This window comes from Mycobacterium sp. ZZG, from assembly GCF_054786995.1.
Window position 1 is genome coordinate 1 of the sequence record NZ_JBTBFV010000036.1, and the last position, 54921, is coordinate 54921.

Annotated in this window: 56 protein-coding genes, 1 pseudogene and 2 riboswitches; of the genes and pseudogenes, 21 read left to right on the forward strand and 36 right to left on the reverse strand. The window is 68.5% G+C overall.

The genetic code is table 11. From position 1 onward, the window contains the following. Nucleotides 1-122: 122 nt before the first annotated feature. Nucleotides 123-1433, reverse strand: a complete 1311-nt coding sequence (gene mshA, locus ACXMYJ_RS18940) for a D-inositol-3-phosphate glycosyltransferase (RefSeq protein WP_460358411.1) — start codon at nucleotides 1431-1433, stop codon at nucleotides 123-125. A gap of 36 nt (nucleotides 1434-1469) precedes the next feature. After that, on the reverse strand, nucleotides 1470-2765 hold the full coding sequence (locus ACXMYJ_RS18945; RefSeq protein WP_460358413.1) for an ROK family protein: 1296 nt from the start codon (nucleotides 2763-2765) through the stop codon (nucleotides 1470-1472). A gap of 225 nt (nucleotides 2766-2990) precedes the next feature. Here ACXMYJ_RS18945 and ACXMYJ_RS18950 point away from each other — a divergent pair, with 225 nt between their 5' ends. Continuing rightward, nucleotides 2991-3749 carry an SDR family oxidoreductase gene (locus tag ACXMYJ_RS18950; protein ID WP_260756833.1) on the forward strand — a complete coding sequence of 253 codons (759 nt, stop codon included), beginning with the start codon at nucleotides 2991-2993 and terminating at the stop codon, nucleotides 3747-3749. Nucleotides 3750-3826: 77 nt separating this feature from the next. Here the strand turns inward: ACXMYJ_RS18950 and ACXMYJ_RS18955 are convergent, their stop codons facing one another. Both ACXMYJ_RS18955 and ACXMYJ_RS18960 read right to left on the reverse strand, forming a co-directional pair. Beyond that, nucleotides 3827-5125: a L,D-transpeptidase gene (locus tag ACXMYJ_RS18955; protein ID WP_443188889.1), complete on the reverse strand. Its 1299-nt coding sequence runs from the start codon at nucleotides 5123-5125 to the stop codon at nucleotides 3827-3829. 15 nt (nucleotides 5126-5140) lie between these two features. Next, the gene (locus ACXMYJ_RS18960) at nucleotides 5141-6190 is read right to left on the reverse strand and encodes a UDP-N-acetylmuramate dehydrogenase (RefSeq protein WP_443188888.1); all 1050 of its coding nucleotides are present in this window, start codon (nucleotides 6188-6190) and stop codon (nucleotides 5141-5143) included. 26 nt (nucleotides 6191-6216) lie between these two features. Between ACXMYJ_RS18960 and ACXMYJ_RS18965 the strand changes: the two genes are divergently transcribed. Together ACXMYJ_RS18965 and ACXMYJ_RS18970 are read left to right on the forward strand one after the other, a co-directional pair. After that, nucleotides 6217-6723, forward strand: coding sequence for a DUF2505 domain-containing protein (locus tag ACXMYJ_RS18965; RefSeq protein ID WP_260756830.1), 507 nt, complete (start codon nucleotides 6217-6219; stop codon nucleotides 6721-6723). A gap of 22 nt (nucleotides 6724-6745) precedes the next feature. Then, nucleotides 6746-7543 carry a class I SAM-dependent methyltransferase gene (locus ACXMYJ_RS18970; RefSeq protein WP_260756829.1) on the forward strand — a complete coding sequence of 266 codons (798 nt, stop codon included), beginning with the start codon at nucleotides 6746-6748 and terminating at the stop codon, nucleotides 7541-7543. Here the strand turns inward: ACXMYJ_RS18970 and ACXMYJ_RS18975 are convergent. Continuing rightward, entirely contained in the window at nucleotides 7536-9059 is a 1524-nt protein-coding gene (locus ACXMYJ_RS18975) for a high affinity choline transporter 1 (RefSeq protein ID WP_443188887.1), read from the reverse strand. The genes ACXMYJ_RS18970 and ACXMYJ_RS18975 overlap by 8 nt on opposite strands. Nucleotides 9060-9108: 49 nt before the next feature. Then, a riboswitch (guanidine-I (ykkC/yxkD leader) is annotated at nucleotides 9109-9218 on the reverse strand. Between the two features lie 118 nt (nucleotides 9219-9336). Continuing rightward, nucleotides 9337-9405, forward strand: a riboswitch (guanidine-III (ykkC-III) riboswitch). A 10-nt stretch (nucleotides 9406-9415) separates the two neighbouring features. Here ACXMYJ_RS18975 and ACXMYJ_RS18980 point away from each other — a divergent pair. The 3 genes from ACXMYJ_RS18980 to ACXMYJ_RS18990 are packed head-to-tail and all read left to right on the forward strand — an operon-like array spanning nucleotide 9416 to nucleotide 12280. Then, a complete protein-coding gene (locus ACXMYJ_RS18980; RefSeq protein ID WP_260756826.1) occupies nucleotides 9416-10564 on the forward strand; it encodes an agmatinase family protein in 1149 nt (382 codons plus the stop codon). 13 nt (nucleotides 10565-10577) lie between these two features. Next, nucleotides 10578-11408, forward strand: coding sequence for a carbon-nitrogen hydrolase family protein (locus tag ACXMYJ_RS18985; RefSeq protein ID WP_443188886.1), 831 nt, complete (start codon nucleotides 10578-10580; stop codon nucleotides 11406-11408). Further along, entirely contained in the window at nucleotides 11405-12280 is an 876-nt protein-coding gene (locus ACXMYJ_RS18990; protein WP_260756824.1) for an LmeA family phospholipid-binding protein, read from the forward strand. The genes ACXMYJ_RS18985 and ACXMYJ_RS18990 overlap by 4 nt, the downstream gene beginning before the upstream one ends. Nucleotides 12281-12299: 19 nt before the next feature. Here ACXMYJ_RS18990 and deoC read toward each other — a convergent pair whose 3' ends face one another. The 6 genes from deoC to ACXMYJ_RS19020 all read right to left on the reverse strand — a co-directional run bounded on the left by deoC (nucleotide 12300) and on the right by ACXMYJ_RS19020 (nucleotide 16352). Further along, nucleotides 12300-12980, reverse strand: coding sequence for a deoxyribose-phosphate aldolase (gene deoC, locus ACXMYJ_RS18995; RefSeq protein WP_260757921.1), 681 nt, complete (start codon nucleotides 12978-12980; stop codon nucleotides 12300-12302). After that, entirely contained in the window at nucleotides 12977-13387 is a 411-nt protein-coding gene (locus tag ACXMYJ_RS19000; protein WP_443188885.1) for a DUF2599 domain-containing protein, read from the reverse strand. The genes deoC and ACXMYJ_RS19000 overlap by 4 nt, the downstream gene beginning before the upstream one ends. Beyond that, entirely contained in the window at nucleotides 13387-13668 is a 282-nt protein-coding gene (locus ACXMYJ_RS19005; protein ID WP_067958449.1) for a DUF2516 family protein, read from the reverse strand. The genes ACXMYJ_RS19000 and ACXMYJ_RS19005 overlap by 1 nt, the downstream gene beginning before the upstream one ends. Nucleotides 13669-13730: 62 nt before the next feature. After that, a complete protein-coding gene (locus ACXMYJ_RS19010) occupies nucleotides 13731-14390 on the reverse strand; it encodes a heparin-binding hemagglutinin (RefSeq protein ID WP_260756821.1) in 660 nt (219 codons plus the stop codon). Further along, entirely contained in the window at nucleotides 14383-14916 is a 534-nt protein-coding gene (locus tag ACXMYJ_RS19015; RefSeq protein WP_443188894.1) for a helix-turn-helix domain-containing protein, read from the reverse strand. The genes ACXMYJ_RS19010 and ACXMYJ_RS19015 overlap by 8 nt, the downstream gene beginning before the upstream one ends. Nucleotides 14917-15008: 92 nt before the next feature. Then, complete coding sequence (locus ACXMYJ_RS19020) at nucleotides 15009-16352, reverse strand: DUF445 domain-containing protein (RefSeq protein ID WP_260756819.1); 1344 nt, start codon at nucleotides 16350-16352, stop codon at nucleotides 15009-15011. An 84-nt stretch (nucleotides 16353-16436) separates the two neighbouring features. Between ACXMYJ_RS19020 and ACXMYJ_RS19025 the strand changes: the two genes are divergently transcribed. Continuing rightward, the gene (locus ACXMYJ_RS19025; protein WP_260756818.1) at nucleotides 16437-17141 is read left to right on the forward strand and encodes a TetR/AcrR family transcriptional regulator; all 705 of its coding nucleotides are present in this window, start codon (nucleotides 16437-16439) and stop codon (nucleotides 17139-17141) included. Nucleotides 17142-17145: 4 nt separating this feature from the next. Next, entirely contained in the window at nucleotides 17146-18018 is an 873-nt protein-coding gene (locus ACXMYJ_RS19030; protein ID WP_443188883.1) for a polyphosphate kinase 2 family protein, read from the forward strand. A gap of 36 nt (nucleotides 18019-18054) precedes the next feature. Here ACXMYJ_RS19030 and ACXMYJ_RS19035 read toward each other — a convergent pair whose 3' ends face one another. From ACXMYJ_RS19035 to ACXMYJ_RS19050, 4 genes are all read right to left on the reverse strand, one after another. Further along, nucleotides 18055-18930 carry a cyclopropane mycolic acid synthase family methyltransferase gene (locus ACXMYJ_RS19035; RefSeq protein ID WP_260756817.1) on the reverse strand — a complete coding sequence of 292 codons (876 nt, stop codon included), beginning with the start codon at nucleotides 18928-18930 and terminating at the stop codon, nucleotides 18055-18057. A 172-nt stretch (nucleotides 18931-19102) separates the two neighbouring features. After that, nucleotides 19103-19957, reverse strand: coding sequence for a 3-hydroxybutyryl-CoA dehydrogenase (locus ACXMYJ_RS19040; RefSeq protein ID WP_260756814.1), 855 nt, complete (start codon nucleotides 19955-19957; stop codon nucleotides 19103-19105). 265 nt (nucleotides 19958-20222) lie between these two features. Beyond that, nucleotides 20223-21509 (reverse strand): isocitrate lyase, encoded by a 1287-nt coding sequence (gene aceA / locus ACXMYJ_RS19045; RefSeq protein ID WP_443188882.1) that lies wholly within the window; start codon nucleotides 21507-21509, stop codon nucleotides 20223-20225. A gap of 265 nt (nucleotides 21510-21774) precedes the next feature. Continuing rightward, the gene (locus ACXMYJ_RS19050) at nucleotides 21775-22551 is read right to left on the reverse strand and encodes an acyl-ACP thioesterase domain-containing protein (protein WP_460358469.1); all 777 of its coding nucleotides are present in this window, start codon (nucleotides 22549-22551) and stop codon (nucleotides 21775-21777) included. Nucleotides 22552-22680: 129 nt separating this feature from the next. Here ACXMYJ_RS19050 and ramB point away from each other — a divergent pair, with 129 nt between their 5' ends. The 3 genes from ramB (at nucleotide 22681) to ACXMYJ_RS19065 (ending at nucleotide 25764) form a co-directional block, all read left to right on the forward strand. Further along, nucleotides 22681-24120 carry an acetate metabolism transcriptional regulator RamB gene (gene ramB, locus ACXMYJ_RS19055; protein ID WP_260756811.1) on the forward strand — a complete coding sequence of 480 codons (1440 nt, stop codon included), beginning with the start codon at nucleotides 22681-22683 and terminating at the stop codon, nucleotides 24118-24120. Continuing rightward, the gene (locus tag ACXMYJ_RS19060; RefSeq protein WP_260756810.1) at nucleotides 24117-24659 is read left to right on the forward strand and encodes a carboxymuconolactone decarboxylase family protein; all 543 of its coding nucleotides are present in this window, start codon (nucleotides 24117-24119) and stop codon (nucleotides 24657-24659) included. The genes ramB and ACXMYJ_RS19060 overlap by 4 nt, the downstream gene beginning before the upstream one ends. Before the next feature lie 64 nt (nucleotides 24660-24723). After that, nucleotides 24724-25764 carry an alpha/beta fold hydrolase gene (locus tag ACXMYJ_RS19065; RefSeq protein ID WP_460358425.1) on the forward strand — a complete coding sequence of 347 codons (1041 nt, stop codon included), beginning with the start codon at nucleotides 24724-24726 and terminating at the stop codon, nucleotides 25762-25764. On the opposite strand, the gene ACXMYJ_RS19070 is transcribed toward ACXMYJ_RS19065, so the two are convergent. After that, nucleotides 25746-26354, reverse strand: a complete 609-nt coding sequence (locus ACXMYJ_RS19070) for a GGDEF domain-containing protein (RefSeq protein WP_460358428.1) — start codon at nucleotides 26352-26354, stop codon at nucleotides 25746-25748. The two genes, ACXMYJ_RS19065 and ACXMYJ_RS19070, sit on opposite strands and share 19 nt — an antisense overlap. Before the next feature lie 29 nt (nucleotides 26355-26383). On the opposite strand from ACXMYJ_RS19070, the gene ACXMYJ_RS19075 reads away from it, so the two are divergent. Next, a complete protein-coding gene (locus ACXMYJ_RS19075; RefSeq protein ID WP_460358431.1) occupies nucleotides 26384-26695 on the forward strand; it encodes a hypothetical protein in 312 nt (103 codons plus the stop codon). Nucleotides 26696-26765: 70 nt separating this feature from the next. On the opposite strand, the gene ACXMYJ_RS19080 is transcribed toward ACXMYJ_RS19075, so the two are convergent. From ACXMYJ_RS19080 to ACXMYJ_RS19140, 13 genes and pseudogenes are all read right to left on the reverse strand, one after another. Continuing rightward, a complete protein-coding gene (locus ACXMYJ_RS19080) occupies nucleotides 26766-27044 on the reverse strand; it encodes a hypothetical protein (RefSeq protein ID WP_260756807.1) in 279 nt (92 codons plus the stop codon). Further along, nucleotides 27045-28439, reverse strand: coding sequence for a dihydrolipoyl dehydrogenase (gene lpdA, locus ACXMYJ_RS19085; RefSeq protein WP_260756806.1), 1395 nt, complete (start codon nucleotides 28437-28439; stop codon nucleotides 27045-27047). A gap of 5 nt (nucleotides 28440-28444) precedes the next feature. After that, on the reverse strand, nucleotides 28445-29062 hold the full coding sequence (locus ACXMYJ_RS19090) for an ABC transporter ATP-binding protein (protein ID WP_260756803.1): 618 nt from the start codon (nucleotides 29060-29062) through the stop codon (nucleotides 28445-28447). Beyond that, on the reverse strand, nucleotides 29059-29853 hold the full coding sequence (locus ACXMYJ_RS19095; RefSeq protein ID WP_460358472.1) for an ATP-binding cassette domain-containing protein: 795 nt from the start codon (nucleotides 29851-29853) through the stop codon (nucleotides 29059-29061). Before ACXMYJ_RS19095 ends, ACXMYJ_RS19090 begins: the two co-directional genes overlap by 4 nt. Continuing rightward, nucleotides 29847-30647 (reverse strand): ABC transporter permease, encoded by an 801-nt coding sequence (locus tag ACXMYJ_RS19100; protein WP_460358436.1) that lies wholly within the window; start codon nucleotides 30645-30647, stop codon nucleotides 29847-29849. The genes ACXMYJ_RS19095 and ACXMYJ_RS19100 overlap by 7 nt, the downstream gene beginning before the upstream one ends. After that, on the reverse strand, nucleotides 30644-31597 hold the full coding sequence (locus ACXMYJ_RS19105; RefSeq protein ID WP_460358474.1) for an ABC transporter permease: 954 nt from the start codon (nucleotides 31595-31597) through the stop codon (nucleotides 30644-30646). Before ACXMYJ_RS19105 ends, ACXMYJ_RS19100 begins: the two co-directional genes overlap by 4 nt. A 101-nt stretch (nucleotides 31598-31698) precedes the next feature. Then, nucleotides 31699-33274 (reverse strand): annotated as a pseudogene (locus ACXMYJ_RS19110) (ABC transporter substrate-binding protein). Nucleotides 33275-33331: 57 nt separating this feature from the next. Then, nucleotides 33332-33721 carry a hypothetical protein gene (locus tag ACXMYJ_RS19115; protein ID WP_260756801.1) on the reverse strand — a complete coding sequence of 130 codons (390 nt, stop codon included), beginning with the start codon at nucleotides 33719-33721 and terminating at the stop codon, nucleotides 33332-33334. Then, nucleotides 33714-33992 (reverse strand): putative holin, encoded by a 279-nt coding sequence (locus ACXMYJ_RS19120; protein ID WP_260756800.1) that lies wholly within the window; start codon nucleotides 33990-33992, stop codon nucleotides 33714-33716. Before ACXMYJ_RS19120 ends, ACXMYJ_RS19115 begins: the two co-directional genes overlap by 8 nt. 103 nt (nucleotides 33993-34095) lie before the next feature. After that, nucleotides 34096-34587 (reverse strand): DUF779 domain-containing protein, encoded by a 492-nt coding sequence (locus ACXMYJ_RS19125; RefSeq protein WP_396885010.1) that lies wholly within the window; start codon nucleotides 34585-34587, stop codon nucleotides 34096-34098. Further along, nucleotides 34580-35914, reverse strand: a complete 1335-nt coding sequence (locus ACXMYJ_RS19130) for a helix-turn-helix domain-containing protein (protein WP_460358440.1) — start codon at nucleotides 35912-35914, stop codon at nucleotides 34580-34582. The genes ACXMYJ_RS19125 and ACXMYJ_RS19130 overlap by 8 nt, the downstream gene beginning before the upstream one ends. 23 nt (nucleotides 35915-35937) lie before the next feature. Next, nucleotides 35938-36717 carry an acetoin reductase gene (locus ACXMYJ_RS19135; RefSeq protein ID WP_443188872.1) on the reverse strand — a complete coding sequence of 260 codons (780 nt, stop codon included), beginning with the start codon at nucleotides 36715-36717 and terminating at the stop codon, nucleotides 35938-35940. Next, nucleotides 36714-37766, reverse strand: a complete 1053-nt coding sequence (locus tag ACXMYJ_RS19140; RefSeq protein ID WP_443188871.1) for a 2,3-butanediol dehydrogenase — start codon at nucleotides 37764-37766, stop codon at nucleotides 36714-36716. The genes ACXMYJ_RS19135 and ACXMYJ_RS19140 overlap by 4 nt, the downstream gene beginning before the upstream one ends. Before the next feature lie 141 nt (nucleotides 37767-37907). On the opposite strand from ACXMYJ_RS19140, the gene ACXMYJ_RS19145 reads away from it, so the two are divergent. From ACXMYJ_RS19145 to ACXMYJ_RS19160, 4 genes are all read left to right on the forward strand, one after another. Then, nucleotides 37908-39740 carry an NAD(P)-binding domain-containing protein gene (locus ACXMYJ_RS19145; protein ID WP_443188870.1) on the forward strand — a complete coding sequence of 611 codons (1833 nt, stop codon included), beginning with the start codon at nucleotides 37908-37910 and terminating at the stop codon, nucleotides 39738-39740. 89 nt (nucleotides 39741-39829) lie between these two features. Further along, the gene (locus tag ACXMYJ_RS19150; protein WP_260756794.1) at nucleotides 39830-41866 is read left to right on the forward strand and encodes a prolyl oligopeptidase family serine peptidase; all 2037 of its coding nucleotides are present in this window, start codon (nucleotides 39830-39832) and stop codon (nucleotides 41864-41866) included. A 2-nt stretch (nucleotides 41867-41868) separates the two neighbouring features. Further along, nucleotides 41869-42522: an LpqN/LpqT family lipoprotein gene (locus ACXMYJ_RS19155; protein ID WP_260756793.1), complete on the forward strand. Its 654-nt coding sequence runs from the start codon at nucleotides 41869-41871 to the stop codon at nucleotides 42520-42522. After that, on the forward strand, nucleotides 42519-42839 hold the full coding sequence (locus ACXMYJ_RS19160) for a hypothetical protein (RefSeq protein WP_260756792.1): 321 nt from the start codon (nucleotides 42519-42521) through the stop codon (nucleotides 42837-42839). Before ACXMYJ_RS19155 ends, ACXMYJ_RS19160 begins: the two co-directional genes overlap by 4 nt. Nucleotides 42840-42897: 58 nt before the next feature. On the opposite strand, the gene ACXMYJ_RS19165 is transcribed toward ACXMYJ_RS19160, so the two are convergent. Further along, the gene (locus ACXMYJ_RS19165) at nucleotides 42898-43257 is read right to left on the reverse strand and encodes a hypothetical protein (protein WP_460358445.1); all 360 of its coding nucleotides are present in this window, start codon (nucleotides 43255-43257) and stop codon (nucleotides 42898-42900) included. Between the two features lie 75 nt (nucleotides 43258-43332). Between ACXMYJ_RS19165 and ACXMYJ_RS19170 the strand changes: the two genes are divergently transcribed. Together ACXMYJ_RS19170 and ACXMYJ_RS19175 are read left to right on the forward strand one after the other, a co-directional pair. Continuing rightward, entirely contained in the window at nucleotides 43333-45945 is a 2613-nt protein-coding gene (locus ACXMYJ_RS19170) for a LuxR C-terminal-related transcriptional regulator (protein WP_460358448.1), read from the forward strand. 124 nt (nucleotides 45946-46069) lie between these two features. Further along, entirely contained in the window at nucleotides 46070-46225 is a 156-nt protein-coding gene (locus ACXMYJ_RS19175; protein ID WP_260756788.1) for a hypothetical protein, read from the forward strand. A 73-nt stretch (nucleotides 46226-46298) separates the two neighbouring features. Here ACXMYJ_RS19175 and ACXMYJ_RS19180 read toward each other — a convergent pair whose 3' ends face one another. From ACXMYJ_RS19180 to ACXMYJ_RS19205, 6 genes are all read right to left on the reverse strand, one after another. Then, a complete protein-coding gene (locus ACXMYJ_RS19180; RefSeq protein WP_260756786.1) occupies nucleotides 46299-47165 on the reverse strand; it encodes a hypothetical protein in 867 nt (288 codons plus the stop codon). Nucleotides 47166-47226: 61 nt separating this feature from the next. After that, nucleotides 47227-48084 carry a polyphosphate kinase 2 gene (ppk2, locus tag ACXMYJ_RS19185; protein WP_443188864.1) on the reverse strand — a complete coding sequence of 286 codons (858 nt, stop codon included), beginning with the start codon at nucleotides 48082-48084 and terminating at the stop codon, nucleotides 47227-47229. Nucleotides 48085-48146: 62 nt separating this feature from the next. Next, entirely contained in the window at nucleotides 48147-49676 is a 1530-nt protein-coding gene (locus tag ACXMYJ_RS19190; RefSeq protein ID WP_460358453.1) for an aldehyde dehydrogenase family protein, read from the reverse strand. After that, complete coding sequence (locus ACXMYJ_RS19195) at nucleotides 49660-50211, reverse strand: phosphatase PAP2 family protein (protein WP_460358456.1); 552 nt, start codon at nucleotides 50209-50211, stop codon at nucleotides 49660-49662. Before ACXMYJ_RS19195 ends, ACXMYJ_RS19190 begins: the two co-directional genes overlap by 17 nt. A 47-nt stretch (nucleotides 50212-50258) precedes the next feature. Continuing rightward, a complete protein-coding gene (locus ACXMYJ_RS19200; RefSeq protein ID WP_443188862.1) occupies nucleotides 50259-50771 on the reverse strand; it encodes a mycothiol transferase in 513 nt (170 codons plus the stop codon). A 10-nt stretch (nucleotides 50772-50781) separates the two neighbouring features. Next, complete coding sequence (locus tag ACXMYJ_RS19205; RefSeq protein WP_460358460.1) at nucleotides 50782-51159, reverse strand: VOC family protein; 378 nt, start codon at nucleotides 51157-51159, stop codon at nucleotides 50782-50784. 22 nt (nucleotides 51160-51181) lie between these two features. Between ACXMYJ_RS19205 and ACXMYJ_RS19210 the strand changes: the two genes are divergently transcribed. The 3 genes from ACXMYJ_RS19210 (at nucleotide 51182) to ACXMYJ_RS19220 (ending at nucleotide 54914) form a co-directional block, all read left to right on the forward strand. Further along, entirely contained in the window at nucleotides 51182-52939 is a 1758-nt protein-coding gene (locus ACXMYJ_RS19210) for an N-acyl-D-amino-acid deacylase family protein (RefSeq protein WP_460358463.1), read from the forward strand. 46 nt (nucleotides 52940-52985) lie between these two features. Beyond that, on the forward strand, nucleotides 52986-53357 hold the full coding sequence (locus tag ACXMYJ_RS19215; protein WP_260756779.1) for a pyridoxamine 5'-phosphate oxidase family protein: 372 nt from the start codon (nucleotides 52986-52988) through the stop codon (nucleotides 53355-53357). Nucleotides 53358-53492: 135 nt separating this feature from the next. Then, nucleotides 53493-54914 carry an MFS transporter gene (locus ACXMYJ_RS19220; RefSeq protein ID WP_460358466.1) on the forward strand — a complete coding sequence of 474 codons (1422 nt, stop codon included), beginning with the start codon at nucleotides 53493-53495 and terminating at the stop codon, nucleotides 54912-54914. The last annotated feature ends 7 nt before the right edge of the window (nucleotides 54915-54921 follow it).

Sequence of the window (54921 nt, forward strand, 5' to 3'; positions counted from 1 at the left end):
GCCTGGCTCTACATCCTCTGGCACTGCTGGCACGACGAAGTCGCCTACGATCCCACCCAACACAGGGCCCTCCAAAAGCTGATCAACCAGGATCAACCCAGGGCGGCTTGACACAGGGCAACTCATGCCCGGACTCCTCTGCGCATGGAGAACCGACGCCCGCTGCGCCGAGCCGAAAGCTGGTGTGCAGCACGGTAATCGGCGATGGCCCGGCCGTACCCGGCCAGCAGAGCGTCGACGGTGTGGGACCAGGAGAACGTGGCGGCGTGGTCGAGGGCGGCGCGGCTCATCGCGGCCGCGTCGGCGGCGAGCACCGCCGAAAGCGTCGACGCCCATGCGCGGGGGTGGTGGCCATCGACGAGGGCGCCGCTGACACCGTCGCGCACCGCGACCGGGAGTCCGCCGACCGCGGCGGCCACCACCGGCGTCCCACACGCCTGGGCCTCGACGGCGACCAACCCGAAGGACTCCGAGTGGCTGGGCACCGCGACGATGTCCGCGGCCCGGTAGACCTGCACCAGTTGGTCGCGCGACTGTGGGGGAAGGAAGGTCACCCGCTCGGAAATACCCAGCTCCGCGGCGAGATGAACCAGGTTGTCCGGAGTGGCCAGTCCCGACCCCGACGGGCCACCGGCGATGACCACCTGCACTCCCGGCAGCAGGGCGGCCGCGCGCAACAGCACGTCGGGAGCTTTCAGCGGCTGGATCCGGCCGACGAACGCCACGATCTGCGCTTCGATGTCCAGCCCGAGAGCGGCCCGGGCGGCTCTGCGCTCGCCGGGTGTGAAGGTCTTCAGATCGACCCCGGGGTGCACCACGTCGATGCGCGACGGATCGGCCTGGTGCAGCGAAACGAGTTGGTGCTCTTCGTGTTCGGTGTTGACGATCAACCGGTCGGCCTCGTCGACCACCTGCTGCTCGCCGATCGAGCGCATCGGCGGCTCCGGGGTGTCGCCGTCCGCCAGCGACGCGTTCTTGACCGCCGCCAAGGTGTGGGCGGTGTGCACCAGCGGCACGGCCCACCGGTCAGCGGCCAGCCACCCGACCTGGCCCGACAGCCAGTAGTGGGAATGAAGCACGTCGTAGTAGCCGGGTTCGTGGGTGGCCTCGGCGCGCAGGACGCCGGCGGTGAACGCGCACAGCTGCGTCGGCAGGTCGTTCTTGTCCAGCCCCTCGAACGGGCCCGCCACGACGTTGCGTACCAGCACCCCGGGCGCGACCGGCACCACCGGCTGGTCGGACGACGAGGTGGCCCGGGTGAAGATCTCCACGTCGACCCCGCGGCTCGCCAGTTCCAGCGCGGTCTGCAGCACGTAGACGTTCATGCCGCCGGCGTCGCCCGTGCCCGGCTGGGCCAGTGGGGAGGTATGCACCGACAGCACCGCCACCCGGCGTGGCTGGGGCAGTCCGGACGGTTCGGTCGCTAGACGCACATCGTCATGTCTACACCGCCGGGCCGCGGGCCGACCTCAGGCACTGACTTCGGGCCTGCGAGCCGCCCGCCGCATCGCGCCGATCGGGTCCGCGTACAGCCCGCCGAGGGACACGATGCCCGCGCCGGCTTCCTGGATGCGGTTGCCGAACGCCGTCACCCGGATGTCGCGGTGCGGCAGCGCGGAGCGGGCGGCGAACGCGGATTCGACCAGTGGCATGCCTTCGGGGTATTCGGTGAAGGCCTGGCCGCCGACCACCAGGTCGTCGGGGTTGAGCATGTCGCGCAGCAGGGCGACGGCCTCGCCGAGGACCCGCGCCCGTTCGGCCACCAGCGCGACGGCCTGCTCGTTGCCCTGCCGGGCCGCGCGCAGCACGGCCGTGACGGTCGACGCCGGCCCCTCGGCGGGCACGATGCGCGCCCTGCGAGCCGCGGTCAGTACCGCCTCGTCGCTGACAGTAGACTCCAATTGCCCTGTGCCGCCGAGGAGTTCAGAGAACGCGGGCAGTCCGGCGATGGTGCCCGGACCGCTGGCCGGCGAGTGCACCCGACCCCCGATGGACAGCGCGTAGCCGACGGTTTCGCGGGCGTACACGTACAGGCTGGTGGAGGTGGTGTCGGGCTGGCGGCGCACACCGAGCAGCAGTTCCGCGCCGGCCATCGCGTCGACGTGCGACGCGACCGACACCGGCAAGCCGATGGCCTCGGCGAGCACCGGGCCGACCGGCGCGTCAGACCAGCCCAGGCGCGAGTGGTCGAGATAGCCGGTGGTGCTGTCGACGACGCCGCCGGTGGCCACCCCGACCCACAGCGGGCGGCGACGGTGCCAGCGGCTCAGGTAGCGGCGGGCGCTGCCCGCGATCGCCGTCAGCGCGGCGGACTGGGGGCCGCGCGGGGTCGGCGTCTCCACGACGTCGAGCGTGCGGCCGAATAGATCGGCGGCCACGATGATCGTGGTGCGGGCGCCGATGTGGATGCCCAGCGTCAGGAAGGGTTCGTGGTTGACCTCTACCGGGACACGGGGCCGGCCGATGGCGCCGGACACCGCGAGATCGGCGCGCTCGCGCAGCATGCCGGCGTCCAGGAGCGCGGTGACCTGGCGGTTCACCGTGGCGATGCTGAGGCCGGTGACCTGGGCGATGACGTCACGGGCGATGGGCCCGCGCTGGCGGGCCGCGGCGAACACCGCCGCCGCGGCGGCCTCGGGGACGCGCAGCGCGGGGGCGACGATGTGGTGCAGCAGCGCCTGCGGGTAGCGGCCGCCCCCGGCAGCCGGCTTGACGCGCTTGGGCGATGTGGTGCGGGAGCGTGGGGCGAGAGTGGCAGTGCTCACGGAGCTGTCCTTCGTCGAGTCGGGGATGGTCTGGCAGATGCCACACCTGGCGACTCAGCAGGACGTGATCAGTCCGGGCGCAGTCAGGCGCGGCGAGGTGCGCAACAACAACACGCACGCCGCGCGGCAGCGGGAACTGCCTGACTGTTCGGAGACATGGCGAGAACTTAGCACGGCTTCGCGGGCCCGCGCGACGGTCGGATGCGTGCGCCTAGGCTTGGCCTCATGACGACGCCATCAGATGCCCGCCGGGTCGCAGTGGTCACCGGAGCCAGCGCCGGAATCGGCGAAGCGACCGCGAGAACGCTTGCTGCACAAGGCTTTCACGTGGTCTGCGTGGCCCGCCGGGAAGCTCCGATCCAAGCGCTGGCCGCCGAGCTGGACGGGACGGCGATTGTGGCCGACGTCACTGATCCGACGGCCGTGGCGGCGCTCGCCGGACGGCTCGACCGCGTCGATGTGCTCGTCAACAACGCCGGCGGAGCCCGCGGACTCGAGTCGGTGGCCGACGCCGACGTCGAGCACTGGCGCTGGATGTGGGAGGCCAACGTGCTGGGCACCCTGCACGTCACCCGCGCGCTGCTGCCCAAGCTGATCGACTCGGGTGACGGGCTGATCGTCACCGTCACCTCGATCGCCGCGGTGGAGATCTACGACAACGGCGCCGGCTACACCTCGGCCAAGCACGCCCAGGGTGTGCTGCACCGCACGCTGCGCAGCGAGCTGCTCGGAAAGCCGGTCCGGCTCACCGAGGTCGCCCCGGGCATGGTGCGAACCGACTTCTCGCTCAACCGGTTCGACGGTGACACCGAACGCGCCGACAAGGTGTACGAGGGCGTGACGCCGCTGGTCGCCGAGGACATCGCCGAGATCATCGGGTTTGTGGCAAGCCGCCCGCCCCACGTCGACCTGGATCTGATCGTGGTCCGCCCGCGCGACCAGGTCAGTGGCGCGTCCGGGTCACGGTTCAACCGGGTGACCTGACCTCCGCCGAAATTGCATTCCACGCGCGTCAAGTCGCACTTGACGCGCGTGGAATGCGATTTCGGCGGGAAAACCGGTCAGCGGCCGGGGCGGTCACCCACCGGCTGCGGCGCCTCGGACGGCGTCACCGGCGCGGTGCTGGGGATGTTCTCCGGAGCGTCGCGCTCCGACAGCGCCGACATCGAAACCCATTCGTCCCAGGGCACCGCCCAATCCCAGATGTCACCGTCGGCGTAGGACAGCGGGATGCGGGTGCCGGTCACCTCGACGGGATCGCCGTAGATCGCGACGTTGAAGTACTGCTCGGCGTCCTCGAGCGACAGGTTGATGCAGCCGTTGGTGACGTTGCTGTTGCCCTGGGCGCCCGAACTGGCCGGGTTGGCGTGGATGAACTCGCCGTTGTTGGAGATCCGGACCGCGAACCGCTCCCGAACGTTGGCGTAGCCGGCCGCCGGGTTGGTCATGTAGAAGTCCTCGTACTTCTCGGTGACCACGTGGATCCCGCTGCGGGTGACGTTGCGGTCAAGATCTCCCTCGCCGTAGCTGCACGGGAAGTCCATGATCACGCCGGCGTCGGTGAGGACCTGGATCCGGTGTGAGGACGCCTCGGCCTTCACCACCTGGAACCGGCCGACGGAGAAGTCCAGCGTCGAGTCCGCGGCCCCGTAGGCGCCGTCGCCGAACGGCACGCCGTAGAGCTTCGCGTCGACGTGCACGGTGGTGCCCGCCGGGTAGTACTCCCTGGTCCGCCAGTGCACCCGGGACCCCGCGGCCTCGTCGGGCAGCCAGGCCCAGCTGCCCTCCACCGGCGGCGTGGTCGTCACCGTCAGCGCCTTCTCGACTTCGGCGCGGTCGTCGTCGGCGATCGCGGAGTCGAACTGCAGGATGATCGGCGCCGCCACCCCGACGGTCTGCCCGTCGGCGAGCTGAAACCTACCGTTGACCTGCACGGACGGGTCGACGGTGGTGAACGACGCCTCCACCGGCACCGACTTACCGTCCTTGCCGACCGCGGTGCCCGCCCAGGTGTACTCGACCCCGTAGCCGAGCGGTTCGGTGACGGTGAACACGGTGCGGTCCCGGTTCAGGGCGCCCTGGACCACCTTGCCGCCGGCATTGGTCAGGGTGACCTTCTGGAACCATCCGTCGGTGACCTCGACGCTGACCGGCGTGTTGGGTTTGACGTCGTCGGCCGCGTTCGCGGGCTCGAAGCGCAGCGTCGGATCCTTCGCCGCCTCGCCGGCGTCGGATCCGCCGGGCGGGCCGTTGTCGCTGGACGCGCACGCTGCCAACGCACCGGGTACGACGACGCCGACCGCCAGGGCGGCGAGGGCACGCCGCCGCGTGATCGACGGCAGCGATTCAGCAGGGCTCACGTGAAGCCACGGTACCTAGAGAGAGCAGCCGACCAGCACCGGCTCGGGTGTGAGGTCGATCCCGAACGCGGCCCGCACACCGTCGCGCACCGCCCTGGCCAGCGCGATCACCTCCGCGGAGGTGGCGGACCCTCGGTTGGTCAGCGCCAGCGCGTGCTTGGTCGACAGCCGGGCCGGCGCACCGTCCCCGGGATGGCCCTTGGCGAATCCGGCGCGTTCGACGAGCCAGCCGGCGGCGAGCTTCACCCCGCCCGGGGCGGGATAGTTCGGCACCGGACCGTCGACGGACGCGGCGAGCCGGTCGAATTCGGCACGGCTGACCACCGGGTTGGTGAAGAACGAGCCGACGCTCCAGGTGTCGTGGTCGGCGTCGTCGAGAACCATGCCCTTGCCGGCCCGCAACGACAGCACCGCCGCCCGCACCCGGGCCGGTTCGGCACGCTCCCCCGGTGCGACGCCCAGTACGGTGGCCAGCTCCCCGTAGCGCAGCGGCGCGCTGCGTCCCGACGGGTCGAGCGTGAACTCCACCTCCAGCACCACCCAGGCCGACGAGTGCTTGACAATGCTTGTGCGGTAACCGAACTGCAGGGATTCCGGGGTGACCCAGCGGTCCTCACCGGTGCGGCGGTCGAGCAGCCTGACCCCGGTGATGGTGTCGGCCACCTCGGCCCCGTAGGCGCCGACGTTCTGCACCGGCGTCGCACCCGCCGATCCCGGGATACCGGACAGGCACTCCAGACCGCCCAGACCGTGCGCCAACGTCGCGGCGACGACGTCGTCCCACACCGCGCCGGCTTCGGCGCGCACCACGGCGCCGTCGATGTCGATGCCGGTGTTGGCCAGCCGCACCACCGTCAGATCGGCCAGGTCGTCGGCGATGACCACGTTGGACCCGCCCGCCAGGATCAGCGCGTCCGGTCCGGCCTCGCGAACCGCGGGACCGATCTGCTCAGTGGTCTCGCAGGTGATCAGGCAACGCGCCGAGGGACCGACACGCAGCGTGGTCAGCGGTGCGAGCGGCACGTGCTGGGCACACGGCACGCCGCCGGACAACGAACTGACCACGACAGCTAACGGTAGCGTGGCCAGCTATGCCTCGTTCATTCGACATGGCCGCCGAGTACGAGGGCACGGTCGAACAGGTACACAACGCGTTCAGCGACGAGCACTACTGGCTGGTCCGGCTCAGTGACTCCGGTGCCGATCACGCCTCGCTCGACGAGATGGTGGTCGACGAGGCGGGAAACGTCCGCGTCAAAACCACCCAGACGCTGCGCGCCGACCGTCTGCCCGCGGTGGTCACGCAGTTCCACCGCGGTGACCTGAGCTTGGTGCGTGAGGAGATCTGGACACCGATCAGCGACGGGCGCGCCTCGGGGGTGGTGCGCGGCTCGATCCCGGGTGCTCCGGCCGAGCTGACCGGCGAGGCGCAGCTGGGGCCGGCCGGCGCCGGGGCGCGGATGACATTGACGGCCACCGTCGAGGTCCGGGTACCTCTGATCGGCGGCAAGATCGAGAACTTCATCGGCAGTCAGCTGGTGGATCTGGTGATCGCCGAACAGCGGTTCACCACGGTGTGGATCACCGAGAACAGCTGACCGGGTCTCTACCATTCACGCCATGGCTGCCCCGCTCGGACAGGTGACCCGGGGCACCACCGGCCACAACCGGCTTCGGCGCAGCGACCGTTGGCTGGTCCACTCCTGCCGGGTCCGCACCGCGCTGCAGTCGACGGCCGACCCGCTGGTGGTCGACCTGGGCTACGGCGCCAAACCGGTGACCACGCTGGAGCTGGCGATCCGGCTGCGCCGGGTTCGCCCCGACGTACGGGTGATCGGACTGGAGATCGACCCGGAGCGGGTGCGCGCCGGTCAGGCCGCGGTGCGGGACGGGACCCCCGATGGCGTCGAATTCGCTTTGGGCGGCTTCGAACTGGCCGGACACCGGCCGATCCTGGTCCGGGCGTTCAACGTGTTGCGTCAGTATCCGGTCGACGAGGTGGACGACGCCTGGGCCGCGATGCGCCGCGGCGTCGCCCCCGGCGGCCTGATCGTGGACGGCACCTGTGACGAGCTGGGCCGGCTGTGCTGCTGGGTGCTGCTGGACACCGCCTCGCCGGTCAGCCTCACGCTGGCCTGCGATCCGTTCGCGATCGAGCGCCCGTCGGATCTGGCCGAACGCCTGCCGAAGGTGCTGATCCACCACAACGTGCCGGGTCAGCCGATCCACACACTGCTGCGTGCCGCCGATCGCGCCTGGGCCAGCGTCGCCGGCCACGGCGTGTTCGGTCCGCGGATCCGGTGGCGGGCAATGCTGGAATTGCTTGCCGGCGAAGGGTTTCCGGTGACATCGCCGCGCCGCAGTCGGCGCGACGGCGTCCTCACGGTGCCGTGGGACGCCGTCGCACCGGTCAGCTGACGGGCTCGGGCTCGGGTTCCTTCTCGAAGCGGTCCGCATCGTCGAGGACGTCGTCGAGATCCTTGGCGACCTGTATGTCGAGACCCCGCATGTGCGCGGGCGGGGTCATCAGTGCCACCACGACATAGGTCAGCAGACCCGCGAGGAACGCGATGAACGTCGGCCAGCCGTCGAAGGAGGCGCTGATGAGGTCGTTGGGGATGTACAGGATGGTGTTCTCGACACCGAACATCGTCGGGGTGAGCGCGAAGAGCGCGATCCGGACCGCGAAACCGACGGCGATCGCGGCGACGGCCGCGGTGGTGGTCCCGCGCCGCCACACCAGACCGAGGATGAACGGCACGATCAGGCAGGCCAGCATCAGGTCGAATGCCAGCGTGAGCAGAATTCCCGTCTGCTGCACGTAGATCGCGAACAGGATGGAGAACAGGGTCATCGGCGCCATCGCGATGCGCGCGGCGCGCAGCAGTGGATCCTTCTTCCCGGGCACATGCACGCGCCGCACCCCGCCGAGGTTGCGCACGCACACATTCGAGATCGCCAGGATCGCACCGTTGGCGGTCGACATCGACGCGCCGACCAGCCCGCACAGCACCAGCACCGTCAGCCCGGCCGGCGCGTACCGGTCCAGCAGCACGAACAGCACCGGCCCGTCGAGTTCCTCCGGCAGGAACGAATGCGCGGCGAGCACGACCAGTCCGAACGGGATGCAGATCGCCACCGTGCCGGCCGCCGCGGTGAAGCAGGCCTTGCGGGCGGCCTCGGGCGACTTCGCCGAGAACACCCGCGCCATGAAGTCGATTGCGACGATGTCGCCGATCCCCAGCGCAATCAGTGTCGCCCAGTTGATCACCGCACCCTGAGCCGGGTCGGAGAGCTGACCGAGCGCCAATGGTCCCGTGCCCTCGGCGATGTCGAGCCCATGTGTGCTCGTCATCCAGATGAACAGCCCGATCGCGCCGACCAGGATCAGTGCCATCTGGATGATCGCGGTGTACGCGTCGGCGATCAGTCCGCCGGTCCCGGTGTAGGCCACCGCGACGGCCGCGATCAGCACCACCCCGAGCCAGTACGGCATACCGAGGAAGTAGTTGAACAGCAGGCCGCCGGCGACCAGGTTGCCGGCCACCAGCATGCAGAACGCGACCACGAGAAGCAGTGAGGCGCCGATCTCCACCGAGCGACCGAACCGCAGCCGGTAGTAGTCGGGGAACGACGTCAGCCCCATCCGGTTCATCGGCTTGGCGAAGAAGATGCCGGTGATCGTCAGGCACAACGCCAGCCCCAGCGGCAGACAGGCACCGGCCCAGAATCCGAATTCGAAGGCCAGATCGGTGTTTCCGAGGGTGGCGTTGGTGTCGACCGCCGCGCCCATCAACGCACCGCCGACGAGCCAGAACGGCAACATCCGGCCGCCGACAAGGAAATTCGCGCTGTCGCCTTCGATGCGCCGAGACACAGCGAAACCGACGGCCACCACGATGGCGATGCTGATCGCCACACCGAGAAGGATCATTGGGGATCTCCCGAGATCACGCGGAGACCGAGCCTCCACACTTGCGGAAGTCTCCCGGGTTTTTGTCCCGCCGTGGAGCGGCCGGGCTCCGGTGCCGGCCACCTGCGTCTCTCGGACCAGACCCGGCTGCCTGCCGGCGGAACCCTAGGCGCGCCCCACATGCCGATGTGAGTCCCAGCCAGGAAAACTCCCGTGCATTACGTCCGGGCGCACCGGATGTAAACGATGCGTTTCCTGTTCCAGTGGACAGCAATTCACCGACGTGTTGACAATTGTCGCAGGCGCTGTGCGATCCGGCGCCCCGGACGAGGTGCGTCGTACCCGGTCAGCGACAAGACGGCGCGTTGGGAGCTTTCATGTCCGACTATCCCGACCCGTCGCTGCCCAACGCCGAGGGCGCGTGGGCTCAACAGGCCGAGGCCCGGCTCGGCGATCGGCGGCTGCGCGAGGAGATCGACCGCGGCCTGAGCTACGGCCTGGAGGCCGCGCCGACGATCAACGACCGGACGATCTCGACGTTCGTCCGCGGCGAGAAACCCCATTTCGCCGGTGAGCGCGGCACTTTCCTGAAGTGCCCGTTCATCGAGGACGTCAACGAGGTCGACGACGCCGAGGTCGCGATATTCGGTGTTCCGCTGGACGCCGGCGCCACCTACCGGCCCGGAACCCGGTTCGGCCCGCAGGGAATTCGCCGCTCCACCAACCTCTTCGGGACCTACAACTATGAGTCCGGTGTCGATCTGCGCGAACAGCTGAACATGGTCGACATCGGTGATGTGTTCACCATCCCGGGCAACCTGGAGAAGTCGTTCGATCAGATCAGCCAGGCCATGGCCCACGTCGCCCAGAAAGGCGTCATGCCGGTGGTGCTGGGCGGTGATCACTCCATCGGCTTCCCCACCATCCGCGGGTTGGCCCCGTACATGGACGGCAACATCGGCATCATCCACTTCGACCGGCACGTCGACACCCAGGAGACCGACCTCGACGAGCGGATGCACACCACACCCTGGTTCCACGCCACCAACATCAAGAACGCGCCGGCGACCAACCTGGTGCAGATCGGCATCGGCGGCTGGCAGAGCCCCCGCGAAGGCGTGAAGGTGGGCCGGGACCGCAAGTCGACGGTGATCACCGTCGGCGACGTCGAGCGCGTCGGCGTGGAGAAGATTGCAGAAGTCGCCCTTGAAATCGCATGGAAGGACGCCAAGGCGGTCTACCTGTCCTTCGACATCGACGTCATCGACGCCGGGTTCGTCCCGGGAACCGGCTGGCCGGAACCCGGCGGACTGCTGCCCCGGGAGGCGCTCAACCTGGTCAAGATGGTCTCCGAACCCGGCCTGGCCGGCATCGAGGTGGTCGAATGCTCACCGCCCTACGACTGGGCCGAGCAGACCGCGCTGATGAGCTCACGGGTGATCCTGGACAGCCTGGCCGCGCAGGTCCGGTCCGGCAAGCTCGGCAAGAAGGCGGCCAAGGCCAACCGCCCGGCCTGGGGGCCCTAACTAGTCTGGGGGCATGCGTATTGCCTTGGCCCAGATCCGCAGCGGCACCGATCCGCGCGGCAACCTCGCGCTGGTCGAGGAGTACACCGGCCGCGCCGCCGAGGCGGGCGCGTCCCTCGTGCTGTTCCCCGAGGCGACCATGTGCCGCTTCGGGGTGCCACTGGCCCAGGTCGCCGAGCCGTTTGACGGGCCCTGGTCCACCGCGGTGCGCGACGTGGCCGCCCGGGCCGGCATCGTCGTCGTCGCGGGCATGTTCGTCCCGTCCGCCGACGACGACCGCGTCACCAACACCCTGCTGGCCACCGGCCCCGGGGTGGAGGCGCGCTACGACAAGATCCACCTGTACGACGCGTTCGGCTTCACCGAGTCCGCGACCGTCGCACCCGGCCGGGAACCGGTGGTGATAGCCGTCGACAGCGGGTCGGGGACGGTGAACGTCGGTCTGACGCTGTGCTACGACATCCGCTTTCCCGAGCTGTACGTCGAACTGGCCGAACGCGGGGCGGAGGTCATCACCGCGCACGCGTCGTGGGGTACCGGGCCCGGCAAGCGGGACCAGTGGACCCTGCTGGCCCGGGCCCGTGCCATCGACACCAACAGCGTGGTCGCGGCCGTGGGGCAGGCGTATCCGGGTGACGAGATCGCCGCGCTCGGACCCACCGGGGTGGGCGGCAGCGTGGTGGCCTCCGCGCTCGGCGAGGTGCTGGCCTCGGCGGGCGACGAACCCGAGCTCCTGGTGTGCGACATCGACCTGGACGCCGCCCGCAAAGCCCGCGAGACGGTCGCGGTGATGCACAACCGCTCAGGATTGGCTCATCGCGGTAAGGCACAATCGCTGGCGTGACTGATCCCTGGGCCCGTCCGCCGCAGCAACCGCCCGGTCCGCCGCCGATGCCGTTTCCGCAGGACCAGCCCCCCGGCCATGCGCCAGGGCCGACCTCCGCCGCCCCGCAGGAAGGTTCCTCATTGCCGGCGAAACTGAAGAACCTCTTCAGCGACCCCCTTTCGATCGTGCTGGCCGTCGTCATCGTGCTTGCGCTGGTGATCGCGGGCCTGCTCGGCGGTGAGCTCTACGCACGCAATCGCGCCGACACCGTCGTCGCCGCAACCGTGGAGTGCGTGGTGCAGGACGACGCCACCGCGTCGTTCGGGGTGCTGCCGCCGTTCCTGATGCAGCACGTGTCCGGGCATTACACCAACATCCGGATCGAAACCGCGGGCAACCAGGTCCGCGACGCCAAGGGCATGAAGGTGCACCTGGACATCAACGACGTCCGGCTGCAGGACACCGCGAACTCCGCCGGCACCATCGGGTCGCTGGTCGCCAACATCACCTGGAGCGCTGAGGGCATCAAGCAGACCATCCAGGGCGCCATCCCGCTCGTCGGCAGCTTCGTCACCGGGGTGACCACCAACCCGAGCGACGGCACCATCGAGCTCGAGGGCGCCCTCGGCAGCATCACCGCGCGGCCCGAGGTCGCCGACGGCGGCATCGCGCTGCAGGTGCAGCAGGTCACCGGGCTGGGGTTCACACTGCCGCGCGAGGCCGTGCAGCCGGCCTTGGACGCGTTCACCTCGCAGCTGACGCAGGACTACCCGATGGACATCCGCGCCGATTCCGTCGAGGTCACCGATGCCGGTGTGGTGAGCCAGTTCTCGACCCGTAACGCGTCGATCCCGAAGCAGACCGACGATCCCTGCTTCGCCGGCCTGTAAGAGTCGGTCCCGGTAACGGTCAGTCGGGGAAACCAGCGAGCACCGCTCGGGTGCCGGACAATCCGAGCCGGGTGGCGCCGGCATCGAGCATGGCGGTCGCGTCGGCGGCCGACCGGATCCCGCCGCTGGCCTTCACGCCGAGCCGGCCGTCCACCGCGCCGGCCATCAGCTCGACGGCACGGACCGACGCCCCGCCGCTGGGGTGAAAGCCGGTGGAAGTCTTCACGAAATCGGCGCCGGCGTCCTCGGCGACCCGGCACACGTCCACAAGCAGCGGTTCACCGCTGATGCCGAGAATCGCGGCCGACTCGACGATCACCTTGAGCACCGCCCGGGGAGCTGCCTCGCGGACCGCGGTGATGTCGGCGCAAACGGCGCCGAGTTCTCCGGCCAGCGCGGCCCCGACGTCGATGACCATGTCGATCTCCCGGGCACCGGCCTCGGCCGCCAACCGGGCCTCCTCGGCTTTGACCACCGAAAGGTGCTTGCCGGACGGAAACCCGACCACGGAGGCAACGGTGGCGTCCGGCGCCAGCATGGTCACCGCGGTGACGAACGTCGGCGACACGCAGATCGCGAAGACGCCGAGTCCGGCGGCCTCGGTGACCACGGACTCGATGTCGGCCTCGGTGGCCTCGGGTTTGAGCAGGGTGTGGTCGACGAGCGCGGCGACCGCGCCGCGCGTGTAGGAACCCATCAGAAGGGCTCTTCGGTGCCGCCCGGATTGCACCTGGTGGCCATCATCTCGTCGGCGCTGACCTCGGGCCGCCACGGTTCCAGATTCCAGCTCGTCTTACCGGGCTGGACGAACTCGGCGAAGTTCCAGTGGCACAGGAACTGCTCCTGCATCCCGGGGATCGCGGCATCGGGAGACAGCGCGAGCACCTCGGCCCATGCCGCCGCGGCGAGCTCCTGGGTGCCGGCGTGACCGGAGATGCGTCGCGCCGACGCGGTCGGGTACACACGCAGGCTGGACAGGTCCCCCCACTTCGCCCACTCCACGTGGTCGACGTACGGCGGCGCCGCCGGAGCCGGGGTGGCCTGCGCGGTGGGAGCAAACGCCACAGCGGCCGCCGCCGCGGCGACGGAGATCACCACCGTGCGCACTAGCGTGACTTCCCTTGGATCTCCAGGATCTTGGGCCGGACGTCGACGAGGTACACGCCCGCGGCGACCGCGGCGATCGCGACACCGGTGATGCCGAGCACCAGCGCGAGCAGCACTCCGACACCGAGGATCACCAGCCACACCGGCTTGGTGAGCTTGTCGGCGGCCGTGTAGGCGTCGGGGCGCTGCATCGCGGCGTGCACGAACGCGTAGACCGACGTCACCAGGACAGCGACCTGCAACGCGAAGAGGACGTAACCCACAAGGCCTTGGAGCTCCACGCTTCACAGCCTATGCGGGTTACGTCCCCTTTTCGAACTCCACCGCTTACGCGGTGGTGTCGTTACTTCTGGGTGACCTTCTTGGCGGCGGCCTTCTTGGCCGGAGCCTTCTTGGCCGGGGTCTTCTTGGCCGGGGTGGCCGAGGTGGCCGAAGTCGCCTTGGCCGGAGACTTCTTGGCGGGCGCCTTCTCGGCGGCCTTCTTCACCGGCTCGGCGGCCGACTCGGCCCTCTTGGGCAGCTCCACACCGACCAGCTTGGCGGCGCGCTCGCCGACCGCGCGCGTCTGCGACGCGACGTTGCCCAGCGCCTCCTGGGTCAGCTCGACGGCCTGGTCGGTGTACCCCTCGACCCGGCTGGCGGCCTCTTCCAGCGCCGGCTGGCTGCGCAGCCGCTCGATGGCCGCCTCGCCGCGCTCGATGAGCTTGGTGTAGGTGGTCTGCGCCGCCTCGGCGTAGCCCTCGGCGAACTTGCGCAGCTCATCGGAGGTCAGCTTGCCGCGGATGTCACCGAACTGCGAGGGCAGATCCTCCTGCAGCTTGGTGATCCGGGCCCGGCTCTCCTCGACGCGGCTCTCGGCGTCGGTGCGGGCGTCGCCGGCACGCTCACGCAGGGTCGCGACGATCTCGTTGACGCGCTCCAGAGCCAGGTCGGCGGCACCCACCGCGGCGAGCAAGGGGGCCTTCAGGTCGTCGATGTCGAGCTGGTTCTTGGTCTCAGCCATGGCTGTGTCCTTCCGTTTCAAGGTTGAGTTCTGTGATGGATTGCGGAGTCTCGGGGATCTCTAGAGGGCTCTTGTCTTGTTCAGTTGCGGGCTCCTCGTCTGCGTCGCTGACACTGTCCCCTCGCGCCGCGTCCGCTGCTGTGTTCGCTTCGGCGAGGGACGCCTCGTTCTGCTGGCAGAACGAGGTGTAGATGTCGAGCAGCACCTGCTTCTGCCGCTCGTTGATCGCCGTGTCGGTGACGATGGCGTCGCGAACCTGGTTCGTCTCGCTCGGTTCGAGGATTCCGGCTCTGATGTAGAGCACCTCGGCCGAAACCCGCAGTGCTTTGGCGATCTGGTTGAGCACATCTGCGGACGGTTTCCGCAGGCCCCGCTCGATCTGGCTGAGATACGGGTTGGAGACGCCCGCCTTCTCGGCCAGCTGCCGTACCGACACCTGTGCAGCTTCGCGCTGCACCCGGATGAACGAGCCGATGTCCTGTGCGGCGTTGGACACGACAGCGGCAAGATTCTCATCCTGCGACATGGGTTGCCCCCTCGCGCGGTGGGTTATCCGATTACCGACATCTGCCACCGTACGGCGGAGTGCTAACTTTTGCAAGCACTAGTTAGCGCAGGTCAGAAGAGTAGCTGGGCTACCGAATAGATGACCAGGCCCGCCAGCGAACCCACCACGGTGCCGTTGATACGGATGAACTGCAGGTCACGGCCGACATGCAATTCGATCCGGCGACTGGCCTCGTCGGCGTCCCAACGTTCGATGGTGTCGGTGATGATCGTCGTGATCTCCACCCCGTACTCACCGACCAGATGCTGAGCGCCGCGCACGAGCCAGTTGTCGACCTTTTCCCGCAGCTCCGCGTCGTCGCGCAAGGACTCCCCGAGGCGCATCACGGTGTCGGCGATGCGGGTGCGCAGTGACGACGACGGGTCGTCCACAGACTCGAGGATGATCCTCTTGGCCGCGGTCCACGCGGTCTCGGCGGCCCGGGCCACCTCGTCGCGGGCCATGATCTGCTCTTTGACGTTCTCGGCCTTGCGGATCGTCACATCGTCGTGCTGCAGGTCGTCGGCGAACTCGAACAGGAACCGGGTTGCCGAGCGGCGCAGTTCGTGGTCGGGATCGCGGCGCACCTTGTCGGTGAAGTCCATCAGCTCGCGGTGGATGCGGTCCCCGACGAGGTGATCCACCCACCGCGGCGACCACGTCGGCGAATCACGTTCGATGACCCGCTCGATCACCTCACCGGCGTTCAGCGACCACTGGAACGCCCGGTCGGCCAGCAGCTGCAGCAGCGCCTCCTGGCGTCCTTCGGCCAGCAGGCTGGCCAGCACACGGCCGATCGGCGGACCCCACTGCGGTTCGGCGATGCGTTTGACGATCATCCGGTCCAGCACCTGCTGGACGTCCTCGTCGCGCAGCATCTCGACCAGCACCCGCAGCACCGTCGCGGTCTCGGCGGCCACCCGCTCGGCGTGGTTGCGCTCACACAGCCATTTGCCCACCCGACCCGCCACATCGGCGTCGCGCAACTTGGTCTCGACGTTGGCCGGGGACAGGAAGTTCTCCCGGACGAAGCTGCCGAGTCCCTCCCCGAGCTGATCCTTCTTGCGCTTGATGATCGCGGTGTGCGGGATCGGGATGCCCAGCGGATGCTTGAACAGCGCGGTCACCGCGAACCAGTCGGCCAGGGCGCCGACCATGCCCGCCTCGGCCGCCGCGCGCACATATCCGATCCAGGGGGCCGCACCCCCGGATGCCGCCCCCCGCGACTGCGCCCACGTGCAGAGCAGGAAGACCACGCTGGCCCCCAGCAGGAAGCTGAGCGCGACGAGCTTCATGCGCCGCAACGAGCGCTTGCGTTCGGCGTCCGCCGCGGAATCTGCGCCGGCGATCGCCTCGGCGAAACTCGGACGCGCGCCGACGTGCCGGTTGTCGGGGGCGTCTAGTCGGTGAGCCACTCCCCCATCATCCCCGCGCGGGCAACCGGCGACGGCCGGCCACCGTATTATCGAGACGGACTTAGGGAACGGATCACCGCGAACGTGGCACAACAATCCCCGCCGGTGGCGGTCAAAACCGACGGACGGAAACGGCGCTGGCACCAGCACAAGGTCGAGCGCCGAAATGAGCTTGTCGACGGCACCCTGGAGGCGATCCGCCGGCTCGGAAGCAACGTCAGCATGGATGAGATCGCCGCCGAGATCGGCGTCTCCAAGACCGTGCTGTACCGCTACTTCGTCGACAAGAACGACCTCACCACCGCGGTGATGATGCGCTTCGCGCAGACCACGCTGATCCCGAATATGGCAGCCGCACTCTCGTCGAGTCTGGACGGCTACGACCTGACCCGCGAGATCATCCGCGTCTACGTCCAGACCGTCGCGGCCGAGCCGGAGCCCTACCGGTTCGTCATGGCCAACAACTCGGCCAGCAAGAGCAAGGCGGTCGCCGACTCCGAGCAGATCATCGCGCGGATGCTCGCGGTGATGCTGCGCCGGCGCATGGTCACGGCCGGGATGGACACCGGTGGTGCGGAACCGTGGGCGTTTCACATCGTCGGCGGGGTGCAACTGGCCACGCACTCGTGGATGTCGAACCCGCGGATGACGGCCGAAGAACTGATCGACTACCTGACGATGCTGTCGTGGAGCGCGCTGTGCGGCATCGTCGAGGTGAACGGGTCGCTGGACAGGTTCCGCCAGAGTCCCCATCCTTCGCCGGAACTGCCCTCCCGGCTGCTTGACTAGAGGCATGACGCTTCCTGAGCCCGACGATCTGCCGTCGCTGTGGAGCCATGAACCCCACGACTACCTCGCGTTCCGCCCGGGAGACAAGGTGGCCGACATCGACGCCGCCGCCACCCCCGGCTTCCGCGGCTCGAAGTCCGACGCACCGACCCTGCAGGCCGAGCGCAACACCCGCTTCGCCGAGCTGCAGGAGATGCTCTACGCCAACAGCCGTTCCGGGGACACCCGCTCGGTGCTGCTGGTCCTTCAGGGAATGGATACTGCCGGCAAGGGTGGAATCGTCAAACATGTTGTGGGCGGCTGCAACCCGCAAGGGGTGCAGTACCGCAGCTTCGGCAAGCCGACGGCTGAGGAACTGTCACATCACTATTTGTGGCGGATCCGCAGGGCGCTTCCGGAGGCCGGGCACATCGGGGTGTTCGACCGGTCGCACTACGAGGACGTGCTGATCGTGCGCGTGCACAACCTGGTGCCGCCCGACGTGTGGGAGCCGCGCTATGACGAGATCAACGCGTTCGAGCGCGAACTCGTCGACAGTGGAACCACATTGGTCAAAGTCGCGATGTTCGTCTCGCTCGACGAACAGAAGAAGCGGTTGGCGCAACGGCTCGAGCGGCCCGACAAGTACTGGAAGTACAACCCGGCCGACATCGACGAACGCCTGAAATGGCCGGCCTACCAGGAGGCTTACCAGGCAATGCTGGATCGCACCTCCACGCAGTACGCGCCATGGCACATCGTGCCGTGCAACCGGAAGTGGTACAGCAGGCTGGCTGTCACCGAGCTGCTGATCGAAGCGCTCAAGCGCCTCAACATGTCCTGGCCGCCACCGCATTTCGACGTCAAGGCGGAGAAGAAGCGGCTGGCCTCGGCCTGATCGCCGACGTGGGCGCTGTCGGAGGTCGCCGGGGCCTCAGCCTTTGACGAGGGTGAACTGCCCGACGTTGGTGATGCCGCGGCGGAAGAAGTCGGCACAGCCCGTCAGATAGTGCATGTAGCGCTCGTAGACCTCCGGCGAGGTCAACCTGATGGCCTCCTGCTGATTGGCCTCCAGGTTGGCGGCCCACATGTCGAGCGTGCGCGCGTAATGCGGCCGCAGCAGATGGGTGCGCTCGAGCGTGAACCCGGACCCGGCGGCGAGCTTCTCGATGTCCTCGACCGCGGGCAACTGCCCACCCGGGAAGATCTCGGTGCCGATGAACCTCATGAACTTCAGGTCCGAGATCGTCAGCTTGATGCCGTTGTCGCGGAAGAACTTCTGCGTGTGCGCGAGGATGGTGTGCAGGAGCATGCGGCCGTCGGCGGGCAGGATGTCGTAGGCCCGCTCGAAGAACAGCGGATAGCGCTCGGCCTTGAACGCCTCGAACGCACCGATCGAGACGATGCGGTCGACGGGCTCGTCGAACTCTTCCCAGCCCTGCAGCCGAACCTCGGCGTTGCGGTCGGTGTCGAGACCGGCCATCAGCGCCCTGCTGTACTCGAACTGATTGCGGCTCAACGTGATACCGATGACGTTGACGTCGTATTTCTCGACGGCGCGGCGTAGCGCGCCGCCCCAGCCGCAACCGACGTCGAGCAGGGTCATTCCGGGCTCGAGGTTGAGCTTGCCCAGTGCGAGGTCGAACTTCGCGATCTGCGCCTCGTCGAGCGTCATGTCGTCGCGTTCGAAATACGAACACGTGTAGCCCATCGTCGGCCCGAGGAAGAGCGCGAAGAACTCGTTGGACACGTCGTAGATCGACTGCGATTCCTCGTAGTACGGCGACAGATCAGATACAGCGTTCGACATGCGGCAGGCAACCCCTTGCGGTTCGTCCGCCGGCCGAGAACGCAGCGGACACCCGGGCGGGCCGCATACGTGCCCTACCGCAGTGCCGGCTACCTTCTGAACCGGCGCGTCAATATTCCGGCTACGCAGCCTAACGAAGTCGCCGGCGGTACGCATATCGCGATTCGGTGGGTCAGTAGGTGTAGAAGCCCTTCCCCGATTTCTTGCCCAGTTGTCCGGCCTCGACCATGCGCTGCAGCAACGGCGGCGGGGCGAAGTTCGGGTCCTTGTACTCGTCGTACATCGAGTCCGCGATCAGCTTCATGGTGTCCAGGCCGATCAGGTCGGACAGCCGCAACGGCCCCATCGGGTGCGAGAGCCCGGCCACGACAGCGGTGTCGATGTCCTCGACGGTGGCGACCCCGGCCTCGGCCATCCGGATGGCCGACAGCAGATAGGGCACCAGCAACGCGTTGACGATGAAGCCCGACCGGTCCCCGCAGCGCACCACCTTCTTGCCCAGCACCTCCCCGGCGAACCGCTCCACCCGCGCGATCGCCTCGTCGGAGGTCACCAGCGTGTTGACGAGCTCGACCAGCGGCAGCACCGGCACGGGGTTGAAGAAGTGCAGGCCCAGCACGCGGCTCGGGTTCTTGGTCGCGGCGGCGATCTTCATGATCGGGATGCTGGAGGTGTTCGACGCCAGCACCGCCTCCGGGTCGGTGACCACCTCGTCGAGCTGCGCGAAGACCTTGGCCTTGACGGCCTCGTCCTCGACGATCGCCTCGATGACCAGCTGGCGGTCGGCAAGGTCGGACAGGTCGGAGCTGAACGTCAGACGGGCGAGCGTGACCTCGAAGTCGTCGGCGGCCAGTTTGCCCTTGGCCCTGGCACGCTCCAGCGACGCGGTGATGCGGTCCCGGCCCGCGTTCGCGAGCTCTTCGCTGGGCTCGTAGACCACGACGTTCACGCCCGCCTTGGCCGCCACCTCGGCGATTCCCGAGCCCATCTGGCCGGCGCCGACCACACCTACGCGTTCGATGCTCATCTGTCCTTCGTCCTCCTCACGTGCGGGAAGTCCTCTGTTGGGGAAGTCCGCGGTTTCCCCTGGCTCGCGGTGTCCCGCTTCTGTACGCGTACAGGTTATTTCGCGCCGACACGCGTCAGACCCCGCCCAAGATTCATGGGCGGGGTCTGCGCTGTCAAGCTCGCTGCGAACGCTTTTCGCGTACGCGTTCGTCGCGAGCGTGCACGTTATCTGCGTTTTGCACGGCGTGGCGCCTGCAGGCACGCACGCTCGCGAGCAAAGGCGCTTAGTGGAACTGGCCCTCTTCGGTCGAACCCGCCAGCGCGGTAGTCGAGCTGGTCGGGTCCACCGTGGTGGCGATGCGGTCGAAGTAGCCCGCGCCCACCTCACGCTGGTGCTTGGTGGCGGTGTAGCCGCGCTCCTCGGCCGCGAACTCGCGCTCCTGCAGGTCCACGTAGGCGCTCATCTGGTTGCGGGCGTAGCCGTAGGCCAGATCGAACATCGAGTAGTTGAGCGCGTGGAAGCCGGCCAGCGTGATGAACTGGAACTTGAAGCCCATCGCGCCGAGCTCCTTCTGGAACTTCGCGATCGTGGCGTCGTCGAGGTGCTTGCGCCAGTTGAACGACGGCGAGCAGTTGTAGGCCAGCATCTGGTCCGGGAACTCGCTCTTGACGCCCTCGGCGAACTTCTTGGCCAGCTCCAGGTCCGGGGTGCCGGTCTCCATCCAGATCAGGTCGGAGTACGGCGCGTAGGCCTTGGCGCGGGCGATGCAGGGCTCCAGGCCGTTCTTGACCCGGTAGAAGCCCTCGGCGGTGCGCTCACCGGTGATGAACGGCTTGTCGCGCTCGTCGACGTCGGAGGTGATCAGCGTCGCGGCCTCGGCGTCGGTACGGGCGATGACGACGGTGGGAACGCCGGCCACGTCAGCGGCGAGCCGGGCCGAGGTCAGGGTGCGGATGTGCTGCTGGGTCGGGATCAGCACCTTGCCACCGAGGTGGCCGCACTTTTTCTCCGAGGCCAGCTGGTCCTCCCAGTGCGAACCGGCGACACCGGCGGCGATCATCGCCTTCTGCAGCTCGTAGACGTTCAGCGCGCCACCGAAGCCGGCCTCACCGTCGGCCACGATCGGGGCCAGCCAGTTCTCCACCGAGGTGTCACCCTCGACCTTGGCGATCTCGTCGGCACGCAGCAGCGCGTTGTTGATGCGGCGTACCACCTGCGGCACCGAGTTGGCCGGGTAGAGGCTCTGGTCGGGGTAGGTGTGGCCGGACAGGTTGGCATCGCCGGCGACCTGCCACCCGGACAGGTAGATGGCCTTGAGGCCGGCGCGCACCTGCTGGACGGCCATGTTGCCGGTCAGCGCGCCGAGCGCGTTGACGAAGTCCATGTCGTGCAACTGCTCCCACAGCACCTCGGCGCCGCGGCGGGCCAGGGTGTGCTCCTCGACGACGTGGCCCTGCAGGGCGACGACGTCGGCCGGGGTGTAGGTGCGGGTGACGCCCTTCCAGCGGGGGTTGTGGTCCCAGTCGTGCTGAATCTGCTCGGGCGACTTCGGCGTGCCAACAGTCGACATCGGCTGCTCCTTCGGTTGTTGCAAATTGCAAAGGCTCTGTGAACCTCGGCGCCTTGTTAACGCTCCAGCATTTCGCTGGCTTGCTAATCCGAGGATGCCCGAAGCTGTTATCGCAGGTCCACCCGTTTCCCCTGCGAATTTCCGCCAAGCAATTCTGCCAAGTTGCAAATCTTGCGAAGACCGACAGGCCTGAACCGGTTCAGAAGCTACCGACCAGTAGCGAATTCGCGCAGGTCAGTACGCCCGTACTGTTTGGCAGCGACGATCAGACCGGAAAGATCGCCGCGACGGCCTTGGTCTCCTCGCCCACGGCGTATGTGAGCGTTGTAACAGTCCGATCGGCCAGTTCCTCGCCGAATTTGTCGGTGGAACCCGCCGGGTGGACGTGCCGGATGATCTCCAGCTTGTCGCCCAGCGCCACCGGCAGGTCGTGCTCGATCGTGACCCGCAGCGGCGCCTTCATCAGCTTCGGCTGCGAGTAAAGGTAATCCTCCACGACGCTCCAGTACACGGAGTTGTTCATGTGGTCGAAGATGTCGATGTCACTGACTCGGACCGGGTAATCCCGGATGTGCTCGGCGTCGTCCCGGCTGCCCGGCTTCAGATACGGCTTCCAGCGCAGACGGCTCTCGCCGGTGGTGCGCCGCAGGCCTTCGATGAAGTCGTCGGAGATGCGCGCCGGGCCCTGGGTCTCCCGGTTGATGTTGATCCAGAACGCCTCGGATTCCACGAGTCCGCCCTTGCGGCCCTCGATGCGCACCCGCATCTCGCACCACCGGTTCGACGTGCCCGAACACCAGCGCCGCAGCCGCAACATGTCCTTGAACACGATCGGCTCGATCATGTCGATCATCGTGCGGCGCACGATCCACAGCGGATGGGTCTCCTCGTAGCCCATCTCACGCAGCTGATCGGTGCCGACGTCCTGGATGTGTCGGGTGGCCGCGTCGAATTTGAGCCGACCCTCACGGTCCACGTCGGCGACCCGCAGCGGCCACTGGACGTCGAAGACATCCGGGTGCCTATCGGGGACGGGCATCATTGTCTTGGCCAGGCCGGTAGCCCCCGGGGTGGTACTCACGAAGGTCGATACTGCCACACCGACCTCCACTGCCAACGCTGCGAATTATCACTTAGCAGCCATGCTAGGTCCCGGCTAGGCTGACCTACCGTGGCCAAGACGTTCGTCGGCGCTCGAGTCCGGCAACTCCGCAGCGAACGCGGGTTCAGCCAGGCCGGGCTCGCCCAGATGCTGGAGATCTCCCCGAGCTACCTGAACCAGATCGAGCACGACGTGCGGCCGTTGACCGTGCCGGTGTTGCTGCGCATCACCGAGGTCTTCGGGGTGGACGCGACGTTCTTCGCCTCCCAGGACGACACCCGCCTGATCGCCGAGCTGCGTGAGGTCCTGATGGATCGGGACCTCGACGTCGACGTCGATCCGGCTGAGGTCGCCGACATGGTCGGCGCCCACCCGGCGCTGGCGAGGGCGATGGTGAACCTGCACCGCCGCTACCAACTGACCACCACCCAGCTCGTGGCCGCGACCGAGGACCGGTTCAGCGCCGGAAGCGGCAGCGGCACAAGCTCGGGCTCCGGCTCCATCTCCATGCCCCACGAAGAGGTGCGCGACTACTTCTACCAACGCCAGAACTATCTGCACGAACTCGACACCGCCGCCGAGGAACTCACCGCCGACATGCGGGTGCACCGCGGCGATCTGGCCGGCGACCTGACCGACCGGCTGCGATTCGTCCACGGCGTCACCGTGATTCGTCGCATCGACCTCGGCGAGGGGGTGCTGCACCGCTACGACCCGACGACCAGGCGCCTGGAGGTCGGCGCGCACCTGTCGGCGGGTCAAACGGTGTTCCGGATGGCCGCCGAGCTCGCCTACCTGGAATGCGGTGGACTGATCGACAAGCTGGTCGACGAGGGCAAGTTCACCAGCGAGGAGTCGCGCAAGCTGGCACGGATGGGATTGGCGAACTACTTCGCCGCCGCCACGGTGCTGCCCTACGGCCAGTTCCACGAAGTGGCCGAGAAGTTCCGCTACGACATCGAGCGGCTCTCGGCCTACTACTCGGTCAGCTATGAGACCACCTGCCACCGGCTGTCCACGCTGCAGCGACCCTCGATGAGAGGTGTGCCGTTCTCGTTCGTCCGCGTCGACCGGGCCGGGAACATGTCGAAACGTCAGTCCGCCACCGGGTTTCACTTCTCCTCCAGCGGCGGTACCTGTCCGCTGTGGAACGTCTACGAGACGTTCGCCAACCCCGGCAAGATCTCGGTGCAGATCGCCGAGATGCCCGACGGACGCGCCTACCTATGGGTGGCGCGCACCGTGGAGCGGCGCGCGTCGCGCTATGGTCAGCCGGGTAAGACGTTCGCGATCGGCCTCGGCTGCGAACTGCGGCATGCGCAGCGGCTGGTCTATTCGGAGGGGCTGATGACAGGTGACCCCAATGTCCCTGCGACCCCGATCGGTGCCGGATGCCGGGTGTGCGAACGAGACAACTGTCCGCAGCGGGCGTTCCCCGCGCTCGGCCGCGCGCTCGACATCGACGAACACCGGTCGACCGTGTCCCCCTATCTGGTGAGGCAGCAATGAGTACACCCGCCCGTATCCCGCCCGGCGGGTTCAAGCAACTCGGTCCGCTGAACTGGGCCATCGCCAAGCTCGGCGCCCGCGGTATCCGCAGGCCGCGGTTCAGCCTGATGAACGTGCTGGGCCAGCACCGGCTGCTGTTCCTGACCTGGCTGCCGCTGTCGGGGCATCTGCTGTATGCGGGCAAGCTGTCCCGCCGCGACGCCGAGATCGTGATCCTGAGAGTCGGGCACCTGCGCGACAGCGAGTACGAGCTGCAGCAGCACCGCAGACTCGCCCGCAGCCGCGGTCTCGACGCCACCATGCAGGCGCGCATCTTCGCCGGTCCCGATGCCGAGGGACTGACCGACAGGGAACGCGTCCTGATCACCGCCACCGACGAGTTCGTCGTCACCCGTGGGGTCTCCACCGAGACGTGGCAGGCGCTCGCCACCCACTACACCAGGCCTCAGCTGATCGAATTCTGCCTGCTCGCAGCACAATACGACGGCCTCGCCGCGACCATCGCCACCCTGCAGGTTCCGCTGGACTTCCCCGATTAGACGGCTCAGCCGCCGCTTTGACATAGCCGGCCACGGCTGTAAACCCCACGGCTACCATGCGTCCATGCTGTCGAATCCGTGGCGCCACCCGCCCGGGGTGCCGCGCTGTGCGCCACCCCGCGCCGAGGGCGCCGTCTTCCTGCCCGACGGTCGCCGCCTCGGTTACGCGGAGTACGGCAACCCGTCGGGGCCGCTGGTGCTGTGGTTCCACGGCACGCCCGGCGGCCGCAGACAGCTGCCCATCGTCGGGCGACGCGCGGCCGAGAACCTCGGGCTGCGGGTGGTCCTCGTCGAGCGCGCCGGTTCCGGGCTCAGCGATCCGCACCGCTACCACCGCATCGGTGACTGGGCCGACGACATGGCCCATGTGGCCGACGTGCTGGGCGCCGACAAGGTCGGCGTCGTCGGACTGTCCGGCGGCGGTCCGTTCGCGCTGGCCTGCGCCGGCACGCCGGCACTGGCCGACCGCGTCGCGGCCGTCGCCGTCCTGGGCGGGGTGACCCCGTCGGTGGGTCCCGACGCCACCTGCAGCGGACCCATCGAGCTGGCGCGCAGGTTCGCCCCGGTGACCTCGGCGCTGCGACGCCCGTTCGCCAGGGTCACCGCGGGGCTGCTCACCCCGGTGATACCGCTGGCGCACCTGGCCTACCGCGGTCTGAGCGCGGCGATGCCCGACGGCGACAAGCAGGTGTTCGCCAACCCTGAGATCGAGGCGATGTTCATCGACGACATCGTGCACGCCGCCGCCGGCGGGTTCCAGGCGCTCCTCGACGACGCCCGGTTGTTCGGCCGGGACTGGGGCTTCCGGCTCGCCGATGTGAAGGTGCCGGTCCGCTGGTGGCACGGCGACGCCGACTCGATCATCTCGCTGGCCGATGCCCAGGCCGCCGCCGAGCACCTGCCTGCCGTCGACCTGCTGCTGATGCCCGACGAGAGTCACCTCGGAGGCTTCGCCAAGGCCGACGACGTGCTCGCGTTCCTGGCGCACCACCTGAGGACCGACGGGTCAGCGCGCCCCGTTGGTGACGATGACGCGGTCCCCGCCGCAGGCCTTGGCCTCGTACATGGCCGAATCGGCGGCGACGATCACGTCGACAAGGGCTGACTCGGACGGCCGGCACGATGCCACGCCGATGCTCGCCGTGATGGCCGGATGGGCCGGCGCCGACACCGCGGAACGGATCCGCTCTGCGACGTCTCGGCCTGAGGTGCCGGGATCCGGTCCACCACCAGGAACTCCTCGCCGCCCCACCGGACCACCACGGCATCGTCGCGCACACTCTCGCGGATCCGCCTCGCCGTGCGGATCAGCACGTCGTCGCCGACCGCGTGCCCCAGGGTGTCGTTGACCTCCTTGAAACCGTCGACGTCGATCAGCAATGCGCATAGTTGCGCATCACCACGCGCGGCCTCGTTGAGCCGCTTCATCGACACCTCCAACCCGCGGCGATTGGTCAGCTCGGTCAGCGGATCGGTGAACGACTGCTTCGAGCTGCCCTGCAGCAACCAGAACCCGAACTGCAGCGCAGGCAGGACGCATACCGTCACCAGCAACGCGATCACGGCCCGGGAGACGGCCACCTGCAGCCCGTACTCCCCACTGACCGACGCCAGCCACACCGCGATGCCCACGACCGAGACGATGCACCAGCCGATGTGGGCCAGATGCAGCCGAGGACCGTGGAAGAACACCACGTAGCCCGCCCGCGCACAACAGGATGGTGATGCCCGACATCGCCAGGTTCGGGTCACCGAAAAGCAGCGCCGACAACGTCATGAGGACGTCGACGAACACCACCAGCCCGGCGGAGGCCCGTGCCGTCGGCCACGGCAGAAACGCCCAGCGCGCCGCCCAGCCCAGCGAACCGATGGCCACCACTGCCCAGCCGATCCGAAACACCGCATCGACCGCTCCCGGCGGCGCGAAGGCATTCACGACCGACAGCGCGCCCATCGTGACGCCGATACCGGCGATCACCCAGCGCAGTACCGACAGCAGTCCGCGGCTCCGCAGAAAATCGATCCGCCACTGGTAGTCATCGCTCTGACGCCACCACTGACGTAGCAAACTGCCGACCGACCCGTCCCGCACCGGACCATTGTGGCCTAGAGGTAGGTCACACCAAGCACAATCAGCGACAGCAACACCGGAGAAACCGGAAGACCCCACAGAAACGCGGCCCAGATCTCGGACCGCCGGTCCTTACGCCGCCATGCCCGCCGGGCCAGCAGCGCCGAGATCAGCCCGATGCCCAGCGACGCAGCAGCGACGACCAGCACCCAGGTGGGCACGTTCGACGACGAGATGGCCGCGGAGATCCCCGCCAGCCACAGGATGTGACCCAGGATCAATCCGCCGACACCGGCAACCCAGATGGCTCTCAATTAGAAGTTGATCATGTGGCCGACCAGACCGTGGAAGCACTCTTGCATCGCTTCCGACATCGTCGGGTGGGTGTGCACGTTGCGAGCGAGTTCGTTGGCGGTCAGGTCCCACTTCTGCGCCAGGGTCAGCTCGGGCAGAAGCTCGGAGACGTCGTGACCGATCAGGTGGCCGCCCAGCAGTTCGCCGTACTTCTTGTCCGCGACGAGCTTGACGAAGCCGGTCGGATCACCGAGGCCGTGGGCCTTGCCGTTGGCGGTGAACGGGAACTTCGCGACGACCACGTCGTAGCCCTCGTCCTTGGCCTGCTGCTCGGTCAGGCCGAAGGAAGCCACCTGAGGCTGGCAGAACGTCGCGCGCGGCAGCATGCGGTAGTCGCCCAGCGCCAGCGTGTCGGCGCCGGCGATGGTCTCGGCGGCGACCACACCCATCGCCTCCGCGACGTGGGCGAGCTGCAACTTGCCGGTGACATCGCCAATCGCATAGATATGCGGCACGTTGGTGCGCATGTAGTCGTCGATGCCGATGGCCTTGCGGTCGGTCAGCTCGACGCCGGCCTTGTCCAGGCCGAAGCCCTCGACATTCGGCGCGAAGCCGATGGCCTGCAGCACCTTGTCGGCCTTGAGCTCGTCGGACTTGTCGTTCTTGCTCACCTTGACGGTGACCTGGCCGCCCTCGTCCTCAATGGACTCGACCTTGGTGCCGGTCAGGATCTTCACGCCAAGCTTCTTGTACTGCTTCTCGATCTCTTTGGAGACCTCGGCGTCCTCGTTGGGCAGCGCGCGCGGCAGGAACTCGACGATCGTGACATCGACGCCGTAGTTCTTCAGCACGTAGGCGAACTCCATGCCGATGGCTCCGGCGCCGGCGATGATGATCGAGCCGGGCAGCTCGCGCGACATGATCTGGTTCTCGTAGGTGACCACGTTCTCCGACAGCGAGGTGCCGGGCACCAGGCGGGTGCTCGAGCCGGTCGCGATGATCGCGTTGTCGAACTCGACGCTCTCGGTGCCGCCCTCGTTCAGGTCGACCTCGATGCTGTTGGGTCCGGTGAACTTGCCGTACCCGTGGATCTCGGTGATCTTGTTCTTCTTCATCAGGAAGTGCACGCCGGCCACGCGGCCGTCGGCGACCTTGCGGCTGCGGTCGAACGCCGCGCCGTAGTCGAAGGTGGCCTCGCCGCTGATGCCGAAAGTCTTGGCTTCCTTGGTGAAGATGTGGGCCAGTTCGGCGTTGCGCAGCAGCGCCTTTGACGGGATGCACCCGACGTTGAGGCACACGCCGCCCCAGTACTTGGGTTCGATGATGGCGGTGCTCAGCCCGAGCTGGGCGGCACGAATGGCCGCGACGTACCCGCCGGGACCGGCTCCGAGAACAACGACGTCATAGTGGGTCACGGTTCTCACCCTAATGGGCGCGGCAAGGCGAGTGCGTGCGCCGCCAGGGCGTCGACCAACGCGGGGTCGTGGCTGACGAGCACAACCGCGGCGCCGTCGGCGGCGAACTCGCCCAGCAGCGACACCACCGACCCGGTGGCGATCGGGTCCAGCATCGCGGTCGGCTCGTCGCACAGCAGGAAGCGGGCTCGCTGGGTGAGGACCCGGCCGAGACAGGCCCGCTGCAGCTGGCCGTCGCTGACCTGGCCCGGGTAGCGGTCCAGCAGTTCAGGATCGAGTCCGACGCGGCGGGCCACCTCGTCGACGGCGGGCCGCTGTCCGCGGATCACGGCGGGTTCGGCGAGGACCCGGGCCAGCGTCCAGCGCGGGTTGCACACCAGACGGGGATGCTGGGCCAGCAGCGCGACCGACCCCTTCGCCGGTGCGGGCGCGCCGTCGTAGCGGACCTCGCCCGCGTCGGCGGGGTGCAGCCCGGCCAGTACCCGCAGAAGCGTCGTCTTACCGCTGCCCGAGGTGCCGGTGACACCGGTGACCGCCCCGGCCGGCGCGTCCAGGTCCACACCCTCGAACACCGGCGCGCCGCGGAAGGACACCGTGAGGCCGCGCGCCTCGATCCCGCTCACACCGGCACCGTCCCGAGCAGCGCTCGCAAATAGGGGTCGGGGTCGGCGAGCGCGTCGGCCAGCGGTTGCCGGGACCGCACGGTGCCGCGGGTCATCACCGCGACGTCGTCGCAAACCTCGGCGCGCAGCAGCGACGGCATGTCGTGGGTGACCACCAGCACCGCCGCGCCGTCGGCGGCCGCGGTGCCGAGCAGCCGCCAGACCAGTGCGGCATTCTCGGGGTCGAGCGCCGAGGTGGGTTCGTCGGCGAGCAGCAGTGCGGGACGGCCTGCCAGCGCCGCGGCGATCGCGACTCGCTGAGCCATGCCGCCGGACAGTTCGTGCGGGTACCGGTGCACCACCCCGGCCGGCAGCGCAACGGCCGCGCACAACTGCTCCGGGGTGCTGACGCCGATTTGCTCCTCGCGTCCGCTGACACCACCCAGCCGTGCGCAGATCTCGGCGAGCTGGGAACCGACAGTGCGCACCGGGGTGAACGACGTCGCCGCTGACTGGGGTACCACCCCGACATCCCGGCCCCGCAACGCGCGCCAGGACCGTTCGTCGTCGGGACGCAGTTCGCGGTCGCGGATGTGCACGAGGCCGCGGGCCCGGGATCCCGGTGGCAGCAGACCGGACAGGGCAGCCACGACAAGTGACTTGCCGCAACCGGATTCACCGATCAGGGCCGTGACTTGTCCCGCCGGGACCTCCAGGTTCACGTCGTCGAGGACGTTGACGGTGTCCGGGCGGCGTCCGCGTCGCAGCGCGATATCCACCGTCAGACCGGCCAGCCGCGCGCCGGTCACCAGACCCGGCCCGCCGGTGCGCGGTGCCGCTCGCGCACGGATGCGCCTGTCGCGGCGAAGGTCAACGCGGACGCGATGAGTGCCACCGCCGGCACCGCCAAAGTCCACCACGCACCGGTGAGTACGGCGCCACGGGCTTCGCTGAGCAGTGTGCCGAGGCTGGCGCGGTCCGGTGACAACCCGACCCCGAGGAACGACAGCGTCGATTCGTGCCACACCGCGTGCGGCAGCAGCACGACCATCGCGACCAGTGCCTGCGCCAACACCGCCGGCACCAGGTGACTGCGCGCGACGAACCATCGCGAGGCGCCGGCCAGCCGAGAGGTCTGTACCCAACCCGCCTCGGCGACCGCGAGCAGTTCGGCACGCACCACCCGGGCCACAGCCGGCCAGTGCGTCAACGCGATCGAGGCGATGATCGCCAGCGGGGCGCCCCGCCACATCGCGGCGATGACGATCCCCACCACCAGGTGGGGCAGCGCGTTGACGCCGTCGACCAGTCGCATCACCACCGCGTCGAGCCACCCGCCGACCAGCGCCGCGCAGACACCGATGGCCAGCCCGAGGACGGTGGCCGCAACCGCGCACACCGCGGCGATCAGCAGGGACATCTGCAGGCCTTCGGCCGTTCGAGTCAGCAGGTCATAGCCCGAATGATCGGTGCCGGCAGGATGTTCGGCGCTCGGTGACTGCAACGCGGCGGAGAAGTCCGCCACCTGGTCGCCGGCGGCCAGCGGGATCCCCACCGCGACGACGACGATGACGCCCAGCACGATCCAGGGCGCGTCCCTCTTCATGCGGCCATCCTGATCCGCGGGTCGATCGCGACCGCAGCCGCATCCGAGAGAGCCGATCCCGCCAGCACCGCCACCGCGGCGGCAACCGTCAACGCAGCGAGCAGCGGAAAGTCCAGCGCTGCAGCAGAATCCACCAGCACAGCGGCCATGCCCGGCCAGCCGAAAACGGTCTCCACGATCGCCGCGCCCGCGATGAGCTCCGGAAGCCGGGTGCCCAACAACGCGAGGGTGGGAAGCACCGAGACGGGGGCGATATGCCCGCGCAGCAGCGCCCACCCGTGCACACCGCGTGACCGGGCGCCGCGCACCGCGTCGGAGTCGGCGCTCGCCGCCACCGCAGCACGGGTGGTCAGCAGCAGCCACGGGATCATCGCCACCGTGAGTGCGACCCAGGGCAGGATGCCATGGCGCACAATGCCTTCCAACGTGTAGTCGGCGCCCGGTGCAGCAGCTCCGGAGGCTGGCAGCCAGCGCAGACCCACTGCCACGACCACCACGAGAGCCAGCGACACCACGAACGGCGGCACGGCCGCTAACGTCACCGAAACCCCGGTGACGGCTCGGTCGATCAACCCGCCGCGGCGCATGCCGGCCACGCAACCCAGCGCGAGAGCCACCGCCGTCGCGCTCAGCAGCGCTGCACCGGACAGCGTGAGCGTGAACGGCAGACGCTCGGCCAGCACGGTGGCCACTGGCTGGGACTGCGTCGACGACCACCCCAGCTCACCGCGGACCAGACCGCCGAGCCACTGCAACCAGGCCTGGTACCAGGGCTGGTCGGTGGCGTAGGCCGCGCGCATGGCGTCGCGTTGAGCCTCGGTGGCGAACTGGTAGTTGCCGCCGAGGTAGGCGGCCAGCGGGTCGAACGGGGACAGGGACGCGACGGCGAAGATCGCCGCCGAGATGGTCAGCGTCAGCGGGATCGCGATCGCGGTTCGGACCGCGAGCAACCGGACGGCCGCGCGCGAGCGCCGGACAGGCCGTCCCGCCGGGGGATGTTCGCCGGCCTCGGAAACCGCCGCCGAGGTCACCGCGTCCACGCTCCGGCTGCCTACCGCGTCCACGCGGCGATATTCCACCACGGACCCCAGGACACCCCGTGCGAGTGCGGCTCCATGATCGGCGCCGTCTGGTTCCAGCCTCGGTCCCGATAGGCGTAAGCGTGATCGAGGAAGACCAGAAACACCTGCGACGGCTGAGCCGCGTAGCTCGACTGAATGTCGCGATAGAGGCGGTCTTTCGCGGGGCCGGGGGCCGATCGGCTCGCCTCTTCGAGCATCCTGTCCAGGCCCGGTGCGGTGAAGTTCCCGGGGTTCGAGTACGGCGACGAGTCGGGCACCCGGGTGTGCAAGGTGTCGTAGGCCTGAGCATCGATGCTGTACGGCGTCGCGCCACCGCCGAGCAGCACCGCCGAGTCACCGAAGCGGGTGTCGATCTCGTCCCAGCTGGTGCCGCGGGGTCTGACGTCGACCCCGAGCGGTTTCATCGCGGCCGCATACGCGACGGAGAGGTCACGCCGCAAGGTGTCCTGCGCGTTGTACAGCAGTTCGAAAGATGCTCTCGCTCCGTCTTTTTCGCGGATCTGCCCCGCCCCAGGGCGCCAACCGGCTTCGTCGAGAACGGCTTTGGCGCCCTCGGGATCGAATGCGTATTGCGCGTCGGGGTTGTAGGCGTCGCCGTACGCCGGCGCCACCGGGGTACTCGCGGGACGCCCGTAGCCCACCAACACGTCACGCACCATCGCCGCGCGGTCGACACCGAGATTCATCGCGAACCGGGCGCGCACGTCCGCGGTGAACGGGTTCCCGGCGGGCAGGGCCACGCCGCGCCAGTCCGCGGACTGCACACCTACGGTCTGGATGTCGTCGCTGTCGATCGAAGCGATCAGCCGCGGCGGCAGGGTGGTGCCGTCCACCGCGCCTGCGACCATGCTCTGGGCGCGGGCGTTGTCGTCGGGGGTGTAGGTGTACACAAGCCGCTTCACCTGAGCCGGCCGACCCCAGTAGTCGTCGCGCGCGACCAACACCGCCTGGTCAGGCCGCAAGCTGTCCAGCCGGTATGGCCCCGTGCCGACGGGCGCGGTGTTGACCGCCCAGTCCGCGGCCGGCGTCTCCTCGACCTTCTCCGACGGCAGGATGCCGATCAGCAGGTAGGGCTTCGGGTCGGCGGCGGTGTCCATCTCGATGACGACGGCGCCCGGACCGTCGGCGGTGATCGACACGATGGGGGCCACCGACGTCGAGATCTGGGATGCCACCCGCGGGTCGCGTACGGCGGCATAGGTCGCGACGACGTCGGCCGCGTCGAACGCGCTGCCGTCGGAAAACGTCACGCCGGGGCGCAACGGTATGCGCCAACGGTTGGGGCCCCCGGGTTCGGGTTCCCCACCTGCCAGCGCCGGTTGCCAACCCGGGGACCGTGCTGTCGGCGTCCGCACTGGGGCGGTAGAGCCCTTCGTAGATCGGTGAGACCCCGGACTCGGAGTAGCCGTTGACCGGGTTGTATCCGCCGAGCTCGTAGCTCTCGGCGAGCACGATCTGCTCGGTCTGCTGCTCGTCCGGTTCGCCGGCGCACGCCGTGACGACAAGCGTGCTCATGACACAGACCAGCGCCGGGCGCAATTTCATGTGTCTATCTGAACACATGAACTACATGACGGCGCAACTACCCGGGTGGACGGATGCCTATCTAGGGATCCAGCCGAACACGTACGCGCCGTACAGCAGCGCCGCACCTGCCGCCGCGGCCAGCGGCGCCGACATCATCGCGAGCGCCATCGCGGCGATGCCGGGCCGCTCCTGCACCATCGCGGTCAGCAGACTGCCGACGACGCAGGCCACCACGAACACCAACACCGCGAACACCGGCACATCCTTGGCCGGCGAGTGAAACCACCAGAAGTACAGTCCGGCGCCGGCCCCGGCGCCGACGAGCCACACGCCGGTGAGGACGAGCAGGAAGCGCCACCGGCTCATGTACTGCGCGGCCGGGGGGATCGCGACAGGCTGCGCGGGTGGCGGCGGGATGGCCCCCGTGTCCGCCGGGTCGTCGAGGGCGACCTGATGCTCAGCCACCGGAAGCCACCTGGATCGCGGTCAGCGCGCCGAACCAGCCCGGACCGATGGCCAGGATCATCGCGCCGAGGGCGGTGACCCACCGCTTGCCCGACAGCAGGATCACCGACATCCCGATGACGCTCGGCACGCCGATCACCACGCCGATGGCGATGTCGGGACGGATGGTCGCGGTGACCTCGACCGCGGCGACGAGCGCGGCCATCATGCCGAGAGCGACGCCGATGATCATCACTCCGGCCAATACCGATGCTCGGGGCAGCGGGATCACGATGTCGACGATAACGCCGCGGCGGGCCCGAACCCGGGCGGCGCGCCCGAACGCGGAAGCGCGTTCCTGGTCGCGACCCGGGCCGGTTTGACCGCCAGGAATGCTATTCCGCGACGGGGAGCGCGCAGGCGTCGACCGCTTCGGCGACGACGTGCGTGCCGCTCGTCGCGGGCCGTTCCCCGCGTTCGTAGGCGGCCCCGGTGACCGGTGGCGCGCCTTCCAGCGCCCGGTTCTCGTCGCCGGTGAACGCGCGGCCCCGCGACAGGAATCGCTTGCCCTCGGGGGATTCCAGGCTGAAGCCGCCGCCGCGCCCGGGCACCACGTCGATCACCAGCTGGGTGTGCTTCCACGCGTCGAACTGCGGACCCGAGATCCACACCGGCACCCCGTCCTCGCCGACATCGAGCACCGCCAACAGCACGTCGCGGTCGCCGACCAGGAACTCCCCGGCGGGATAGCACATCGGCGACGACCCGTCGCAGCACCCGCCCGACTGGTGGAACATCAACGCGCCGTGCCGCTGCTGCAGTGTGCGCAGCAGTTCGGCCGCGGCCTCGGTCACCAGTGCCCGCTTCGGGATCTCCACGTCAGCCATTCTCGCCCTTCGTCGTCGCGGTTGCGCCGGCCGTGCGCGCAGTGCGGATCGCCGGGGCCACTGACGGTGGCAGCAGCAGCCGACAGTCGGCCGGGTAGTGCACCTGCAGGTCGATCGAGCCGGCGAACCGGTACGGCTGCGCCGCGAGCAGTCCGGTGAACTGTTTGCGCAGCCGCGACATCTCCGCGCGCACGGTGACCACCCGGGACCGGTCGCCGTACAGGTCCTCGGCGAGCTGCGGCGCGCTTCGACCCTGCGGTGAAATAGCCAGTGCACAAAGGATTTCCGCGTGCCGCAGGGTCAAGTCGTGGCGCCAGCTGCCGAAGTGTCCGGTCATCATCAGCGACGGCGAGTCCGGATCGGTGAAGTCGAGGGTTACCTGTGACACCCGCGCGTCCGCGCCGTCGGGCTCGGCCAAGCGCACCAGCCACCCACCGGGGAGCGGTTCGACGGCGCACATTCCCAGCGCGGTCAGCCAGACCCGTCCCGGCTCCATCTGTTCGGGTAACAGGATCCGGTTGTGCAAGGGCATCGCGTCGACGGCGGCCACCCAGCCCTCGGTGTCGACGGCCAGCGCGGGACTGCCCATCCGCGCCAGGATCGGGGCGGCCACCGCCCGCAGCCGGTTGAGGGTGCGGTCGTGTTCCTGCCGCAGGTGCGATTCGGCCAGCCGGGCGACGGCGTCGACGAGCGCGACGGTGGTCGGGTGCACGGTCGCCGCCGGGCCGGACACGTCCACCACGCCGATGACCTGGCCGGTGCGGGGATCCCGGATCGGCGCACCCGCGCACGTCCACGGGTGATGGCTGCGCAGGAAGTGCTCGGCGGAGAACACCTGCACGGCGCGTTGCGACACCAGCGCAGTGCCGATCGCGTTGGTGCCGACCGCGCCCTCACCCCAGTTCGCACCTTCGACGAAGCCGAGCCGGTCGGCGTTGCTGAGCACCGCCGGCGACCCGGAACGCCACAGCACCCGACCGTGGGCGTCGGCCACGACGAGGATGTTGTCCCCGTCGGCGACCAGCGACTCCAGCCCGTGAGAGATCTCGTCGAGCACCTCCACCAGCCCCGACGACCGGCGCAGCATCTCCAGCGCACCGGTTTCGACGACCGTCGGCGTGTGGTCATCGGGGGTCCGGTGGTGCATGCCGCTGGCCATCAGGCGCTGCCAGGAGTCGCCGATGACCTCCCGGGGCCGCGCCGGCGCCCGGTGGCCGGCCATCGTCGCGTCGTAGACAGCCGACATCAGCCGCGCGTAGTCGCGCGGGTCTTCCCCGACGGCCACCGCGGGTTCAGGCACGGGCGAGCTGCCGACATTGCTGGGCATCGGTACCCATAGTGCTCCCCATCTCAGCGGTAGACCAGGCCGCCGTCGATCAAGCCGGATTGGCCGGTCATGTAGTCGGCGTCCGGGCCGGCCAGGTAGGACACGAAGCCGGCGACGTCCTCGGGTGTCTCGGCACGGCCGAGCGCGATACCGCCGACGAACTTCTCGTAGGTCTCCCCCTCGGCGGCGCCGGTCAGCTCGGCGAATCGCTTGTCGATCTCGACCCACATGTCGGTGCCGACGACGCCGGGGCAGTACGCGTTGACGGTGATCCCGTGGGCGGCGTGTTCCTTCGCGGCGGCCTGGGTGAGCGCGCGCACCGCGAACTTGGTCGCGCTGTACGGGCCGAGCATCGCGAAACCGTCGTGGCCCGCGATCGATGAGGCATTGATGATCTTGCCTTTGGTGCCGTTCGCCGTGAACTTCGCGACCGCGGCCTGGATGCCCCACAGCACGCCGTTGACGTTGATCGCCCACAGCTTCTCGACCTGCTCGGGAGTGACGTCGGCGATGGGCCCGACCAGCGCGATGCCGGCGTTGTTGACCATGATGTCGAAGCCGTCGAGCGCAGAGTCCGCATGGTCGACGGCGGCGAACACCTGTTCGCGATCGCTGACGTCGGCCACGAACGTCGTTGCCTTGCGGCCGATCTCGGTGATCTCGTCGGCGACGGCCGCGATGCCGTCGGGCGCCACGTCAACCAGCGCCACGTCGGCGCCGTCGCGGGCCAGGCGCAGCGCGATGCCACGCCCGATGCCACGCGCGGCGCCGGTCACCAGGGCCACCTTGCCGTTGAGTGTCATGATTCTCCGTTCGGATCGACGAGCACTTTCATCTTGGTGCCGGCATGCAGTGCCTCGAAGCCTTCGTCGACCACGTCGTCGATCGGGATCCGGGTCACCCAGCCGGTGGTGTCATACCTGCCCTGCGCCATCAGCGCGATCACCGCTTCGAAGTCGGCGCCGGTGTAGCACAGCGACCCCTGGATTCGGGACTCGTTCATCACCAGATTCAACAGCGGTGTCTCCAGCGGCTTTTCGTAGATCGCGACGCTGATCATCGGTCTGCGCGAGCCGATGCAGGCCAGTGCCGTGCTGACGGCTGGGGTGACGCCGGCCGCGTCGAACACGGCGTCGGCGCCGTCACCGCGGGTGTGATCGGCGACGAACGCCGGCACGTCGACGCTCGTCGGGTCCAACGTGGTGGCACCGAGCGCCTCGATGGCGGCGCGCCGGGTCGGTGACGGTTCGACCACGAGCACGTCATCAAGGCCCTTGCCGCGCAACGCGAACCACAAACCGATCCCGATCGGTCCGGCCCCGAACACCATCGCGGTGTCCCCCGGCTTCACGTCGCCGAGCGTCGCGGCGTGGTAGGCGACCGACATCGGCTCGACCAGAGCGCCGAGTTCCAGCGACACATGGTCGGGCAGCTTGTGCAACATGCCTGTCGGCACCACGGTGTACTCGGCCATGCCGCCGTCGGACATCAGGCCGTGGAAGCCGATCTGCTGGCACACGTTGTAGTTGCCGGCCCGGCACGGGCCGCAGCGGTCGCACTTGTAGATCGGTTCGACCGCCACCCGGTCGCCTTCACTCCAGCCGCTCACCCCGGCGCCGACCGCGGTGATGGTGCCGGAGAACTCGTGACCCATGGTCAACGGCAGTTGGGCACCGGTCAGTGGATGCGGCGAGGTCGGCACGAAGATCGGCCCGGCGTAGTACTCGTGCAGATCGGTGCCACAGATGCCGTTGAACCCGACCTTCAGCTTGACGGTGCCCGGCCCGGGTTCGGGTTCGGCGACGTCGCCGACTTCCAGCTTGTTCGGTCCGTAGTACACCGCTGCTCTCATGGCCGCATTTCTATGTGACCACGGCCACACCGGGAAAGGGTTGCAGGGGGTTGCAGCGGGAGTCGCCCCCGCACACTCGGTGTCATTGCAACGCTTCGCAACTCTTGCCGACCGGCACAGCAGCGGTGTGTCCTGGCTCACATGACTTCGACTCTTGACCCTCAGACCACCACCCAGCTGAGCCCGCAACAGCGGGTCGAGTACTGGCTGGCCGATTTCGAGGCGGCGCTGGCCGTCCGCGACATCGAACGCGCTGTCGGCATGTTCGCGGTGGACAGCTTCTGGCGCGACCTGGTGTCCTTCACCTGGAATCTCAAGACCCTGGAAGGCCGCGATCAGATCGCCGACATGCTGGGCGCACGGCTGGCCGAGACGGACCCGACCGGCTTCCGGACCCGCGAGGACGCCACTGCCGACGGTGATGTCGTCTCGGCGTTCATCGAGTTCGAGACCGCCGCCGGCCGCGGCACCGGGCATCTTCGGCTCAAAGGCGACTCGGGGACCGACCAGGCCTGGACGCTGCTGACCGCGCTGCAGGAACTCAAGGGGCACGAGGAGCGCAAAGGGCCCACCAGGGTGCTGGGAGCGGTGCACGGCGACGCCCCGGACCCGCGGTCGTGGGCCGAGAAGAAGGCCGCCGAGGACGCGGAGCTGGGCCGGACGGTCCAGCCGTATGTGCTGGTGATCGGCGGCGGGCAGGGCGGTATCGCGCTCGGCGCCCGGCTGCGCCAGCTCGGGGTGCCCGCGATCGTCGTCGACAAGCACGAACGCCCCGGCGACCAGTGGCGCAAGCGCTACAAGTCGCTGTGCCTGCACGATCCGGTCTGGTACGACCACCTGCCCTACCTGCCGTTTCCGCCGAACTGGCCGGTGTTCGCGCCGAAGGACAAGATCGGCGACTGGCTGGAGTTCTACACCCGGGTGATGGAGGTGCCGTACTGGTCGAAGACCACCTGCCTGTCCGCGTCTTACGACGAGGCGTCGCAGACCTGGACCGTCGAGGTCGACCGCGACGGCGAGCGACTGACCCTGCGCCCAACTCAACTGGTGCTTGCCACCGGCATGTCGGGCAAGCCGAACGTGCCGACGCTGCCGGGGCAGGACGTGTTCCGCGGCGACCAGCACCATTCCAGCGCCCACCCCGGCCCGGACGCGTACGTCGGCAAGAAGGCGGTGGTGATCGGATCGAACAACTCCGCCCACGACATCTGCAAGGCGCTCTACGAGAACGGCGTCGACGTGACGATGGTGCAGCGGTCGTCGACGCACATCGTCAAGTCCGACACCCTGATGGACATCGGGCTGGGCGACCTGTACTCCGAGCGGGCGCTGGCGGCGGGGATGACGACCGAGAAGGCCGATCTGACGTTCGCGTCGTTGCCGTACCGGATCATGCACGAGTTCCAGATCCCGCTGTACGACCGGATGCGGGAGCGCGACAAGGAGTTCTACGACCGGCTGGAGGCAGCCGGATTCCAATTGGACTGGGGCGCAGACGGTTCCGGGCTGTTCATGAAGTATCTGCGCCGCGGGTCGGGCTACTACATCGACGTCGGCGCCTGTGACATGGTGGCCGACGGCCGGATCAAGCTGGCCCACGGGGAGGTCGACCGCCTGACGGAGGACTCGGTGGTGCTCGCCGACGGCACCGTGTTGCCCGCCGACGTGGTGGTGTACGCCACCGGCTACGGCTCGATGAACGGGTGGGCCGCCGACCTCATCGGCCAAGAGGTTGCCGACAGGGTGGGCAAGGTGTGGGGTCTCGGTAGCGACACCCCGAAGGATCCGGGCCCGTGGGAGGGCGAGCAGCGCAACATGTGGAAGCCCACCCAGCAGCCCAATCTGTGGTTCCACGGCGGCAACCTGCACCAGTCACGGCACTACTCGCTGTACCTGGCGCTGCAGCTCAAGGCCCGTTTCGAGGGGATGCCGACCCCGGTGTACGGCCTGCAGGAGGTTCACCACCTCAGCTGAGCCTCGGCTCAGCTTCCGCCGAAATCGCATTCCACGCGCGTCAAGTTGCCTGACGCCCGCATGGAATGCGATTTCGGCGGTTGCGCAGAATGGGTGGCGTGACGGATACCCGCAGCGAGCACACCGACACCGACCCGCATCTCTGGCTGGAGGACGTCACCGGCGACGACGCGCTGAGGTGGGTGCGCGAGCACAACGAACCGACGCTGGCCGAGCTCGCCGGTGAACGCTTCGAGCAGATGCGGGCCGAAGCGCTGGAGGTGCTCGACACCGACGCGCGGATTCCGTATGTCCGCCGGCGCGGTGATTACCTGTACAACTTCTGGCGCGACGCCGAACATCAAAAGGGCGTCTGGCGGCGCACGACCCTGGACAGCTACCGCACCGAACAACCGGACTGGGACGTCATCATCGACGTCGACGAACTCGCGGCGGCCGACGGCGTGAACTGGGTGTGGGCCGGCGCGGACGTCATCGAGCCGGACCATTCACTGGCCTTGATCAGCCTGTCGCGGGGTGGATCCGACGCCGCCGTGGTGCGGGAGTTCGACATGCTCACCCGCAGCTTCGTCGAGGGCGGGTTCGAATTGCCCGAGGCCAAGTCACAGGTCTCCTGGGAGGACGAGAACACCCTGCTGGTCGGCACCGACTTCGGCGAGGGATCGCTGACCGAGTCGGGCTACCCGCGACTGGTCAAGCGGTGGCGGCGCGGGCAGCCGCTGGCGGAAGCCGAAACCGTGTTCAGCGGTGCGGAATCTGATGTGCTGGTGGCCGGCTCGCGCGACCGCACCGAAGGATTCGAGCGCACGCTGGTCAGCCGCGCGCTCGATTTCTTCAACGAGCAGGTCTACGAGTTGCGCGACGGCGAGCTGATCCGTATCGACGCCCCCACCGACGCCAGCATCTCGGTCCACCGCGAGTGGCTGCTGATCGAACTGCGCACCGACTGGACCTACGGCACCACGCCCTTCCCCGCCGGATCGCTGCTGGCCGCCGATTACGAAACATTCCTCGGCGGCACAGCCGAACTGCAGGTGGTGTTCACCCCCGACGAGCACACCTGCCTGCACCACTACGCGTGGACCCGAGATCGCCTGGTCGTCGTCACGCTGGCCGACGTCGCCAGCCGAGTGCAGGTCTACACGCCGGGGCCGTGGACAGCCGAGCCGGTGACCGGGCTGCCGGACAACACCAACACCTCGATCGTCGGCGCCGACAGCCTCGGCGACGAAATCTTCCTGGACTCTTCGGGTTTCGACACCCCCTCCCGGCTGCTACACGGCCCGGCCGGCGGTGAGCTCACCGAGATCAAACGGGCGCCTTCGTTCTTCGACACCGCCGACATCGACGTCTCGCAGCACTTCGCCACGTCCGACGACGGAACGCAGATCCCGTACTTCGTCGTCGGTCACCGGCATGTCGAGGCAGCCGGCCCGACGCTGCTCGGCGGGTACGGCGGTTTCGAGGTGTCCCGCACCCCGGGTTACGACGGAGTGCTGGGGCGGCTGTGGTTGTCCCGCGGCGGCACCTACGTGCTGGCCAACATCCGCGGCGGCGGAGAGTACGGCCCCACCTGGCACACCCAGGCCATGCGCGAAGGGCGCCACCGAGTCGCCGAGGACTTCGCCGCTGTGGCAAAGGATCTGGTGGCTCGCGGCATCACGACGGTCGAGCAGCTCGGTGCGCAGGGTGGGAGCAACGGCGGCCTGCTGATGGGCATCATGCTGACGAAGTACCCGGAGCTGTTCGGGGGCCTGGTGTGCAGTGTGCCGCTGCTCGACATGAAGCGGTTCCACCTGCTTCTCGCGGGGGCGTCCTGGGTGGCCGAGTACGGCGACCCCGACGATCCCGAGGATTGGGCGTTCATCTCCGAATATTCGCCGTATCAGAACATTTCGGCCGACAAGCGCTACCCGCCGGTGCTCATCACGACGTCCACCCGCGATGACAGGGTGCATCCGGGTCACGCGAGGAAAATGACCGCGGCGCTGGAGGCCGCCGGGCACCCGGTGCGCTACTACGAGAACATCGAGGGCGGCCATGCGGGCGCCTCCGACAACCCGCAGATCGCGTTCCGTTCGGCGTTGATCTTCGAATTCCTGCACCGAACGCTGAGCGGGCACTGAACATGACCGCGCCATGGAGGCCGCTATTCGCCGTCGCGGTGACGACGTTGACACTGACCGGTTGCGCAGAGCAGATCACCGGAACGGCGGTGACGGCGGTGGGCGATGCACCCGCGGCGGCGACATCCGGCGGCGGCGAGGGCCTGTGCACGGCGGTGGACGCGCCACTGGAGGACATCCCCAGCGACGACGCCCGTGAACCACGCTTGCGTATCCCGGTACCGGACGGCTGGGAACGCAACACCATGATGGACAGCCAGATCATCCGCTACACGATCGTCTCGACCGATCTGGTGGCCGACCGCTTCGCCACCAATGCCGTCGTCACCCTGGAATCGACGCGCGGTAATCCGTCGCCCGACGAGATATTCGAGCAGAACCGCGGCAACCTGAAGACCTTGATGGGCGCCTTCGATCTGGAGACCCAGGACAACACCACCTGCGGATTCCCCTCTGAGACAACTCACTACACGGCTCCCCCGCTGGGGCCGGCCCCGGAGCGGCCGATCATCATGCATGCGGTCGCGGCCGAGGCGGGCGGCGCTACGTACCTGGCGACGCTGACGATTCAGACCACCGACCCGATCAACCCGAAATACGTCAAGGATTCCCAAGAGATCGTCGACGGGTTCCAGATGCTGTTGCCGAGTTCATGAGCACCGTCTCGTGGGTGTTGCTGGCTTCGGGCGCCCTCGCGCTGCTCTTCGGCGCCGTCGTCCCGGGATGGGACACCGCCACGGTGGCGGCTCGCGCGAGGAAACGCCGAATCTACTGGGCTGGAACTGTTCTCGGAGTGTTGTTGCTGTTCCTGGGGGGTCTGCCCGACGTGCAGAGTTCGGTCGCGTTCACCGCCGCCGCGGTGATCCTGATGACCGGCTGGGCGTACTTCCGCACACCCAACATCAAGATCGGCGGACGAATTCACTCGGCCTACGCGCCGTACCGGCAACCCGATCCACCGCCCCGAGGGTGACGACGGAGGCCGCCGGGATCAGGCGGCGTCGAAGGCGACCGGAATACGACACTGGTTCTCAGCGGCTGTCCAGCGCAATGCCAGGAAGATGTCGTCGGTCCAGTCCGAGAACGCCTGCCAGTCCTCCGGACTGGATTCCCTGTGAAGACAGAAACACTCCCCGCGGCACCCGAAACCGGGGATCACGCAACACCCCGCGCGCAAGGTGATAGCTGAGCAATTCCGGTCCATGGGTACCGATCGCGATCGGGCCACACGCTCGCGCCGGCGCGATGAGCCGATGGGCTTCGAGCGGGTCTTCCACGTGGTGGTAAGCCAACATCGGTAGCCCGGCGTCGAAAAGACAAGGCAGAGCCCGCATGGCCGTCGTGTCAATCGTCATGGATTTCAGTGTTGCTGCGGCGCCGAGCCGGAACATCAGTACTCGGGTACCGAGATTTCGGTACCCGAGAACCTCTTTATCTCGCGCAGCTCAGGCTTCTAGGCTTGGCGTGTGCGGTTGACATGGCCGCTGACCGGCCGCTCCGACGAGACGCGACAGATCGAAGCCGCGCTGCTGGATTCCGCCTCGGCGGGCATCGTGGTCAGCGGTCCGGCGGGTGTCGGCAAGAGCCGCATCGTGCGGGACGCGCTCGCGGCGTTCACCGCTCGCGGATGGCAGGTGCGCTGGGTGGTCGGCACCTCGGCCGCGCGCAACCTGCCGCTGGGTGCGCTCACACCGTGGGCCCGAGCATCCGGCAACGACAGCCTGCAACTGATCCACGACGTGATCACGGCGCTGACCGCCTCGCCCGAGGGCGCCCCCGTGGCACTCGGGGTGGACGACGTCCAGCTGCTCGACGACCTGTCCACCGTCGTCGTCCATCAGACCATCCAGCGCGGACTGGCGCAGGTGGTGCTGACGGTCCGCGACGACGAACCCGTTCCCGCGGCCACCCAGGAGCTGTGGAAGTGCGGAGAGCTCGACCGGCTGGAGGTCGGCCCCCTCTCGGAGTCACAGACCGCCAGACTTCTCTCGGAAACCCTTGGCGGACAGCTGGATCCGGATGCCGTCAACCGGCTGTGGACGTTGACCCGCGGCAATCCCCTGTACCTGCGCAACATCGTCGAACAGGAGGTGTCCGACGGGCGGCTGGCGGTCCGCGGCGGTGTGTGGGCCTGGCACGGCAACCCCGTGATCCCGCGGCGCCTCGTGGAGCTCGTCGAGGCCCGCATCGGCGGGCTGTCCGACGCGGTCAGCACCGTCGTCGACGTCGTCGCCGTCGGCGAGCCGATCGCGATGCGGTCCCTGACCCGAATCACCGATCCGGCCGCAATCGAAGAGGCCGACCGCCGGGGGCTCGTCTCGTTCGAACCCGGCGGCGACACGGTCGAGGTCAGGCTCGCGCATCCGCTCTACGGCGAGGTGCGCCGGAGCCGGGCGCCGCAGACGACATTGCGGCGGCTACGAGGACTGGTAGGCACCGAGCTGGGTGGCTCCGACCACCACGACGACATCCACACCGTGGTGCGCCGCGGCGCTCTGAGTCTGGACTCCGATCTGCCGCCCGACGTCGATCTGCTGCTCACCGCCGCCCGCGGCGCGGCCTGGATGATGGACCTCGCACTGGCGGACCGGTTGGCGGAGGGAGCCATCCGCGCCGGCGGAGGACCCGAAGCGCGTATCGTCAGGGCTTTCGTGCTGTCACTGCAGGGGGCGGGCAGTGAAGCCGAAGAACTTCTCGCCGAGGTGGATTCGACCCGACTCACGGACAGGGACCGAGCCCGGCTGACGTTCTTGCGCGCGGTCAACCTGTTCTTCACGATGGCCCGGCCGCGGCGCGCCAAGGAGTTGATCGACGACGTCTCAGCCCTCGCGATCCCGCAACACCCGTCGCTCAACGCCTTCAGCTGCGTGTACTGGGCGGGCATGGGCAATCCGGCAGCCGCCCTGGAGTGCGCAGCGGCGTTCGAGCCGGCCCAGTTGCCCGACGACTTCCAGCGCAGATTGACCGCGTGGGCGTCCACGGTGGCGCACGGTGAGGGCGGACGCACCACCGAGGCCGTCGCCGCCGCCACGGCCGGATATTCGATCCCGGTGCGCGCGTTCATCATCATCGCGGACGCACACACCAACGCGCTGGCCCTGGCCGGTCGGATCGCCGACGCCGAAGCGGTCGCGGCGCTGATGCGCGACCAGGCGGTCAACTCCCGGGCTGCGCCGTTCGGTCAGGTAGCGGTCGCGGTCAGCGGTCAGGCCGCCCTGGCCGCCGGGGGCCTCGACCGGGCGTGCGCACTGCTCACCAAGGCCGTCGAGCGGGCGACGACGCGGAATCCGGCCACCGGTTTCAACTACCGCTATCGGATTCTGCTGACGACGGCGCTGGCGATGCGGGGACTGACCGAGCACGCCGCGGCCGCGCTGGAGCGCCTGGAGCACGCCGTCCATCCGAGCTGGCGGTATCTGGACTACGCCCGAGCGATTGCCGGCGGATGGGTGGCCTGCTGCCAAGGCGCCACCAGCGACGCAATCGAGACGGTCCGCGCCGCCGCCGAAACATCTCGCCGCCGACAGCAATTCGCCGCGGAGGTGCTGTGCCTGCAGACTGCGACCCAGTTCGGTGCCAGCTCGACCGCCCCGCGCCTGGCCGAACTCCGCCGCATCGTCGAGGGCCCCCGCGTCGAGCTCGCCAGCCTGTTCGCCGCCGCCCTGGGGCGTGCCGACGCCCCGCAATTGGAAACTCTCTCAGGGAGTTTCGAAGAGATGGGCGACCTGGTCGCTGCCGTCGACGCGGCCGCCTATGCGGCCGTGTGCTTCCGTAAGCAGAGCCTGCGCGGATCCGCTCTGCGGTGTTCGGCACGCGCCGAGACCCTCGCCCGGACCGCTGGCGGAGCCTGCACACCCGCGCTTCGGCAGGCCGTCGAACGGCTGCCGCTGACCGATCGCGAACGCGAGATCGTCATGCTGCTCACCGAGCCGATGTCCAACCGTGACATCGCCGACCGGCTTCAGCTGTCGGTGCGCACCGTGGAGAGCCACATCTACAACGCCATGGCCAAGACCGGAACCACCAGCCGCGACGAGCTCGCCGGCCTGCTGGACCACGTCAAGCGTCAGCCGAGCTGACAGCTCGCCCCTCAGAAATCACGGGTAACGGGTGCGTCAAAGGTCAGTACGGCGCTACTGATGTCGAGTGCCACTGACGGGGACGACGATGACATAGACGCAACTGATCGAGGGGAGTACGACGATGACGATCACCATGCCTGCAAGAGTTGAAGCGCTGGTGCACTGGAGAAGTCATCATCCGAGGCGCGTCCGCACCGACTGGGATCTGCACGGCCACCCGCACCACCTGAACTTCGTCGAAAGTGCGTTGCTGTCGCGCGAGATGGACCGACTGTAGACGCACGCGTGCGCCGCCCCGCCGATGGTCGTGTAACCGGCCGAGGTGGAGGCGGCACTGCGGGGAGCGGTCGTCAGGCACGTACGGCTGGTGACGCGGGCCGGCGCAGCGCGCCGCCCACCGCGGCGCTGAGCACTCCGAGGATCACCAGCCCGCCGCCGGCGAGCAGGGTGTAGTTGAGCCACTGATGCAGGCTGTTCTCGGCGGCGGCCACCATCACCTCGGCCACGGTCCGGATGTTGCCGGTCGTCCGGTTCAGCGCGGCGTCCACGTACCTACCGCCGACCTCGATGGCCGCCCACCCTGCGGCGCCGACGAGAAGGGCCGAGACACCAAGCGCGGTAAGTGCTTTGCCGCGTGACCGGGCCGCGGCAAGGGTCAGCAGCGCGAACACGCCGGTGAGCACCGCGGCGCCGACGCTGGCCCACGGCCCCCAGGTCGCCAACCACCTCAGCTTGCCGGGCTGCAACTGCGGGGTGTCCACGGTGATGGGCACCGTGAGAGTGGGCGGTATCTGCAGGTCCAGGTTGCCGAGCGTGGCCGAGAACGACGGGTCGGACAGCATCGGCGCGACGTCGATGAGCCACTGGTCGGTGGAGTTGCCGCTGGGCACGGCCCCGGTGAACATCCACCGATGCGCGATGCGGTTGGCCTGCGCGAACTGTCCCGGGAAACCCGAGTTGCGCGTATAGGACTCCGCCACCTGCCGAACCAGCTCAGGATTGAGCGGATAACCGTTGGCGGCGCCCAGAGCGACGATCTGGGTGGTCAGCTCGGCGGCCATCGCGTCCTGCAGCCGCCGGTCTCCGGCAGCCGCCGCGGCCAGCGACGCGTAGCCGTCCTCGGACACGACGTGGGTCTGCACCCACACCGCGGGCACCGCCGCGACCAGCGCGACCGTCGTGAGCAGCCACAGCAGCAGCGCGGCGAGAAAGCGCACGGACGCGTCCTCCTGTCTCCTGCTGCGGGTCGCCGCCGTGGCGGCTCCGGGACGCGCGGGCTCAGTCGGAAAGGGCGCGCCCCACGATGAGCGGATCGGGCCTGCCCACCACGTCATGGTCCTTGTTGTCGTAGTCGAATCTACTCAGCACGTGCCGCATCGCGTTGATCCGGGCACGTTTCTTGTCGTTGCTCTTGACCACCGTCCACGGCGCGGTCTCGGTGTCCGTCCAGGCGAACATGTCCTCCTTGGCCGCGGTGTAGGCATCCCACTTGTCCAGCGACGCCAGGTCGGTGGGCGACAGCTTCCACTGCCGCACCGGGTCGACCTGACGGATCGTGAAACGGGTGCGCTGCTCGGACGCCGTCACGGAGAACCACAGTTTGGTCAGGCTGATGCCGTCGTTGACGAGCATCTGCTCGAAGAGCGGCACCTGCCTGATGAATTCGGCATGCTGCTTCGATGTGCAGAACCCCATCACCCGCTCCACACCGGCCCGGTTGTACCAGGACCGGTCGAACAGGACCATCTCACCGGCCGACGGCAGGTGCTGCACATAGCGCTGGAAGTACCACTGCGTACGTTCCTTCTCGGTGGGCTTCTCCAGCGCCACCACCCGGGCGCCGCGGGGGTTGAGGTGCTCCATGAACCGCTTGATGGTGCCGCCCTTGCCCGCTGCGTCACGTCCTTCGAACACGATGACGTGCCGGTGCCCGTGGGATTGACTCCACTTCTGCAGCTTCAACAGCTCGATCTGCAGCAGGCGCTTCTGTTCCTCGTACTCCGGCCGGCTCATCCGCTCGTCATACGGATAGTTCTCGCGCCAGGTGTCGACGACCTGCCCGCTCGGCTGCAGCAGCAGGACGGGGTCGTCGTCATCGTCGTCGACGACGGTGTAGCCGGACAGGTCCAGAGTCACCGGCGCAAGCTACCCACCACGACGGACCGGGAGGTGACGCGCCGGTGAACAGCCGGGATGAGCTACTTCGCCACCCGCCGCGGACGGATCAACGCGAGTTTGGTCATCAGCGTGTTCATCCGCTTCAGCGCGCGCGGGGAGTTGTTGTAGTAGTTGCCGCCCGCGCCGACGCGCGTGCGCGGGCTGACCACCGTCTCGATCCGGCAGTACTTGCGCAGACCTTCGGGCCCGCCGAAGCGGGCACCGATCCCCGAGGTCTTCCAGCCGCCCATCGGGGCGGTGGTGCACATCAGGTTGGAGATCACGTCATTGACGTTCACCCCGCCGCAATCCAGTTGCACCGCAATCGCTTCAGCACGCTCGACGTCCTTGGAGAACACCGTCGCCGACAAACCGTAGGGGCTGTCGTTGGCCAGCCGGACCGCCTCTTCGACCGAGGACACCTTCATGATCGGCAGCGTCGGCCCGAACGTCTCCTCGGTCATGCAGGCCATCGAGTGGTCGACGTCGACCAGCACGGTGGGTTCGTAGAAGCTGCCGGGCCCGGTTCCGCGTTTGCCGCCCGTCAGCGCGCGGGCGCCCTTGGCCAGCGCGTCCTGAACATGGCGGGCGGTGATCTCGACCTGGCTGTCGTCGATCAGCGCGCCGAAGGAGTGCCCGTCCCCCGCACCCATCTTCAGGTTCTGCACGTCGCGGACCACGGCGGCGACGAACTGGTCGTAGACCTGCTCGAGCACATACACCCGCTCAACCGACACGCAGGTCTGCCCGGCGTTGAACATCGCACCCCACACCGCGGCGTGGGCGGCCAGGTCGACGTCGGCGTCTTCGAGCACGATCATCGGGTCTTTGCCGCCGAGTTCGAGGCTGACCGGGGTGAGCCGGCGCGCGGCCCGCTCCATGACCTTCGCACCGGTCGCGCTGGATCCGGTGAACTGGATGTAGTCGGAGTTGTCGATGACGGCCTCGGACACCTCGCGCGCGCCCTGGGCCAGCGCCAGCACGTCGGGGCCGCCGGAGTCCAGCCAGCCGCGCAGCAGCAGTTCGGCGGTCAGCGGGGTCCGCTCGGACGGTTTGAGCAGCACCGCGCAGCCCGCGGCGAGCGCGCCGATCGCATCCATCAACGCGTTGGCGACCGGGTAGTTCCACGGCGCGATGATGCCGACGACCGGGCGGGGCCGGTAGTGCACGGTGATCTTCTTGATCGACAGGAACGGCAGCGACGCCGGGCGGGACTCCGGCGCCAGCGCCTTGGCCATGGTCCGGACGTAGTACGACGTGATCATGATGATCAGCGGGACTTCCTGTGCCGCGTCCCCGGCCGACTTGCCGGTTTCGGCGATCAAGAGCCGCTCGATCTCGTCCCGGTGCTCGCCCAGCCACACCGCGTAGCGGGCCAGCACCTTCGCGCGTCCCTTGGCGCCGCGCGCCTCCCACTCCCGCTGAGCGGTGCGCAGGCCGGCCGCCACTCGGGTCACGTCGGCGGGATCAGTCCAGCGCACCTCTCCGGCGATCGCGCCGGTAGCAGGGTTCCTGATCGTTGCGGTGCCGGTGAAATCGGTGGAGGTGCCGGCGTCAGACGTCGCTGTCATTTCTCCATGCTAACGACCGGTGTGATCCAGCCTGCATTCGGGTTTGACGCCTGTCAAGTCTCGCGGCGGGCACGGCCAGGCACGCCAGCGCGCTGCCCAGCAACAGAGCGCCGACCGCATCGGTGAAGTAGTGATAGGCGACGGCCTGCCCGATCACCGCGAGCGCCAGGAATGCCGCGGCGCCCACCACAGCCCACACCGTCACGCCCACAAGAAGAACCGTCATCGCCACCACCACGACCGTCACCGTCGTGTGCCCGCTCGGATAGCACAACCCGCCTTCCTTCACTCGCCCGAACAGGGTCTTGCCCAGTCGGGCGGCCAGCACGCCGGCAAGCGGCGTCACCGCGGCGATCACGGCGAGCCGCCGTCGCCGCTGGATGAGCGCCGCCACGATGACGACCGCCGACACCGCCATGAGCAGTCGGCCGTCGCTGGCCAGCAACAGGTATCTGAGTTCCGGGTGCCGACGGCCGAGTTCCTGAAACCAGTCGTCGACCGGTGTCGAACCCTTGCCGACCGCCAGGCCGAGCACGATCAGCCCGGCCAGACCGATCGCCGGCCACCACCTGATCAGCGGCGTCAGCGCACCAGACCCCGGATGTAGGCCGCCTGGCCGAGGTGCTGCGCGGCGTCGTCGATGATGCTGACCAACCGCGCGCTCGCCGTCACCGGTGGGGTCCACCGGCGGTCGACGATGCGGGCGAGTTCGTCGGCCGTCACCGACGCGACGTATTCCAGCGAAAGCTTGTGCACCGCATGGTAGTAGCCGGCGAGGAGTTTCGCCGGTGCGCGCACCTTGGCCACCTCGTCGGGGGTGTGCCCGTAGCCGTGCGCGTCGCGGGGCAGATCGAGGGCGAACTTGTCCACCCAGCCCTCGCGGAACCACACCTGTTCCACGCCGGCAAGATCGCACAGCTGGGCGTCCTGGATTCGGGCGCTGTGCCAGATCAGCCACGCGATGGTGTTGGCGTCCGGCGCCGGCCGGTAATAGGCCACCTCGTCGGTCAGCCCGTCGGTGAGGTCGTCGACGTGCTCGATGAGGCGGGTAAACGAGTCGCGAAGCAGTTCCCTGGCGGCATCTATTTCGGCCATGCCCGCCAAGCTACGCCCCGTGGAAGACCGCCTCTAGGTTGTTGCCGTCGGGATCGCGGACGAACGCGCCGTAGTAGCCCGGGTGATACTCGGGCCACAGGCGTGGGGCGTGCAGCGACTCCGCCCCGGCTTCCAGCGCCGCGTCGTAGAACGCTTGCACGGCCCCGGTGTCGGCGGCCTGGAACGCGACGTGGACCTCGCGGTTCGGGCCCGCGGCGTCGCCGGAGGTCATGTCAGCGATCCAGAAGTCGGGCTTGCCGTTCCTGCCGTACCCGATCGCGACCTGATAGTCCATCTGCCGCGTGTAGCCGAGCACGCCGAGAACCTTGTCGTAGAACGCTTTCGACTTCTCCCAGTCCGCGCAGTTGATTCCGAGGTGATCGATCATGGGCTGACCGTACATTCGGGGTATGACATTTGATCTCGTGATCCGCGGGGGAACCATCGTCGACGGCCTCGGTGGCGCACCGTTCACAGGGGACGTCGCCGTCCGGGACGGCGTCATCTGTGACGTCGGCGCCGCGGCCGGCTCCGGGATCCGGGAGATCGACGCTACCGGCCTGCTGGTCACTCCCGGCTTCGTCGACCTGCACACCCACTACGACGGGCAGGCGATCTGGTCGGACCGGCTCACACCGTCGTCGGCCCACGGCGTCACCACCGCCGTGATGGGCAACTGCGGCGTCGGCTTCGCGCCGTGCCGGCCCGATGACCACGACGTGCTCGTCGACGTGATGGCCGGTGTCGAGGACATCCCCGGCGTGGTGATGGTCGACGGCCTGCCGTGGCACTGGGAGACGTTCCCCGAGTTTCTCGACGCGCTGGACGCGGGGCGCAGGGATATCGATGTGGCGGCGTTCCTGCCGCACTCGCCGCTGCGGGTGTACGTGATGGGCGGGCGTGGAGTCGACCGCGAACCCGCCACGGCCGATGACCTGATGCTGATGCGCAAGCTCGCCGCCGAGGCCGTGCGGGCCGGCGCGCTGGGCTTCGCGTCCTCGCGCTTCACCCTGCACAAAACCGAGAGCGGCAAGCCGATCCCGACATACGACGCCGACCACGCCGAGATCGAGGCGATCGCACGGGGCGTCGACGACGCCGGTGGAGGTCTGATCCAGTTCGTCCCCGACCTGGTGGCCGGCGACTACGAACCCGTCCTGCAGACGGTGTTCGACGTGGCCGCCGCGGTCGGCCTGCCGGTGACGTTCACGCTGGCGATCGGCAACGCCGGTGACCCGTTCTACCTCGACGCGCTGCGGATGGTGGAGAAGGCCAATCAGAACGGCGGCCGCATCAGCGCTCAGATCTTCCCGCGGCCCATCGGGCTGATGCTGGGACTGGAACTGTCCGGCAATCCGTTCGTGATGTACCCGTCGTACCGGGAGATCGCATCGCTTCCGCTGGCCGAGCGGGTGGCCGAGATGCGCAGACCCGAGGTGCGCGAACGCATCCTCACCGACACGCCGGCCTCCGACGGGCACCCGCTGATGTTCGCCGCGCAAGCCTGGAACTACATGTTCCCCCTCGGCGATCCCCCGAATTACGAACCTTCACAGTCGGATTCGATCGGAGCCTGCGCACAGGCTCGTGGCGTCAGCCCGCAGGAGGAGGCCTACGACCGGTTGCTCGACGATGACGGTCACGCCATGCTGCTGGTCACGCTGGCCAACTTCCGCGACGGCTCGCTGGACACCGTCGCCGAGCTGATCCGGCGCGACGACGTGGTGCTCGGCCTCGGCGATGGCGGTGCGCACTACGGAATGATCTGCGACGCAAGCTTCCCGACCTACATGCTGACCCACTGGGTGCGCGACCGCGCCACGGGCCGGCTGTCGGTCCAGGACGCGGTGCGTGAACTCACCTCGGTGCCCGCGCGGGTGGCCGGGCTCGCCGACCGCGGCCGAATCGCTGTGGGCTACAAGGCCGATCTCAACGTCATCGACGCCGAGTCGCTACGGCTGCACAAGCCGGTCGTGGTCAACGACCTGCCCGCGGGTGGCCGCCGCCTGGACCAGAGCGCGGACGGCTACGTGGCCACGATCGTCTCCGGGGAGGTGATCGCCGAGAACGGTGCCCCGACGGCGGCCCGGCCGGGCAGACTCGTCCGGGGCCGCCAGCCCGCGCCCGTGGCATCACACCACGATCGTGTTGAACCATCAATGGAATGACCGTGCAGCCGATCGAACCCCCAGGCGCTCTGAGTACCCTCATCCCATGAGCGTGAAGGTGGATCCCGACCGGCTCGCCGAGGTTCTCGGTGACTTCCCGTTCGCGTATCTCGTCACCGTCGGAGACGATTACCGGGCGCACACCGTCGCGGTCGCTCCCGTGGCGACCGACGGGATCCTGCGGATCGACTCCATCGGAAACAGCACTCGCCGTAACGCGTCCGCCCATCCGGCCGTCACGCTGGTGTGGCCGCCGCGCGAGCCCGGTGGTTACTCACTGATCGTCGACGGCCGGGCCGAAGCCGCCGGCGACGGCATGCGTATCCGTCCGGCCGGGGCGGTGCTGCACCGCCCCGCTACGCCGGGCGTCCCCACCGCCTCCGGCTGCGGGGACGACTGCGTGCCACTGCGCGAGTGAGGACGACCTTTCCGGTCATTCCAGCGGTGGTCACGAACACACTGCACTACCCCACCACGGGATTTCATCCCGCGTTCGGATCAGCCCGCGCGAAAGTCTGGCGAAGTCCCGCCGAAGTTGGGCTGATAGATCCTCGTGACTGTCACGAATGCGCCCGCCCCCGATCAGCGGACGGTGACCCCGCAGGCCCGCACAGCCCTGTGGGCGAGCCTGGTCGGCACCACGATCGAGTGGTACGACTTCTTCCTCTACGCCACTGCAGCCAGCCTGGTGTTCAATCAGGCCTTCTTCCCCGACCAGACCACGTTCGTCGGCACCATGCTGTCCTTCGCGACGTTCGCGGTCGGATTCGTCGTGCGCCCGATCGGCGGCTTCGTGTTCGGGCACGTCGGCGACCGCATCGGCCGCAAGAAGACGCTGGCGCTGACCATGCTGCTGATGGGCGGGGCGACCGCGTTGATGGGTGTGCTGCCCACCGCCGCGCAGATCGGTGTGCTGGCGACGATCCTGCTGCTGCTGTTGCGTGTCGTTCAGGGCTTCGCGCTCGGCGGGGAGTGGGCCGGGGCGGTGCTGCTGGCCGTCGAGCACGGACCGCCCCGCCGGCGCGGCCTGTTCGGCAGTATCCCGCAGGTCGGGCTGGCGCTCGGGCTCGCCTTGGGCACAGGGGTTTTCGCGCTGTTGCAAGTGGCACTGCCCAACGAGGCCTTCCTGACCTACGGGTGGCGGATCGCGTTCCTGTTCAGCATCGTGCTGGTGATCTTCGGCGTTGTGGTGCGGCTGAAGGCCAGTGAGACACCGTCTTTCGAGAAAGTACGGGAGAGCGACGACCGTGCCGCGGTCCCGGTGCGCGAGGTGTTCCGGCCGCCGATCCTGAAATCGACGGTGCTGGGCATGCTGTCTCGCTGGGGTGAGGGCGCGGCCTTCAACACCTGGGGTGTGTTCGCGATCGCCTACGCCACCGGCACTCTCGGGCTGGGGAAGGTGCCCGTGCTGCTCGTCGTCACCGTCGCGGCGCTTCTGATGGCGGCGCTGCTGCCGGTGTCCGGCCTGCTCACCGACCGCTACGGCGCCAAGCGGATCTACACCATCGGGATCGCCGCATACGCCGTGGCCGTCTTCCCCGTGTTCGCGCTGTTCGGCACTGGGGACATCGTCTTCTACGCGCTTGCGATGGTGGTGGTGTTCGGTGTCGTCCACGCGCTGTTCTACGGCGCCCAGGGCACGCTGTACGCCTCGCTGTTCCCGGCCCGGATCCGCTACACCGGCCTGTCGACGGTCTACCAGCTCTCCGGTGTGTACGCGTCGGGCCTGACCCCGCTGATCCTGACCGCGCTGATCGGGGTCGCCGGCGGCAGCCCGTGGCTGGCCTGCGGCTACCTGGTCACCACTGCCGTCATCAGCGTGCTGGCCACCCTGGCGCTCAAACCCGCACCGCTGGGTCAAGTCCAGGGACGTGGTGTACGACGTCGTCGTGTGATTCTTCGAGGTGATGGTTCAGGTGGTCAGTGCCGCGGGGGTGGCCTCCTGTTCGGTCGGGGTGTCGTTGACGGTGCGTGATTTGCTC

Coding starts and splice junctions, on each gene's coding strand:
- aceA (WP_443188882.1), bottom strand. CDS start 21,509: ATGTCGACTGTTGGCACGCCGAAGTCGCCCGAGCAGATTCAGCACGAC.
- ACXMYJ_RS19060 (WP_260756810.1), top strand. CDS start 24,117: ATGAGTACACCCGCCCGTATCCCGCCCGGCGGGTTCAAGCAACTCGGT.
- ACXMYJ_RS19040 (WP_260756814.1), bottom strand. CDS start 19,957: ATGAGCATCGAACGCGTAGGTGTGGTCGGCGCCGGCCAGATGGGCTCG.
- ACXMYJ_RS19030 (WP_443188883.1), top strand. CDS start 17,146: ATGACGCTTCCTGAGCCCGACGATCTGCCGTCGCTGTGGAGCCATGAA.
- ACXMYJ_RS19175 (WP_260756788.1), top strand. CDS start 46,070: ATGACGATCACCATGCCTGCAAGAGTTGAAGCGCTGGTGCACTGGAGA.
- ACXMYJ_RS19140 (WP_443188871.1), bottom strand. CDS start 37,766: ATGAGAGCAGCGGTGTACTACGGACCGAACAAGCTGGAAGTCGGCGAC.
- ACXMYJ_RS19135 (WP_443188872.1), bottom strand. CDS start 36,717: ATGACACTCAACGGCAAGGTGGCCCTGGTGACCGGCGCCGCGCGTGGC.
- ACXMYJ_RS19010 (WP_260756821.1), bottom strand. CDS start 14,390: ATGGCTGAGACCAAGAACCAGCTCGACATCGACGACCTGAAGGCCCCC.
- ACXMYJ_RS19015 (WP_443188894.1), bottom strand. CDS start 14,916: ATGTCGCAGGATGAGAATCTTGCCGCTGTCGTGTCCAACGCCGCACAG.
- ACXMYJ_RS19150 (WP_260756794.1), top strand. CDS start 39,830: ATGGGTGGCGTGACGGATACCCGCAGCGAGCACACCGACACCGACCCG.
- ACXMYJ_RS19215 (WP_260756779.1), top strand. CDS start 52,986: ATGAGCGTGAAGGTGGATCCCGACCGGCTCGCCGAGGTTCTCGGTGAC.
- ACXMYJ_RS19050 (WP_460358469.1), bottom strand. CDS start 22,551: ATGATGCCCGTCCCCGATAGGCACCCGGATGTCTTCGACGTCCAGTGG.
- ACXMYJ_RS18970 (WP_260756829.1), top strand. CDS start 6,746: ATGGCTGCCCCGCTCGGACAGGTGACCCGGGGCACCACCGGCCACAAC.
- ACXMYJ_RS19200 (WP_443188862.1), bottom strand. CDS start 50,771: ATGGCCGAAATAGATGCCGCCAGGGAACTGCTTCGCGACTCGTTTACC.
- ACXMYJ_RS19145 (WP_443188870.1), top strand. CDS start 37,908: ATGACTTCGACTCTTGACCCTCAGACCACCACCCAGCTGAGCCCGCAA.
- ACXMYJ_RS19035 (WP_260756817.1), bottom strand. CDS start 18,930: ATGTCGAACGCTGTATCTGATCTGTCGCCGTACTACGAGGAATCGCAG.
- ACXMYJ_RS19210 (WP_460358463.1), top strand. CDS start 51,182: ATGACATTTGATCTCGTGATCCGCGGGGGAACCATCGTCGACGGCCTC.
- ACXMYJ_RS19160 (WP_260756792.1), top strand. CDS start 42,519: ATGAGCACCGTCTCGTGGGTGTTGCTGGCTTCGGGCGCCCTCGCGCTG.
- ACXMYJ_RS19130 (WP_460358440.1), bottom strand. CDS start 35,914: ATGCCCAGCAATGTCGGCAGCTCGCCCGTGCCTGAACCCGCGGTGGCC.
- ACXMYJ_RS18965 (WP_260756830.1), top strand. CDS start 6,217: ATGCCTCGTTCATTCGACATGGCCGCCGAGTACGAGGGCACGGTCGAA.
- ACXMYJ_RS18975 (WP_443188887.1), bottom strand. CDS start 9,059: ATGATCCTTCTCGGTGTGGCGATCAGCATCGCCATCGTGGTGGCCGTC.
- ACXMYJ_RS19190 (WP_460358453.1), bottom strand. CDS start 49,676: ATGACAGCGACGTCTGACGCCGGCACCTCCACCGATTTCACCGGCACC.
- ACXMYJ_RS19065 (WP_460358425.1), top strand. CDS start 24,724: ATGCTGTCGAATCCGTGGCGCCACCCGCCCGGGGTGCCGCGCTGTGCG.
- ACXMYJ_RS18950 (WP_260756833.1), top strand. CDS start 2,991: ATGACGACGCCATCAGATGCCCGCCGGGTCGCAGTGGTCACCGGAGCC.
- ACXMYJ_RS18980 (WP_260756826.1), top strand. CDS start 9,416: ATGTCCGACTATCCCGACCCGTCGCTGCCCAACGCCGAGGGCGCGTGG.
- ACXMYJ_RS19125 (WP_396885010.1), bottom strand. CDS start 34,587: ATGGCTGACGTGGAGATCCCGAAGCGGGCACTGGTGACCGAGGCCGCG.
- ACXMYJ_RS19155 (WP_260756793.1), top strand. CDS start 41,869: ATGACCGCGCCATGGAGGCCGCTATTCGCCGTCGCGGTGACGACGTTG.
- ACXMYJ_RS19165 (WP_460358445.1), bottom strand. CDS start 43,257: ATGTTCCGGCTCGGCGCCGCAGCAACACTGAAATCCATGACGATTGAC.
- ACXMYJ_RS19100 (WP_460358436.1), bottom strand. CDS start 30,647: ATGAAGAGGGACGCGCCCTGGATCGTGCTGGGCGTCATCGTCGTCGTC.
- ACXMYJ_RS19075 (WP_460358431.1), top strand. CDS start 26,384: ATGCCCGACATCGCCAGGTTCGGGTCACCGAAAAGCAGCGCCGACAAC.
- ACXMYJ_RS19205 (WP_460358460.1), bottom strand. CDS start 51,159: ATGATCGATCACCTCGGAATCAACTGCGCGGACTGGGAGAAGTCGAAA.
- ACXMYJ_RS18985 (WP_443188886.1), top strand. CDS start 10,578: ATGCGTATTGCCTTGGCCCAGATCCGCAGCGGCACCGATCCGCGCGGC.